The sequence below is a fragment of the Chryseobacterium cupriresistens genome, assembly GCF_046614675.1.
Taxonomy (GTDB): Bacteria; Bacteroidota; Bacteroidia; order Flavobacteriales; family Weeksellaceae; genus Chryseobacterium; species Chryseobacterium cupriresistens.
The window spans coordinates 230687-288357 of record NZ_JBKKJT010000005.1; the positions used below are offsets into that span (position 1 = coordinate 230687).

Below are 57671 nucleotides of genomic sequence, written 5' to 3' on the forward strand. Positions count from 1 at the left end.
GTCCCAATATTCCGGAAAAACAGGCTCTGAATTATCCAAAATTTATAAAGAATTCGGAACTGATTTTGAAAAGCAGGTGAAGAATAAGGATTTTATTTTTAAATCTGAATTTGAAACCAGCATACAGTCTATGATTCAACGTCTTAAAAAGAATAATCCTACAATTCCTCACGATCTGAAAATTCTGATTGCCAAAGACAACACTCCCAATGCCTATTGCCTTGCTGACGGAACTTTTGTCATCAATATGGGGCTTTACAGCTGGCTGAATAATGAGGAACAAATTGCTGCAGTGATTTCCCATGAGCTTGGACATAAAATAGAGGAGCACTCCCTGAAGACTTTTTTGAAAATTATAGAACAGGATAAACAGGATAAACTGGTAGTTGAGAATATCAAATCCACTACGACAAGCAGAAGCCAGAGCCAGAACCAGAAGGCTTTCGATATTTTTAAAAACAGAGTCTACAAGAAAAGCGTGGAAAGAAGACAAAATGAAATACAGGCAGATTCTTTAGGGTATGTTATTTTTAAAAACAGTGATTTCAGGAAAACAGAATTCGTCAATGCTCTTCAGAGGTTACAGGATTTTGATACGATCTCTCCACGGGAATTAAAGGTGGAAACCTATAAAAAACTGTTTAATCTTCCCAGGCAGGCATTCAATGAGAAATGGATGAAAAAGGAAGATTTTTCCCTGTACAATTATAACTTTTATAAAGAAAAGCTGAACAAAGATTCTCTGGCATCGCATCCTGAAGTTTCCAGAAGAATAGAAGCGCTTAAAAAGACTTTTACAGAGCTTGGTACTCCTGTGAGTCCGGAAAAACCTTCAGATCTTTTTTTAACATTAAGAAAAACTGCAAGGATGGAGATTTTACCCAATTATTTCCATTCGGAAGATTACGGACTGGGAATCTATGCTGCCATGCAGTTTCTGCAGGATGAAGAGGAAGAAAAATATTATAAAAGCTGGCTGGGAAGATGTTTCTCCAAAATATATGAGGCGAGAAAAAATTATAATCTCAACCGGTATCTGGATAGAATAGAACCTAAAAATCAAAGTGAAAGCTACCAGCAGTTTCTGAACTTTATGTGGAACTTAAGCCTTGATGAAATAAAGAATATAGCAGACTTTTATCAGACGAATGAGACGCTGGCAAAAGTAAACTGATTTTAATTATAAATGATTGAAATCTCAAAATAGGAACGGGCTATTATCCTGAGCTTAGTCGAAGGAGCCTGTTTTTGAAATAATAAAAATTCCGCTGGCTTTAGCCTAAACACAAAAGAAAGAACCCTGATGTTTTGTCAGGGTTCTTATTATTTTAATAATTTAATTTCTCCAGACGGATTTTATTGAATTTCTCTTTCTCGTTATACTCACGAAGCAGGATATAACCTTCTTTTCCTACATATGGCGTTACTGCATAATTATCTTTTTCAGAGATCGGAATAATCTCCTGTTTGAATTTTCCATCAATAATGGTATTGATAAACAGATTCCATCTTTTTTGTTTGGTGACTTCATCTTTTTGATAGTCACGATAGAAAAACACCACATCTTTTCCTCCGTTAAGGTACTGTGAAAACAGATAATCGCTGTTCACCCATTTTGATTTTTCCTTTTCAAAAACCTGAACATTTTTCACTTTAAAATCCTTATCCGTGTAGATGTACACAAGATCAGTCGTCTTTGGTGCGTTATACTGACCGGCCGGCTTATACTTTTCTGATAAAATACCCACACTTCCATCATTCATAAAGTACATGTCTTTAGTCTGAAGCATGTATCCGCTTTCTACCATACCATTTTTATTGAGCTTCGGGAGAAAAGCAGAGATGTTGGGCTCATAATTAATTGTTTTCGTATCTACAGAGAAATCGGATTTGTTGAGGAGCATTCTCGCAAACCCTACTGATTCTGAGTTATCATAGTTTCTTCCCAGCAAAACTACTTTATCATCAAAGGTTTTATCATTATCAAGCTTTCTGTAATTGGAGTAGAAAGATTCAATATTGTCTATGGTATCATCAGATAATCCGGTAATGGGTTTGCTGGATTTCTCTTTTCCGGTTTTCATATCAAGAACCATGAGGCTGAATGTTTTCTGCTTGTCATTCACTTTTTTCATAATGCAGTACATATTGTTCTCATCCCTTTCCAGAACAGAAAGGGTAGTGTACAGTTTTTTGCTGCCGTCTGTGTTGTATTGATACCTCCAGATTTCCTTTTTGTTTTCATCAAACCTCATGAGGCTGTTGCTGTTTTCATACTTGCCGTAATCTTTGTATTCAACAGCAAAATAACCGCCTTCTTTCAGTTCTCCTACCGCAGAAACGTAGTTATAGCCTTTCTCTTTTTTCTCATCACGGTTTTCCTTACGTTGTTCTTTCCAGCTCTTCGGTTCGTTGATCTCTTTGAAAGTGCCGTTTTCCAGATAATCATAATATATTTTTCGGGTAATAGAGTTGGTTTTCGGATCGATTACCATAGAAACCGGAGTAAAGACTTCTTTGCTCTTCACAAGAGAATAATCCATCATGGAAGGCTTTAAAATAATCTGACCTTTAAAATCAACATATCCCAGATAAGAAGCAGCCGTGATATCTCCCTCAAACTCTTTATTGGCAACAGGGTTGAGGTTTTTATCAAGAATTACATACTCAAATTTCTTGGTCTTGTCACCGGATTTACCATAAGAATAGAGAGAAACGTAACCGTACAGATTGTCTTTATCATCGAATAGAGCATTCATCCCCACATGGTCGCCGGCAGCGAGAGTTGTCAGGTCCTGAGTTTGGGAAAAAGCAAATGTCTGGATCAGACCAAACATCATCAGCGTTATTTTTTTCATGGTTAAAATTTGAGGGATAAAAATAATAAATTAACCCATATGTTGCGAAAAATAAAAAAGCCCTGAAACCAGGGCTTTGTAACTATAATTGAGAAAGTAAATTTCTGAAGTTCGTTTTTTCATCAATGATTCTTCTCAGCTCTGAAACAGGAACTCTTTCCTGCTGCATCGTATCTCTGTCTCTGATGGTTACCGTGTGATCTGTAAGAGAATCGTGATCCACAGTGATACAGTATGGAGTACCAATGGCATCCTGTCTTCTGTAACGTTTTCCGATGGCATCTTTCTCTTCATAGAACAGGTTGAAATCATATTTCAGATCATTGAAGATCTTTTCAGCATATTCTGCTAAACCATCTCTCTTCATCAATGGAAGAATAGCTGCTTTAATGGGTGCCAATGCCGGAGGTAAAGATAAAACCGTTCTTTCTGAACCGTCTTCCAACACTTCGTCTCTTAAACAATGAGAGAATATGGAAAGGAATAATCTGTCTAAACCTACTGAAGTTTCCACTACATAAGGAACATAATTTTCGTTTCTTTCAGGATCGAAGAACTGTAGCTTTCTGCCGGAATGTTTCTCATGAGCTTTTAAGTCGAAATCTGTTCTTGAGTGAATACCTTCCAGTTCTTTAAATCCGAATGGGAAGTTAAACTCAATATCAGCCGCAGCATTAGCATAGTGAGCAAGCTTTTCGTGATCGTGGAATCTGTAGTTCTCATCTCCCAAACCTAAAGCTCTGTGCCAGTTCAGACGTTTCTGCTTCCACTGTTCGTAGAATTCAAGTTCTGTTCCCGGAGCTACGAAAAACTGCATTTCCATTTGTTCGAACTCACGCATTCTGAAAATGAACTGTCTCGCAACAATCTCATTTCTGAATGCTTTACCGATCTGCGCAATACCGAAAGGAAGCTTGTGACGTGAAGTTTTCTGTACGTTTAAGAAGTTAACGAAAATACCCTGAGCCGTTTCAGGTCTCAGATAAAGATCCATAGCACTGTCAGCAGAAGCTCCCAGCTTTGTCCCGAACATCAGGTTGAACTGTCTTACTTCAGTCCAGTTTTTAGAACCTGTATCAGGATCTGCAATTTCAAGCTCCTCAATCAAAGCTTTTACATCAGCAAGGTCTTCATTTTCCAGAGATTTTGCCAGTCTTGAAAGAATAGCCTCTCTTTTTGCTCTGTATTCAATAATTTTTGGATTGGTAGCTACAAACTGATCCTTATCGAAAGCATCCCCGAATCTTTTCGCTGCTTTTTCGATTTCTTTATTCTCTTTATCTTCAATTTTAGCACAATAATCTTCCACCAAAACGTCTGCTCTGAAACGTTTCTTAGAATCTTTATTATCAATCAATGGATCGTTGAAAGCGTCTACGTGGCCCGATGCCTTCCAGGTTGTTGGGTGCATAAGGATCGCCGAATCAATGCCGACAATATTTTCGTTAAGCTGTACCATAGCTTTCCACCAATATTGTTTGATATTATTTTTTAGTTCGGCACCGTTCTGTCCATAATCATAAACAGCGGATAAACCATCATAGATCTCACTCGATGGGAAAATAAAACCATATTCTTTAGCGTGAGAAATCACTTTCTTGAAAACATCTTCTTGCTTTGCCATAATTTTTTTACGTCTGAAATGCAAAAATAGCAATTTGGATCCAAAATCATGAGATTCAATAAAAAAAGCAGTTAATAAACAGACAAATATTGACAATTTAATTTTTCAGGAGCCGGGAACCCGCTCTCCGTTGCAATTCCTCGCTCGGCGGCTCTGCTTCGCGCCGCCGTCTCGCTGCGGGATTTTCTCTCAGATCGGGGCTATGATAAAGGAATGTCTAAACCTGTTAGGTTTACAAAGATGGCAGCATATAATATCAATCCAAAAATCTTTACTTTTGCCGGATGTTAGAAATTCTTTATCGTGACGAGCATCTTATTGCCATCAACAAACCCAGCGGGTTACTGGTTCATAAATCTTTTTATGCCGGAGAAGCTGATACCTATGCTATTCAGGAATTGAAGAAACAGATCGGGCAAAAAGTGTATCCCGTACACCGGTTGGACCGGAAAACTTCGGGGGTTCTGCTGTTTACTCTGGATAAAGATACTCTTAGAATCATGAGCGAGCAGTTTGCATCACGCGATGTGGAGAAGAAATATCTGGCCATTCTTCGTGGCTGGACAAAAGAAGAAGAAACCATTGATTATGATTTAGTTAATGAAAATGAAGTCACACAAAATGCTGTTACGTACTATCGTCGGTTGCAGACTTCAGAAATAGATTTACCTTTTTTAAAACATCAGACTTCGAGATATTCTTTGGTAGAAGCCATTCCTGAAACGGGAAGATTTCATCAGCTGAGAAAACATTTTAAACATATTTTGCATCCGATCCTGGGCTGTCGCAAACATGGCTGCAACAAACAAAATAAGTTGTGGCTTCAGACATTTGACATCAACAAAATGACGCTTCATGCCCATCAGTTGATTTTTAACCATCCTGTTTCTAAAGAAAGAATTACAATAAATGCCGCTATAGATGAGGAATTCAAAAGAGTAGGAGATATCCTGAATTTTGATCTGAGTGTGTACTCTTCATGAAAACTTTAAGATTTTAAATATCCTTGTCAAGGTTTTAAACCTTGACAAGGATGGGATTTCTAAGTATCCCATTCCATTTAACAGATAACATAGATTTCTCTGTACATATTGTTTTAACGCAATGCTCGCAAAGTTATTGATAAATAGCTTTTATTTCCGATCGCGAAGGCACTTCGTTCAGCAAAGGCTGATAGTGTGAACTTCGCTTAATGAAACGCCCTTGCGAACCAAATGTTTTCATGATTGTCCTATTTCTTTGCGGTCGTAGCGTTTAGAAAATTATCTCACCAATATGTATATCTTATAGATGCTGTATATGAGATATTTCGATAAAATATCCTACATCAATCTAGCATTAATTTTAAAATGAGTAATTTTGTAAAACTTTTTTTCAATGTACAAATCGCTCATTCGTCCGATCCTTTTCAAATTTGATCCTGAAGAAGTTCATCATTTTACATTTTCAATGCTTAAAAATTTTGGATTTCTTACCAAACTGCTTTTACCAAAACCTATTGAAGACAAACGTCTGGAAAGAGAAGTCTTTGGATTGAAATTTAAAAATCCTGTAGGAATGGCTGCCGGTTTCGATAAAAATGCAGTGTTATTTAACGAATTGGGAGATCTTGGTTTCGGATTTGTAGAAATAGGAACCGTTACCCCGAGAGCGCAAGCCGGAAATCCTAAGAAAAGATTGTTCCGTTTGATTGAAGATGGTGGGATCATCAACAGAATGGGATTCAATAATGATGGTTTTGAAGCAGCTATTGAAAAACTGAAATCCAATAAAGGAAAAATAATCATCGGTGGAAACATCGGGAAAAATACAGATACAAGTCCGGAAAATTATACGCAGGATTACTTAGACTGTTTTGAAGGTCTTCATCCTCATGTAGATTACTTTGTATTGAATGTGAGCTGCCCGAACGTAGGAAGCCACGCGAAACTGGAAGATGTAGACTATCTGAGAGAACTGATTACGGAAGTGAAAAAAATAAACCAGTCAAAATCTGTACAGAAACCTATATTACTGAAAATTGCACCGGATTTGAATAACAATCAGTTAGACGAAATCATTGATCTGATCGCTGAAACAAAAATAGATGGTATTGTAGTTTCCAATACATCCGTGAACAGAGAAGGCCTGAAAACCTCTCCGGAAGTTTTAGCACAGATAGGAAATGGTGGATTAAGCGGAAAGCCCATCCGTGAGAGAAGTACAAAAATGATCAAATACCTTTCCGATAAAAGCAACAGGGCATTTCCAATCATTGGAGTAGGAGGAATTCACTCTGCTAAGGATGCGATGGAGAAGCTGGATGCAGGGGCTACACTGGTTCAGTTATATACAGGATTTATTTATGAAGGCCCGCAACTGATCAACGACATCAATCAGGAATTGCTAAAAAGAGCCAGCAGGTTGCCGAGATAAAATAAAAGAGAGTTGATATGACTCTCTTTTTTATTTTGACTTTACAACAGATGCGTTTTTAATATTTACTGTAAGCGTATGGGGCGGAGTGCTTTCGGTTTTCCCTATTTTATAGATAATCGTTTGTTTGTCTTTGGATTTCGTTTTGGTAACGTCATATATATTTTCGCGGCAGCTCTCAGTCAGGAATTCTTCATAGTTTTTATAATTCCAGTCTTTTGTAAAGTAAAGAACACGGTAGCCTTTCTCTCCATTGCTTGCCCCGCATTGCCCGCAGGCATTAAAATTTGATATTTCCTCAAAATACAGTAAAATCCTGTTCCCATTTTCTCCTGAGGAATAGGAAATTAGCTCGTTTCCGCCTGCTTTATTGATGAAATCATAGGTATTGATTTTCTTATTATTGGGTAAATACAGATAATTGTTGAGACGGTAGATCATCATATTGCCTGTAAACAATTTTGCAGGCTGAGCTTTTCCATCCAGATAAAAATGTCCTGGAACAGGGTTGGTATTCAGGCTGCTATTTTCAAATACAATAGATTCCTTTGGGGCTAATTTCTGGGCTATTTCATCCGTCTTTTCCACTTTCTGAAGAGAAGTGATCTGCTCTTTCAAAAGCTTCGAATTCTGTTTTTGTTTCGTCCCAAAATTATACAGCGACAAATTTCCATAATAGTCATATATTCCGGTAAGCGGGATTTTCTTTTTGTATTTGTCATAATAATACCATCCATCCACATAATGCTGGTATTGATCACAATCGACAATGCCAGTGTAGCTAAGTTCAACAGTAATTGGTATTCCTCCGATTTCTCCTGTAAAAGTCTGGGAAGAATCTGTTACTTTCTTTAATTCAACTTTTTGACCGATAAAAAAAGTGAGGAAAAAGAAAAAGAAGACACTGAAAATTTTTTTCATGGTTGAGTTGTCGTGGATTTTAGTTTTTTTTAAATGAAGAAGTGTGCGATGGTATAGATAATCAGTCCTACCAAACCTCCTACCAGCGTTCCGTTGACCCGGATAAACTGTAGGTCTTTCCCTACTTCCAGTTCCAGTTTTTCACTGAGCTCTTTTCCTTGCCAGTTCCCAACGGTAGTACTGATGAGGTTTCCGAATTGATGAGTGTTTTTCAGAATGTATTTATAAGCTGTCACCCGAACCCAATGGTCAATTTTATTCTGAAGGTTTTCATCTGTTTTTAAATTCCGGGCAAACTCATTCAAATTTTTAGTAAGATAGTTTTTCAAAGCCGAGTTTTCCTCCTCCTGAAGTTCTTTCATCAACGTTTTTTTAATGGAAACCCAGATATCATTGGAATATTCATCCAGTTTATCATTTTTGAGAAGACCGTTTTTAATCGTTTTAAATTCTTCATCCCATTTCGGATCTTCTTTCAGATCAACGGAAAATTCATGAATCTTCTGAGTGATCAATGCTCTTACTTCATGCTGAGGATCTTCTTCTATTTCTTTGAAAAAATCAGAAAGTCCGTCGGCAATTTTATCAGCAATTTTGTTATCTACAAAAGATGGAATGAACGAATAACTGCCTTTTTTTACTCTCTCCTGGATCATTTCATCGTTTTCAATGATGTATTCTTTGATCTGTTTTGAAAGATTGGTGATGATTCTCTGGTGATCATTTTTTTCCAGTATATAACCGATTCCGTTTCCTACTACTTTATTAAGCTTGACATCATCTGTCATTTCAGAAACCTTTTTGCTGATAAACTGGCTTACCGTAGAATCATCCAGTTTATTGAGAATATCAAGAACAATATCCGAAAGGTTTTTAATCAAAATGTCCTGGCTTTTTTCCTTGGCCAGCCATTCTCCCACAAAATTGGATACTTTAAGCTTTTGGATGTAAGGGCGGATATTCTGAGGTGAAAGGAAGTTTCCCACCACGAAATTTCCAAGGTTGTCTCCCAGTCTCTGCTTACTGTTTTCAATCAGGTTGGTATGGGGAATAGGAAGCCCGAGAGGATGCCGGAATAAGGCCGTTACCGCAAACCAGTCCGCAAGCGCACCCACCATAGCGGCTTCAGCAAAGGCCCGGACATAGCCAATCCAGTGAGAGTTATCAGACTTCTGTAAAATAGTGGTAACAATGAAAATAACAGCCATCAGGATAAATAATCCGGTGGCAAATGCTTTATATTTTCTAAGTTGTTTTCTTTTTGCTTCGTCATTCATATTCTCAAATTTACTAAATTTGGTTATGAAACCATTCGTGGTTAAAGAATTAAAATTTACTATGAAATTTTTAATTTCAATAACCCTATTAATTATTCTGCAGGCATGTACGCAGAAATATGAACCTATTAAAAAAACTCCTATGGAAAATACACAAGCAAAAAGCAATCCATACTACTCCAGAACAGATACTTCAAAACTCAATGTTTCCAATGAAGAATGGAAAAAAATCCTTGCTCCGGATCTATACGCAATAGCCAGAGAAGCGGCAACAGAAAGAGCTTTTACAGGAAAATATAACGAATTTGATGAGGTAGGAGAATATTATTGTGCGGTATGTGGAAATCATCTGTTCCGTTCGACATCAAAATTTTCCAGCAGCTGCGGCTGGCCGAGTTTCTTTGAAGCTGATAAAGAAGGAGTCTATTATGTAAGAGATCAGTCGTACGGTATGGATAGAGTAGAGGTACTTTGTAAAAGATGTGATTCCCATCTGGGACATGTTTTTGATGACGGTCCGAAGCCTACAGGATTAAGATATTGTATGAATTCTATAAGTCTGGAATTTGTTCCGGATTCTCAAAAATAACCACTTTAATTCACAAAATCAGGACGTTAAAGTTTCTTAAATAGCGTTAAACTTTGTAGAGTTATAACCCCTTGGTAATTATGTTTTTATAATTTTGCCCCACTAATTTGGATTTATATAGTATTGAATGAAAGGATTTTATAGCGTATTAGGCCTTGTTTACATGGTGACGACTTCATTCTACATTTCCCCAAAAGTGGTGGCGAAAAGTGAGAATGTGAAAACAACGAAAACTGAAAAAGTAGCTGAAACGAAATCTGAGAAGAACACTGCAGCAGTGTCTTCATCAGAAGCACTGTACCAATCTATTGCATTTGAGCCGGGGCATGAACTGAATTATGATGTGTTCTCAAAAGCATTGACTGGCTATGAAAATTTAAAAAAAGCAGGATTGCTTACCCAGGACTCGCATTTATTAACTATCTGCGATTTTTCTATGTCTTCTAACACAAAAAGACTTTGGATCATTGACCTTGAAGACAAAAAAGTTCTGTTCAACTCTCTAGTAGCACACGGAAAAAATACCGGTGAAGAATTTGCGACGAATTTTTCTAACAGGGAAAGTTCGCTGCAGAGCAGCCTGGGATTTTATATCACGGATGCAACCTATCAGGGTGATAACGGATACTCTCTGAAATTATTGGGAATGGATAAGGGCTTTAATGATGCTGCATACAGAAGAGCAATTGTAATGCATGGTGCGGATTATGTAAGTGATGCATTTGCTGCGATGCACAAAAGAATCGGAAGAAGCTGGGGATGCCCTGCCGTCCCAAGAGAACTGACACAATCTATAATCAATACGATTAAAGGCAAAAACTGTCTGTTCATCTATTATCCTGATCAGAATTATCTTTCTTCCTCAGAATGGTTGAAAGCATAAATTAAAAAGCAGTCATTTTTGACTGCTTTTTAATTTTTGGAGGGAAATTCTACAGTAAATACACTTCCTTTGGATACTTCAGAATTGATAGTCAATTTTCCTTCATGTATTTCTACAATTCTTTTTACAATGGAAAGACCGATTCCGTTTCCTTTTTCGAAGCTCTTATTGGAACCGCGGTAAAAAAGATCAAAAATTTTTGAAAGATCCTTTTCTGAAATACCGATCCCATGATCAATAAAATGAATTTTGATATGTTCCTGTTGGGTTTCTATCTCGATATGACAGCTTTTGTCTGCCGAATATTTACAGGCATTCTCTATTAAGTTGGAAAAAGCAACCTGCAGCAGGTAAGGGTTGCCATAAAAATCATAATTGTTTTCATCATCATCTGAGGCATTGCTCATATAATTGATCCCGATTTTGTAACTGGCATTTTTCTGCAGCAATGCAAGCTTGGCTTCTGCCAAAATCTCATCCAGACGTAGATTGGTAAAACTTATTTGTGATACATCATAGCTGGCTCTGGCAAAATCCAAAAGAGCAGAAGATAGTTCCGAAGCATCATTCGCATCCTGCAGAGCATTATCAATAGAAAGCTTATAGTCATCCAAGGTAACGTTAAGTTCCTTGGCAAGCTCAAGTTCTGCAATTAAGGTAGAAAGAGGTGTCCGGAACTCATGGGAAATAGTGGTGACGAATTGCTTATGATTGTTGAAGGATTTTTCAAGTCTGTTGAAGGTAGAATTAAAAGTTTCCGTTAGTTCATAAATCTCATCTTTTGCTTTGGGAATATCCAGCCGTTTATTAAGGTTGTGCTCTGAAATATCACGGATCTGGAGAATGATATCCTTTAAAGGCTTAAGCGTATAATAGGAAAAAAGAAATCCTATAATAAAAATGATAACAATGGAGCTGATGTAGATGATGATAATATCTTTTTTAAACTCAGAAATATGGGCTTTTCCCGTAACATCTACTGCACTTCCAATGATATAATATTTTTCTCCGTTGGATGGAAACTGCATGGCAATATACTGACGGTCACCCTGCTGCCAGAATATTCTGTTTTTATGGGACCGGCTAATTTTGTCCAGATATTTTTCATTGCTTTTGAGAGGAGGAATATCTGTGAAGGTAAGCTCTTTTTTGCTGTTATAGACACTGATGTCTGCTTCATTCAGAAGTTTTTGGTTACGCCGGTGAAGTTCACGGATTTTTTCATCACTGATTCTGGCATCAAATATAAATTCTGAACGCCAGATCACTTTGTATCCCAGCCGGTCATTGAATTCATCTTCTCTGTTTTTTTCAGAAACAAAATAAAGAACGTAGGCAAACAAAAATAGGATGCCTGCCGTAAGGATGGAATAAATGAGTGCTGTTCGGGTTGCTATTTTCATAATTGTGAAGCAAAAATAAATCCTACTCCGGGTTTGGTATGAATCAGTTTATGATCAAAATTTTTATCAATCTTTTTCCGTAAATATGCAATATAGACATCAATATAATTGGTCCCTGTGTCGAAATGATTCCCCCATACATTTTCTGCAATTTCTTCACGGGTAAGAATTCTTTCGGCATTGCTTACCAGAAATACCAGGAGTTTAAATTCTTTGGGAGTAAGTTCTATTTCCGCTCCATTTCTGAAAACCCTGTTAAATTTCTTATCAATTTTCAGGTCATAATATTCCAGATCGTTCAGATAGGCTTCTTTATTTTTAATTGATCTTCTCTGCAGAATGGCTTTGATTCTCACATAGAGCTCCCTAATCTCAAAAGGTTTCACCATATAGTCATCTGCCCCGGCGTCAAATCCTTCAATTTTTTCATCAATCGTTCCAAGAGCGGTAAGCATGATGATGGGGAGGTCAGGATATTGCTGTTTGATCAGTTTGCACAGATCAATACCACTCATTTTCGGGAGCATAATATCCGTAATGGCCAGATCAAATGTTATTTTATTCAGCAGGACAATTGCATCTTCTGCATCTTCCGAAATATAAACCTGATATTGCTGGCTTTCCAGCCCTCTTTTCAAAAGGCTTGAAACGCGTGAATTATCTTCTACAATTAAAATTTTCATAAAGAAATACGATGAATAAGGGTGTTGGTTTTCAAACGTTTTTTTGATTTTAAAAGCCGGACTTTCATTTATTCCCAAAGCACTGTACAAAGGTATTTTATATTTTTCTTTTATCAGAAAACATTCCCCCTTTTAATAGTTTTCTATAAGGTTTCTAATAGATTTCTAATACCTGTCGGCCTTTTAGCAATCTAATTTTGTCCCGTTGAAATCAACAAAAGATAAGAATAGAAAAATATGAAGACTACCTCTTTCAAAACAGCAATTGCGTTGTTTTCCTTATTAGGACTTATGGGGAAATTAGAAGCCCAGAAAAAAAATGATTTTAATAATCCCGGATTGACTCATTATTTCAATGAAGATCACTCAAGATATATTTCCTTTAGCGGATATGCAGAATTGTGGGCCAGATATACCCAGCTTAACCCTGGAAGCCTTGTCAATAACGAAGCAAAATCAGACCTGTCTGACCTTTCGCTTAGAAGGGTTCGTGTAAAAATGACTTATAAGCCAACAGAAAAGCTGATGTTTGTATTGCAGGGTGGAACTACCAACGTGAATGTCAATGCAAAAGGAAGTAACTATTTTGACCTTTTGGATGCTTATGCTGAATACGCTTTTAATGATAAAATTGCTTTTGGGGCAGGACGTTCTACATGGCGCGGCCTTTCAAGATTTACTACAGGACCTTTGAATACGCTGTTATACGACCTGCCAGCTTATGCAACCTCCAATGCGGGAGCAACAGATTATACCGTAAGGGAATTGAGTGCCTATATTAAAGGACAGCTCGGAAGATTTGATTATCGTCTGGTACTGGCTGATCCTTATACCATGGCAACTTCTGATCCGAAACTGAATGTAGCTTCCTTTAGTAAAAACTCCCCAGGAAAAGACTTCTCAGGATATTTCAGATATGCTTTTTTGGACAAGGAAAATATTTCCACTCCCTTTAATGCAGGAACTTATGTAGGGAAGAAGAATGTACTGAGTCTGGGAGCCGGGTTTGATTATATTCACAATGCATTATGGCATCTGGATTCCGGTAAAAATACAGTGAATGATGATATGAAAAGCTTTGCAGTAGATTTATTTTATGATGCACCACTGAATAAAGAAAAAGGAACGTCAATAAGCGCTTATGGGATGGCGATGCATAACGACTACGGACCCAATTATATCCGGTATGTAGGTACCAATAATCCTGCGACTTCTGTAGATGTTACACAAGCGAGTCTGAATGGAGCAGGAAATGCAATGCCTGTTATCGGAACCGGAAATACATATTATGTACAACTTGGAGGAACCCTGCCTTATCTGGACAAAGAAAAGAAAAGTCTTCAGCTTCAGCCTGCCGTAGGAATGCAGCTGTCAGATCTGAAAGGACTTCATGATAATGCTGTGATCTATGATGCAGGAATATCTCTGCTGATGAACGGAATGTCTTCCCGTTTAACCTTTGACGCTCAGAACAGACCTGTTTACACCAATGACCCTTCAAACAATGCCGTAGTTTCTGATCGGAAATGGCAGTTTGTCCTTAAATACAGAATAGATTTTAATTAAAATAAATGACAATGGAAAGAAGAAAATTTTTATTTCGCTCAGTCCAGGCTTCTGCTTTGCTGCTGATCTCAGGAAATATGTTTGCCTCTGCTTTACCCATGTTTAATCCTAAAAAAAAGAAAAAAGTGTACTTCCATTATTTGTTGTTCTGGCTTAGAAAAGACCTTTCCGGGCCTGAAGTAAAAGAGTTTGAAAATTTTTTTGAAGGCCTTAAAAAGCTTCCTTATCAGAAGAATCTCCGTTACGGAAAGCCGGCAGCTTCCAGCCCGAGAAGCGTTTTAGACAGCACATTTACTTATAATGCTTCTATGGAATTCGATAGTCTGGAAGAGCTTGAAGCGTATGGGAAACTTCCTGAACATCTTGCTTTGGTTCAGAAATATAAACCATTCTTTGACAGAATGCTGGTTTACGATACTGTTTATAATTAAAAATAAAAATTTAAATTTATAATGAAAAACATCATTAAGGGCTTAAGCCTTGTTTTAGTAGTAAGTACTGTAGGATTTATGAATGCACAACATAAAAAACACAACCATGTGAGCGTTACTGCGGAGAGCTCCACTGAGTTTATTCCTGCCATAAGATTAATTAATAATCCTGACGGCTCATGCTCTTTTGAGAAAGGGAAAATACCTACTCTTAAACATATGAATACCACAACATTCTGGATGAGCAATAAAACGGAGGAGTGGGAAAAAAATGCACATCCGGCTCCCAGAAGACAATATGTGATTACCATCAAGGGCAATATACGATTTAAAGTAACAGATGGTTCTACTTTTATGATTAAACCGGGAGTAGTTCTTCTTGCAGAAGACCTTAAAGGAACCGGCCACAGCTGGGATATGGTGAAAAGCAAAGAATGGGAGAGACTCTATATTCCGATTGCTGAAAATGCCGATGATTTTTTTATCCCGGATGCTCAATAGTTACAAGTCAATCTCTTTATAAGGGGTATATAATTCGTTATGTTTGAAGCAGTCAGTTTTGGCTGCTTTTTAAATTTTAAAATAAATAAAAAATCCCTGCATGGTTCTCATACAGGGATTTTCAATTATTTAATCTGATTAGCTGAATTTCTTAAATACTACAGTGGCATTATGTCCTCCGAATCCAAAGGCATTACTCAACGCAAAATTGATGTTCTTTTCTTTCGCTTCTCCGAAAACGATATTGATATCCTTAGGAATACTTTCATCAATATTGTGAAGATTAATCGTTGGAGGAATAATTCCATTCTGAATCGCTTTGATTGAAAGAATGGCTTCCACCGCTCCTGCAGCACCCAATAAGTGGCCGGTCATGGATTTTGTGGCACTGATATCAAGGTTTTTACTTCCCTTAAATGCTTTATTGATGGCTGTTAATTCAACCATATCTCCTAATGGAGTGGAAGTAGCATGAGGGTTAATATAATCAATATCTTCCATATTGGCTCCTGCTTCTTTCACTGCCAGCTGCATTGCTTTTATAGCTCCAACGCCATCAGGATGAGGTGCTGTCATGTGGTAAGCGTCTGCAGTCATGGCGGCTCCTGCTAATTCTGCATAAATTTTTGCTCCTCTGGCAACAGCATGTTCATATTCTTCAAGCACCAGGGCTCCTGCACCTTCACCCATTACAAATCCGTCTCTGTCTGCATCGTAAGGTCGGCTGGCCGTTGTAAAATCATCATTTCTTGTCGACATGGCCTTCATAATAGAGAACCCTCCGATAGAAGCCGGAGTGATAGCTGCTTCAGAACCACCGCTGATGATTACTTTGGCTTTTCCCAAACGGATATAATTGAAGGCATCCATCAATGCCGTATTTCCTGTAGCACAGGCAGAAACTGTTGTATAATTGATTCCCTGAAGACCATATTTCATAGAAATCATTCCCGAAGCCATATTGGCGATAAACTTCGGTACAAAGAAAGGATTGAAACGTGGCGTTCCATCTCCAGCAGCGAAATCCATTACTTCTTTTTCAAAAGTCCACATTCCGCCCTGTCCTGTTCCCCAGATGACTCCTGTGTCGAAGGGATCCATTTTTTCAAGCTCCAGACCTGAATCCTGAATCGCTTCCGCAGAAGCATACATGGCATATTGTGTAAACAGGTCACTTCTCTTGATTTCGTTATGATTCAGATATACTTTTGGATCAAAGCCTTTTACCTCACAGGCAAAATGTACTTTAAATTTTTCCGTATCGAAATGGGTAATGAGTCCTGCTCCGCTGACTCCTTTAATACTGTTTTGCCAAAAATCTTCAACATTATTTCCCAAAGGTGTCACAGCACCTAATCCTGTAATGACAACTCTCTTCATATGTAGTTACTATTTTTTAATAGATTAGACTTTCATAAGATAAACCCTGTTTATCCCATGTTTTATTTTAATTACTTCTTTTATCAGCTAATTTTTGCACTGCAATATTATCAATTTTCTTTCTCTGCAGACGAATAATCAATCATATTATTTACTGCATAATAAAAGAATCTGCTCTTTTGAATATAGGATGAGGCTTTTATTACTTTTCCAAAATCATCGTTACTCCCTGTCCACGGGCTGCACAAATGGATATAAACCCTTTCCCACTGCCTTTTTCATGAAGTAATTTTGCCAGTGTTGCGATAATTCTTCCTCCGGTTGCAGCAAAAGGATGGGCGGCTGCAAGGCTTCCTCCTTTTACATTCAGTTTATTTCTGTCTATTGTTCCCAGCGCTTTTTCCAATCCGAACTTTTTGGCCAGCTCATCATTTTCCCAGATTTTTATGGTAGCCAGGACCTGTGCTGCAAATGCTTCATGAATTTCGTAGTAATCAAAGTCTGACAAATTCATACCTGCTTTTTTAAGCATTCTCTCTGCTGCAAAAACAGGAGCTAGAAGTAAATCCTGTTTATTTTCAACATATTCTATTCCTGCCAGCTCTGAAAAAGTGATATAAGCTAAGACGGGAAGATTATTGGCTATCGCCCATTCTTCGCTGGCCAGCAAAACTGCAGAAGCACCATCTGTAAAAGGAGTTGAATTTCCTGCCGTTAAGGTTCCGTTTTGCTTGTCAAAAGCAGGTTTCAGCTGCGATAATTTTTCAATACTGCTGTCACGTCTCAGATTATTATCTTTATCCAGCCCAAAAGCTGGAGTGATCATATCATCAAAAAATCCCTCATCATAAGCTTTTGCCATGTTCTGATGGCTTTTTAATGCCAGTTGATCTTGTTCTTCTCTTGGTATATTGTAATATTGGGCAGTAATTTCTGTATGTTCACCCATCACAAGACCTGTTTTGGGTTCCTGCCCTTTATAAGGAATGGGCATCCAGTCTTTCAGCTTCGGGCTTAGCAGTTGTTTTATTTTTCCAAACGCTGATTTCTCTTTATTGGCTTTGAGCATGGCTTTTCTTAACCTTGGTGAAGACTCAAATGGAATATTGCTCATGGCTTCCACACCGCATGCAATACCACAGTCTATCTGACCCAGGGCAATTTTATTCCCAATATAAACAGCTGCTTCAATTCCTGTATCACATGCCTGCTGAAGATCACAGGCAGGAGTAGCGGGATCCAGCGTTGTATTCATCACCGTTTCCCTGATGAGGTTGCTTTCGGAAATATGTTTAATGACTGCGCCGCCGGCAACCTCTCCGAGTCGTTTTCCTTTTAAGTGATAACGGTCTATTAATCCGTTCAGAGAAGCAAGCAGAAGATCCTGATTTCCCTGCTCTGAATAAGCGGTATTCATTCTGGCAAAAGGAATTCTGTTGTATCCTACAATAGCCACTTTTTTTGTTTCCATATGGTGTAATTTATGATGGAAGAATATTGAGTTCATGATCAATCATTTGGGCAACCTTATCCAAGGCATGGTTGAGATAACTTTGATCTCCCATTGTTTTTGAAAGCAGAATTCCACCTTCAATAAGCATGATGAACAGGGAAGCATATTGCTCAGCATTGATTTTTTGATCAATTTCACCTTTATTTTGGCCCTCAGCGATAGTAGTTGATATTTTGGTCATCCATTGTGTAAAAGACCTTTTCACCTGAGTTTTTAAAGCAGGAAATGAATCATCAGCTTCCGTAGCAGCATTCATCAGCGGACATCCGCCGTTGGCAAAGACAAACGTCCAGTTTTTTCGGTAAAAATCTATAAATGCATGGAGCTTATCCAATGACGTAGGGAATTCATTGCCAAAGGAGCGGCTGAGGGTTTTACTCAACACGGCGGCATTGTATTTATAAACCTCAATGGCTACTTCATCCTTGTTTTCAAAATTTCCATAAATGCTGCCTTTCGTCAATCCGGTTGCTTGGGTAATGTCTGACAGCGATGTGGAAATATAACCCTTGGTATTAAAAAGAGTTGCTGTTTTCTCAATGATATGCTGTTTTGTTTTTTCTGCCTTTGACATTATAAATGTTTAAATATGATGCAAATATACAAAAATATACCACTCGGTATATTTTATTGAGGACGAATAATTAATTTGAATGTTTTGGATTTAAGTTTTGGCTGAAGCCAATGGATTTTTTTTAAATTAAAAAAACGGACTTTTAGCCCGTTTCTATTGATATTGAATGAATACTTAAATTAGTTTTCCAAAGTAGCATTCAAAGTAATTTCAAAGTTGAATGCGGCGCTTACAGGGCATCCTTCTTCTGCAATTTTCGCAAATTTCTGGAATTCCTCTTCTGAGATTCCCGGCACTTTAGCGGTTAATGTCAATTCAGATTTTGTAATCTTACCAATATTGGGATCGAGGGTAATGACAGAAGTCGTCTTTAATTCTTCAGGATTATAACCTGCCTGAGATAATTCTGCATCCAGTTTCATCGTGAAGCATCCTGCATGGGCTGCTGCCAGTAATTCTTCGGGGTTGGTACCTACACCATCCGCAAAACGGCTGTTGAAAGAATATTGAGTCTGGTTTAAAGTTGTACTCTGAGTCGTTAAATGTCCTTTTCCTTCTTTAATAGTACCGTTCCAAACGGCTGTTGCGTTACGTCTCATAATGTTTGTTTTTTTGTATTTAGTATTGTTTGATTTTGATGTTACAAAGGTATGTCTGCGATAAGGATCTTTCAATAGATAAAATGACTTAAATATTGTACTTTTTTCCCGTAGAGTAATTTTTTTTAAAATTTGCGGGAGTGCTTCCTGTTTTATTGGTGAAAAGACGGTTGAAATAAGCCGGATCTTCATATCCGAGATCATAGGCAATTTCTTTTACAGGTTTATCCGTATAGAATAGTAATCTTTTTGCTTCTAATAAAATTCTGTTAATGATAAACTGGTTGGGAGACTCCAGCTTTAAGTTTTTAAATTTATGAGTTAAAGTTTTTGGAGCAATGTGAAGAAGTTCTGCATAATCTGCGACATTATGTTTTTCTCTGAAATGAATTTCCAGGTGTCTGCTGAAATCCCGGAAAATATCAAGTTCGCTGCCAGGAATTCTGATGGTATCATTGTCTAAGTTTTGTTTCTTCCATTTGCGGGTAGCCCGTATGATGATCTGTTTTACATACGTTCTGATCATTTCCTCTGCAGAAGAATCTCTCCATTCAAGTTCATCCTGGATATTCTGGAACAAACTTTTTATAAGAATGGCTTCTGAGTTGTCAAGTTCCACAAAAGGAATTTCAAATACATTATGAAAAAGAAGCCCGTCACACGCCACTTCCTTATCATGGATCTGGATACAGTAGAAATCTCTGTTATAAAAAAGAAGGATTGATTCGTCCTGTCCTTTTTGTATGCTTAGATGCTGGTTGGTCAGAAAAAACAGAGAGGGTTTCTTTGTTCTATAATGATTAAAGTCTACCGTAAGCTCATATCCGGGAGGAATAAAAAACACCTTGATATCAGTTTTGAAATGATTTCCGTTGAAGTTTTCCAGATTTTCTTCTGAAAATACTTCCAGTCCGAGTCTTTTATAGTGGTCTTCAAAAATAAGCTGTTGCGGCATCCTTTAACTTTAGTTTAAAGATACAAAAAAGCATGATTTGATCCGTATTAAATTATCCAACCTATGATTTCTTATGTTTGATATATAAAATTGAAATAAAAATAAATTGGAAATATGTTTTTACATTGATATTATTTTATCATTTTTACAAAGATTTGTATTGTAACCTAAAAGTATTAACTTTTTTTCATAACTGCCTGTATGAGCGAATTAGAAAATATTCTGAGAGAAATAACTCCACTATCTCCTGAGGATAGTTTTCTCGTGTTTGACAGGATTAAGGCCTCATTTGACTTTCCATATCATTACCACCCGGAAATAGAAATCAATTTTGTTTATAAGGGGAAGGGCTACAAAAGAATGGTGGGAGATCATACCGGAGAGATCGGAAATATAGAATTGGTGTTGGTAGGTCCAAATTTACCGCATTGCTGGGCTAATTACAGATGTAAGAACAGAAAGACCCACGAAATTACCATACAATTCAATCAGGATTTCTTTAATCAGTCACTGATGGAGAAAAATATCCTGAAACCTATCAATAATCTTATGAAAGATTCCATCCGGGGAATTCTTTTTTCTACAGAAACTGCCGAGAAACTAAAAGATTCGTTTCTCAATCTTTCAAAGATGAACAGCTTTGAATCTTTCATAGAAATTATGAAGATTCTGAATGAACTGGCTGTGGCAGAGGATAAAACACTTTTATCTTCGTATAGTATTGAACTTGAAACTTTCGCAGATAATGATAAAATGAAAGTGGTTCATGATTTTGTCCATAAAAATTTTGAAAACAAAATTACACTGGATAATGCAGCATCATTGGTGAATATGAGCAATGTGACGTTCAATAGGTTTATTAAAAAAAGAACAGGAAAAACCTTTATCAATTATCTTAACGAGATAAGAATCAGCTATGCTGCACGCTGGTTGATGGAAAAGAATCTGACTGTTTTTGAAATTGCTTTTGAGGCTGGCTTTAATAATATCGCCAACTTTAATAAAGTATTTAAGTCGATCAAAAAGACAACTCCAACCGAATTTAGAGAACAGTTCAAAGGAGTTAAAAAGATTGAATAATACGTTTTAAAAATTTATTTTTTCTTTTTAACATACTATTTTTTGCACTAAAATTCTGTGCAAAAATCTTCTTTTATTTTGTCAGAATATCAGAATAAATCCTCTTTTTTTTAATGTTTGGAGAGTGTTGTATTATGTTGATATATAGGGTTTTAATGTCTTTTAAAATTAATTGCTGAAAAAATAATATCGTTTTATGATAAAATAGTATTATATCAGACTGGTTACAAAATTTAGATTTGTGAATGTGAATTAAATCTTAACAAAACTTTAAATAATTTAATACATAAACGGCAAAATTTTGCTGAAAGAACAATAATTTTTTTTGTATTAAAAAATAAAGTAATGTCATTGATTCTCAATTAAATCTAACGAATCTATACCTTATGAGAAAAGCAGTTATACCCGTTCTGTTTGTTTTTTCACTCACTGCGAATGCACAGGAGAAAAAAACAGCCGATACTACGAAGACAACCAGTATTGAGGAGGTCGTGGTCACCTCTTTGGGGATAAAAAGGCAGGCCCGCTCTTTGACGTATTCCAGTCAGCAGATTGGCGGGGATGAGCTTACAGAAGTGAAAACTCCCAATCTATTAAATTCGATCAACGGAAAAGTTTCCAATGTGCAGATCAACAGAACCAATGGTGTAGGTAGCTCCGTAAGGGTGGTCATGAGAGGAGATAAGTCTGTCAACAGTGCACAGCCACTGTATGTGATTGATGGTATTCCCATTATCAACGGAACAGGAAAATCAGCAGATATCGGACAGTATTCCAATATGCCGGATCCGGGGGATGTATTGAGCTCCATCAATCCTGATGATATTGAAAGCATCAACTTCCTGAAAGGAGCTTCTGCTTCTGCATTGTACGGTTCTGCCGGAGGTAATGGGGCTATCCTGATTACAACTAAAAAAGGACGTGCAGGGAAAAGTTCAATTACTTACAGCTCCAGCCTTACAGTGGACAGGGCTTATAGTCTTCCAAAACTACAGCACAGTTATCTATCTTATGACCCTTCTGTATCGGGATCACAGCCGGGACAGTCAGTAGAAAGCTGGGGCGCAAAAGGATCTTCTAAAGATTATCTTAAAGACTTCCTTCAGACAGGAACAACTTGGGTAAATAGCCTTTCTTTCCAGTCAGGAAATGAGAGATCAACAAGTTATTTCTCAATCGGAAATACCACCAACAAAGGAGTGGTTCCCATGTCTTATTTTGATCAGTATAACGTTTCTTTCAGAAATTCAAGTAAGTTTCTGGATGATAAGTTAACATTAGATGCCAACTTCATCGGTTCATTACAGGAAAGTAAGAACAGACAGACTCCCGGAGCATCTTTTTCTCCCTTGACGAGTTTGTACTGGTTGCCAAGAGGAGTAGATTTTGATCAGTATGGTCCAGATAATTACACTTATTTAAATAAAGAAAGATTTTTACCTGCTCAAAACTGGTGGGAGGTTAATCCGGATGGAAGTTTTAAAGGAAACCCACCAACACAGAACCCTTATTGGATTTTAAACCGTAATCCGGTTACTGTAAGCAATAAAAATACCTATGGAGCGCTTTCATTATCTTACCAGATCAATCCTTGGTTAACGGCAAGAGTGAGAGGAAATTATAGCTGGAATATTTCAGACAGTCAGCGTGATATTGCTGCTTTTTCAGCACCTACTTTACTGGCTGTTAAGGAAGGAATTAATGGAAGAATTCTTAAGAATACCTATGAAAACTCTTCAACATATGGGGACGTGTTGCTTATCGGTAGTCCTAAAATTAGTGAGTCTTTCTCTTTAGATTTTACGTTAGGAGGAAGTATCAATACAACAAGAAATAAAATAGGACAAATTGATAACGCATATCTGACAAACCCTAACCTTTTCACTGTGAGTAATCTTGAATGGGGTAAAAAAAGATCCCCTGGTGATGGATATCATAATATCTATACCAATATGAAGAAGCAGGTACAATCTGTATTTGCAAGTGCTACAGTAGGGTATAAAAATATGTTTTATGTGGACATGACTTTTAGAAATGACTGGGATTCCAGTCTGGCCTTAACAGGGAGAACGGGATTTGACTATGAATCTGTAGGAGCTAATGCTGTGTTATCTTCTGTTTTCAAACTTCCGGAAGTCATTAGTTTCTGGAAAGTAAGAGGATCTTATGCAACGGTAGGATTAGGGTTGCCTACCAATATTTCCAATGCTATGATTGAATATAATAAAGGATATACTGTTGGTGTAGATGCGGGAACACTTGTGTTTCCAAAGAGTTCATTCATTACTGATCCTAAGTATAAAGACCTGTTTCCGAAACCTGAATTTAATAAAACTTTTGAAGTTGGAACAGAGCTAAGGATGTTTAGTAATAAATTAAGTTTTGATATTACTTACTACAACTCCAATACGAGTAATCAATTGTTAGAGACAAAAATCGATTCTTATTTCGGAGGAATAGCTCCTGGATCATATTATATCAATGCAGGAAAAATCCGAAATACAGGTTTTGAATCTTCATTGTCATATAAGGTCTTCAGTTCAGAAAAATTTGGATGGACAACTACATTAAATGCTTCTGCCAATAAAAACAAAATTGTTGAATTGTTTCCACCAAGCTTACCTATATCAGAAAACCAACTTTTCTCATTAACAGGTGGAGGGGAATACACCAAACTGAAATTAGGAGGATCTTTTGGTGATCTTTATGGAATCAAGTTCAAAAGAGATGATCAGGGACGTATTTTAGTAAATGAGAAAGGGATCCCTTTAGCAGAAGGTACTCCTTCTTATCTGGGTAATCCGAACCCTAAGTTTATTATGGGATTCAATAACTCCTTTAACATTGGTAAGCTGGGAATCTCTTTCCTTATTGATGGTAAATTTGGAGGGAAGGTACTTTCCCTTACAGAAAAAGCAAACGATATCTACGGAGTGAGTCAGTCTACAGCTGATGCAAGAGATGCAGGCGGAGTATCTATTCCAAATGCTGTATATGCACCCGGAACTCCAAATGCAGGTCAGGCTTACACAGGTTTAACCAATGCAAAAGATTATTATAAAGCAGTAGGAACAACAGAAGGGTTTGGAAAAGGTATTGATGAAGCCTATCTGTACAGTGCTACAACAATACGTTTACGCCAGGCTTCCATTTCATATACTTTCGATATTCAATCTAAATATATGAGAAACGCAACCGTAAGCTTAGTAGGAACCAACTTATTTTTCTTCTACAAGAAAGCACCGTTTGATCCTGAGCAAGTATCAGGGAATACACCTGGTGGAGTTGGGGTAGATTCATTCGGATTACCGGTTACCCGATCTATTGGATTATCATTAAAAGCTAACTTCTAACTTTTACAATTAAAGAAATGAAAATCAATCATATAAAAATATTGGCATTCGGAGCTGTACTATTGTTTTCTGCTTCAGGATGTACTAATGACTTTGAACAGTATAATCAGGAAAAGGCGGGAGGTCCTGAAAATTTTTACGCCGATTTTATCGCTGTTGTTGATCCGATGAAATCCATGCAAAGAGGATTACAGTCAGATTATCAGCTTTATCCTAACCTGAGTGCAGATATGTACAGTGGAATGTTCAGTACCGCAACACCATTTAATGGCGGGGTAAATAATCTTACTTATTCGATGATGGACGGATGGAATAACAGAATCATTGCCAGACAACAGGATATTTTCAATTACTCCCTTATCATCGATAATACGGCTAAGGAAATCTATAAAGGTGTAGATTTTACAGGAACATTTGCTGTTAAAAAAATTCTGAAAGTTATTACGGCAGCAAGAGTTTCAGACAGTCACGGCCCGGTAGTCTACAGCAAATATGAAAAGCCCAATCCGAATGGAGTTACAGATTTTGATTCTCAACAGGAAGCTTACAATTATTTTATTGCTGATCTTAGCGCAGCTATTAACGATTTGCAGAAAGTAATTGCCATGCCAGCGACACAGAACGTAGAAGATAAATCGGCATTGAAAAAAGCAGATTTAGTATACGGCGGAAATATGGCGCAATGGGCAAAATTTGCCAATTCATTAAAGCTGAGGTTAGCCATGAGAATGAGCTATGCTGATCCTGCGAAATCTAAACAATATGCAGAAGAAGCATTGGCTTCACCTGCAGGATTGATTACGGATAATGCGGACAATGCGTTGATCAGTGTAGGACAGTCAGAATTGAGTTTTATCATCTATTCATGGGGAGATTGTTTAATTGGTGCGCCATTGATGGCTTATATGAACGGATATAATGACCCAAGACTTCCTGCCTATGCTATTCCTGCATCTGATCCAAGCTTACAGGGAAAATATATAGGAATCCGCCAGGGAATAGATTTATTAAATGGTAAATCAACGTACGGAGGGTTCTCACAGCCACAGGCAAAATCTGCCAGCGGAGATTATTTTTCCGGTACCGATGGTAAAATGAAATTATTCACCGCTGCAGAAACATGGTTCCTTAGAGCTGAAGCTGCTTTGAGAGGATATGCAGGAGCAGGAGATATTCAAACCAACTATACAACCGGAGTTCAGCAGTCTTTCGGAGAATGGGGGAAAAGTGCTAGTGTTGCTGCTTATCTTGCCGATAATACTTCTACTGAAGCACCTTATATTGATCCGAAAAATGCAGACAATAACGTACTTGTTGGAAACCCTCAGTTAAGTACCATTACGATTGCATGGAATAACGGTGATACCAACGAAAGAAAATTAGAAAGAATTATTACCCAAAAATGGCTATCCCTTTATCCAAACGGACCGGAAGCATGGGCTGAGCAGAGAAGAACAGGTTATCCGGTTCTTTTCAAGGTAAGAAAGAATGACAGCGGCGGAGCCATCAGTACAGAAGCAATGATAAGGAGAATTCCTTTTACTATTGATACCAAAACATCATTATATAATTACCAGCAAGCTGCTCAAATGCTGAACGGTCCTGATACCGGAGGAACAAAGCTTTGGTGGGATAAGAAATAAAAAATATTCAGAATCACTCATCAGTAAAGAGACATCTCAAGATCAGATTTATTTGATACATTCATTGAGGCGGGAGAATAGAGTAGAATCTCCAAAAAATTTATAGTTTCGTTTTTTTAGCCTGAATGTATTTTTGAGATGTTCTCTTTTATTTAGAATCTTATTTTAAATATGGGAAAAAACAACTCCGGAACCCGTCGGATTCAGCCGATTCTTTGGATTTCAACATTATATTTTGCAATGGGAGTGCCCTTTGTAACCATTAATGCGGTTTCAGGAATCATGTATAAAGATATGGGGGTTTCGGACTCGCAGATTACTTTCTGGACTGCCCTTATCATGTTCTCCTGGACATTAAAACCTCTTTGGAGCCCGTTTCTGGAGATCTATAAAACCAAAAAATTCTTCGTTGTTTTTACTCAGTTTGCGATAGGAATTTTGTTTGCATTAGTGGCCTTAAGCCTGCCAATGCATGATTTTTTCAAATACAGTATTGCCCTTTTTGCGATAGTTGCATTTTGCGGAGCTACCCATGATGTGGTAGCAGACGGAACGTATATTGGGTTTTTGACCAATAAAGAGCAGGCAAAGTATATTGGATGGCAAGGTGCTTTTTACAACCTGGCGAAGATTATCAGCAGTGGAGCACTCGTTTATTTTGCCGGGGTTTTAGAAAAGACAAAAGGCGTAACCCATGCCTGGATGATCATTATGGTGATCTATGCATTGTTGTTTTTTGTATTGGGAGTTTATCACTATTTCATTCTGCCGAAAGAAAACAAGGAAGAAAATAAAGAAGAGAAAACGGCTGGAAACGTTCGTCAGGAACTATTGGAAGTGATTACTTCTTTCTTCACCAAAAAGAAAATTCTGTGGTGTATCCTCTTCATTATACTATATCGTTTTGCAGAAGGATTTGCCATCAAAATTGCGCCTTTATTTTTTAAAGCTCCAAGAACGTCGGGAGGATTAGGGTTATCTACTTCAGATATCGGACTTATTTACGGAACATACGGTTCGGCAGCATTTATCTTAGGATCCGTACTGGCAGGATATTTTATCTCAGTCCGCGGATTGAAAAGATCTCTGATATGGCTATGCTGTGCATTCAATATTCCATTTGTGGTCTATGCATTACTGGCTTATTATCAGCCGGCAGATCTTTTACCGGTAGGAATTGCGGTGGTAGTGGAATATTTCGGTTACGGATTTGGTTTTGTGGGGCTTATGCTCTACATGATGCAGCAGATTGCACCCGGAAAACACAAAACGGCACATTACGCATTTGCAACAGGGATTATGAATCTTGGCGTAATGATTCCCGGAATGTTCAGTGGAATGATCAGTGACTGGATCGGATACAAAATGTTCTTTATCTGGGTACTGATTGCTACCATTCCTGCATTTTTGGCCACTGTATTCGTTCCTTTCCCTTACCCTGAAAATCAGAAAGAACAACAAATCAATTCATAATAATAAAAAAATAAAAAGTAAAAAATACTTTATGACAGCTCAATCAGTAATGATCCCCTGGCAGGATCGCCCGGAAGGTTGTAATGATATCATGTGGAGGTTTTCCGAAAACCCGATCATTAACAGATACGCGATACCAACATCCAACAGTATATTCAATAGTGCCGTAATTCCCTTTGAGGACGGATTTGCCGGAGTGTTCCGTTGCGACAACAAGGCAGTACAGATGAATATTTTTGCCGGTTTCAGTAAAGACGGAATCAATTGGGATATCAATCATGACCCTATTGAAATGCAGGCAGGAAATACGGATATGATTGAATCCGATTACAAATACGATCCACGTGTAACTTTTATTGAAGACCGCTACTGGATCACCTGGTGCAACGGATACAATGGTCCTACCATCGGAATTGGGTATACTTTTGATTTTAAAGAATTTTTTCAGTGTGAAAATGCCTTTCTTCCATTCAACAGAAATGGTGTTTTGTTTCCTGAGAAAATCAATGGTAAATATGCCATGCTGAGCCGTCCGAGTGATAACGGACATACGCCTTTCGGAGATATTTATATCAGCTATAGCCCTGATATGAAATACTGGGGTGAACACCGTTGCGTGATGAAAGTAACGCCTTTCGAAGACAGTGCATGGCAGTGTACCAAAATCGGAGGAGGGCCGGTTCCTATCAAAACAGAAGAAGGATGGCTGCTTTTCTATCATGGTGTGATCAATACCTGCAGAGGATTCAGATATTCAATGGGAGCGGCTTTGCTTGATCTTGAAGATCCTACAAAAGTGTTGTACAGAACGAAGCCTTATTTATTGGCTCCGGCTGAATTGTATGAACTGACAGGAGATGTACCCAATGTGGTTTTCCCTTGTGCAGCATTGACTGAAGGAGACAAAGTAACAGTATATTACGGTGCTGCTGATACCGTAGTTGCGATTGCCTTTGGATATATCTCAGAAATCATTGATTTTATGAAAAAGAATTCAATTTAATACAGTAATATAAAGTTTAGGAAAATAGGTTAATCATCTTAATTTTTCCGTTTGCTGGGAATTTTATAATGGTTTTCCTATTTTTAAACCAACTTTTAAATAAAAAAATCTCCGATACCTCTCTTATCATGAAAAAAGAACTGTTAATCTGCTTTTTTACCACCCTGATTTCTGTAGCCAGTGCCCAGCAAAATAAAAACGATGTTTTATCCTGGGTAGATCCTTTCATAGGCACAGGAGGACATGGGCATACTTTTCCTGGAGCAACCACGCCATTCGGGATGATACAGCTGAGTCCGGATCAGAATACGAAAAGCGGCGACTGGGATTGGTGTTCCGGATACCATTACAGCAGCAAAACGATCATGGGATTCAGTCATAACCATTTGAGCGGAACGGGATGGGCAGACCTTGGAGATATTCTGGTAATGCCTACAGTAGGACAGGTTAAAATGGTTCCAGGATCTGAAGACAAGCCGGAAACGGGTTACCGTTCAAAATTTACCCATGATAAAGAAATTGCATCTCCGGGATATTACTCTGTAATGCTGGACAGCTATGGAATTAAAGCAGAGCTTACTGCTTCTCCAAGAGTAGGATTTCATAAATATACTTTTCCGAAGAGTAGTGAAGCTAATATCATTATTGATCCTACCAACAAAATCTTCGGAAATATCTACCATACTTTGGTGAGTGTGGAAGGTAATAATAAAATCAAAGGATACTGTTACAGCAACGGCTGGGGAGGTAAACGGTTTGCTTACTTCGTGATGGAGTTTTCCAAACCGTTTAAGTCTTACGGTGTTTATGCTGACGGAAAAATCAAAAATGATGAAAAAATTGCCCTTGCCAAAGATGCTAAAGCTTTTGTGAGATTTTCCACAGAAGACCAGGAAAGCATTGAAGTAAAAGTATCTTTATCTCCGGTGAGTACAGAAAATGCACAGGAAAATTTTGATACAGAAGCAATAAATGTTGACTTTGCCAAAGCAAAAGAAACCGCTCAAAAGACCTGGAGAGATCTGATCGGAAGATTCCAGGTGACAGGAGGTACAGAGAGCCAGAGAAAAATTTTCTACACGGGAGTTTACCATACCTTCATTGCACCAAATTTATACATGGACGTGAATGGAGATTATGTGGCCGCTCAGGAAAACATGAATACCAAATGGTTCACCAACTACAGTACGTATTCTTACTGGGACGGATTCAGAGCAACGCACCCGCTATTGACCATTATGGATCAGAAGCATACAAAAGAATTTGCCAATTCCCTGATCAGCAGATATACAGATCGTAAAGATCATATGCCGATCTGGGAGCTTTGTGGATATGATAACTTCTGTATGCTGGGCTATCACAGTGCTTCGGTAATCTGGGATGCCATTTCAAAAGGAGTTCCGGGTATTGATGCAGAAAAAGCATTTGCCGCGATGAAAGATGCTTCTTTAACAGATAAAATGAGCAGCAGCGATGGTGGTGGCGGTCTTAATGATTATATCAAATTAGGCTATACTCCATCAGAAAACGGAGCTTCAGTTTCTGCAACATTAGAATATTCATATGACGACTGGTGTATTCAGCAGCTTGCAGAAAAATTAGGTAAAAAAGAAGAATCGGAAGTATATAAAAAACGTTCTATGAACTTCCTGAATACCTTTAATAAAGAAAATAATCACTTCTGGCCAAGACAAAAAGACGGCAAATTCTTAGCAGATTTTACCCTTAACGATTGGAAAAAACTTCAGCCACACTGGGTTTCCGGAAATATCTGGGCCTATGACTTCTTTGTTCCACACCAGATTGATGAAATGATGAATCTGTATGGCGGGAAAAAAGGATTTGAAGAAAAACTGGATAAAACCTTTACAGAAGCACTTCATATGGAAGGTGAACAGCACGTAGATATTTCAGGATTCATCGGATCTTTAGGATTTGGGGATGAGCCAGGTCATCATGTTCCATACCTGTACAACTATGCAGGAAGTCCTTATAAGACTCAGAAAATGGTAAAATATATCCGTGACAATATGTACGCAGCAAAACCTGATGGAATCGTTAACAATGAAGACTGTGGTCAAATGTCAGCATGGTATATTTTCTCATCATTAGGATTCTATCCTGTAACACCTGGGAAACCTGTTTATGCCATCGGAGCACCACAATTCCCGAAAGCTTCTTTAAAACTGGAGAATGGAAAAACGTTCACCGTAATTGCAGACAAAATATCCGACAAGAATATCTATGTACAGAAAATGTTCCTGAACGGAAAAGAATATAAAAGCTGGGAACTGAATCACAGCGATATTATGAACGGTGGCGAATTGAGATTCGTAATGGGAAGCAAACCAGTAAAATAAGACTCATAAAAATAAACGAAACAAAGTATCAATGGAAAGGAGAAATTTTATTAAAACAAGTGCACTGGCAGGAGCCGGATTGCTGTTTACTCAAAATGTTTTTGCTAAAAATTTAGTGCTGGACGATTTTCCTGTTGTCCGTGTTCCTAAAGATAAAAGACATTTTACCAGCGAATCCGTAGAAAGTGCTATTGCCGCGTTTAAAAAGAAAGTGAAAAACAAAGAGCTGAGCTGGCTTTTTGAAAACTGCTTCCCGAATACATTGGATACTACTGTTTACTATACGGAAACCGGAGGAACACCGGATACCTACGTGATCACCGGGGATATTGATGCCATGTGGCTTCGTGACAGTTCCGCACAGGTTTTCCCTTATCTGCAGTTTTCGAAAAAAGACGAAAAACTGCATAAGCTGATCTCAGGAGTAATCCATAAACAGACTACTTTCATCCTGAAAGATCCTTATGCGAATGCTTTCTATAACGATGATCAGAAGATCAGTAAATGGAAAGAGTATGACCACACCGATATGAAGCCGGGCACCCATGAAAGAAAATGGGAAATCGACTCGCTTTGCTATCCTATCCGTCTGGCCTACCATTTCTGGAAAACTACAGGAGATACAAAACCTTTTGATGCGAACTGGCTGAAAGGAATCAAACTTACCCTGCAGACTTTCACAGAACAGCAGAGAAAAAATGATCTGGGTCCTTACAAATTCGAGCGTACAACGGCTTGGGCAACAGACGGAGTTCCTATGGGGGGATATGGTTATCCAACGAAACCTGTAGGATTGATCAGCTCTATGTTCCGTCCAAGTGATGATGCTACCATCTACGGATTCCTGATCCCTTCCAACTTATTTGCGGTGGTAAGCTTACGCCAGGCTGCGGAAATGGTTACTCAGATTAAAAATGAAAAAACGTTGGCTCAACAATTGAACAGCCTTGCTGATGAGGTAGAAGCAGCCATCAAAAAATACGGAATTTACAATCATCCTGAATTTGGAAAAATATATGCTTTTGAAGTAAATGGCTTTGGAAGCTACAACCTGATGGATGATGCGAACTGTCCAAGCTTGCTGGGACTGCCTTATCTGGATGCGGTGAAAGCTGATGACCCTGTGTATTTGAATACAAGAAAATTTGTGTGGTCAGAAAACAACCCGTTCTTCTTCAAAGGTAAGCTGGCAGAAGGAATAGGAGGTCCGCATATCGGATTGGATATGATCTGGCCAATGAGTATCATAATGAAGGCACTCACTACCAAAGACAAAAGTGAGATCAGATGGTGCATAGATACCTTACAGAAAACGCATGGAGGAACAGGCTTTATGCATGAATCCTTCCATAAAGACGACTCCAAAAAGTTCACCAGAGAATGGTTTGCATGGGCCAATACCTTATTTGGAGAATTGTTATGGAAAACCTTTAACGAAAACCCAGAGCTACTGACATAGCACACCCTTTTATATGGTTTTTTCATCTGAGATTCCTTCCCGAAAAAGAAGGAATAAGGGGATTGCTATATAAAATTCAGACACCAAAACACCTTAAAAAAATTATACAATGAAAAAAAAATCCATCTTTACCGCACTGATTGCCATGATGCTTCAGTCTGGTTCTCTGATCAACGCACAGCAGCTTAGCCCTAAAGGGATATGCTATGTGGAAGTGAATAACAACAACCTCCTGAATGCAGGAGCGTACAAACTGCAGACATCGAACAGTTACCTGTTTAATGTGGTGAATATCTTTGCGGCCAATATTAATTATGATACCAGCCGTGGAAGAGCCTATCTGTATTCGAATAATAACGTAACCAAGGTTCTTACCAATGCAGATACCTACATAAAGCCTCTTCAGCAGAAAGGAATGAAAGTCGTACTCACTATTTTAGGAAACCATCAGGGAGCGGGAATCTGTAATTTTCCTACCCGTGAAGCAGCAAAAGACTTTGCTCTGCAGCTTGCCAATACAGTGAATACCTACGGTCTTGATGGAATTGATTTTGATGATGAATATTCTGAATACGGAAATAACGGAACAGGGCAGCCTAATGACAGCTCTTTTGTAATGCTGGTTCAGGAACTCAGAGCTTTATTACCCAATAAGATTATTTCATTCTATTATTATGGTCCTGCCGCTTCAAGACTTTCCTGGAACGGAGCCAGAGTAGGAGATAATGTCAATTACAGCTGGAACGCGATGTACGGAACATTCTCTGCTCCGAATGTACCACCTCTTACCAAAGCACAAATCTCTCCTGCTGCCGTATGGATGGGAAATACTTCCAATTCTACCACCACCAGCCTGGCTACCCAAACTAAAAATGGAGGTTACGGCGTATTCATGTGGTATGATTTACATGGAACGAATGAAACGACACAGCTTTCAGCAGGAACTCAAACCTTATACGGAGAACCTACTGTTTTAAGCGGTACTTTACAATCCTGGACACAGGGAACCAATTGTGACGCCCCTATCGGATTATACACAAGCAACCTTACAGGCACAAGCGCAAAACTAAACTGGTCAGCCGTAGGAAGCAATACCTATGATGTTGATTATAAACCAGCTTCTTCAACAACATGGACAAATGCAGTTTCAGCGACAAGCTCCACTTCTGTAACCATTTCCGGATTAACAGCCAACACCGAATATGACTGGAGAATCAGAACCAACTGCAGCGTGAAAAGTGCCTATATGTTTGCGCCAAGATTTACAAGTACTTCAGGAACAACGCCTACAGGTTCTTATGCTCTGTCTTTGGATGGAAGTACTGAATCAGGAGCGGCCGGAAGTATGAATCTAAGCGGCTCAGCATTGTCTTTTGAAGGGTGGATCAAACCGTCATCGTTCAAATCTGCGTCGCCATATATTTCTTCTATCATGGGAACAGAAGTAAGCGACGGCAATTCTGCATTCTTACGATTAGGAGATGCCAGTCTGGCGAATAATAAACTTCAGTTTGTGGTAAGTATTAATAATGTACAGCAAAAACTGGCTTCTGCAACAGCTTTGAATGCCAATACCTGGTATCATGTGGCAGCTACTTATGACGGTGCCAATATGAAAATTTACATCAACGGTGTTCTGGATGCCACTAAAGCACAAACAGGAAGTGTGAATTCAACTGGTGCATTCAACGTAGGATATTTATATAATACTTCCAGAAATTTCAATGGTAAAATAGATGAAGTAAGAGTTTGGAAGCGCGCATTAAGCCAGACAGAAATCAGTCAGAATATGTGTAATGTGTCCGTTCCGGCAACTTCACTGGCTGCGTATTGGAAGTTTAACGAAGGAAGTGGTTCTACAGTTCAGGATACTTCCGGAAATGGAGTGACTCTAACCTTGACAGGTGTTGATGCTTCCAATTGGGGAACAGATCTGCCATGTACAACAGGAAGCTCAGCATTAGCAAGAACTGCGGGGCAAAAGGCGATCAATACGGGAGAGACTAACATTAAAAATCAAATCAAATTATATCCTAATCCGGCAAGCAAATCTTCATCACTTACAGTTTCTGTTCCGGATGAATACAGCAAAGGGAAATTGACGGTTTATGATTTTAACGGAAGAATTGTAGATACTAAATCACTGAACTCAGGAGATAATCAATATGAATTGAGCAGAATTCCGGCAGGAAACTACATTGTTCAGTTTGAATCTCATGATGGAAGCCTGAAACAATCCGAAAAACTAATTGTAAAATAATAACCCCCGTCATTGGGCTTCGGCCCAATGATTTTTTCTACTACAAAATTGATATACTATGAGAAAAAAATCCTTTTTTATTCCCTTAATGGCCCTGATGCTTCAGTCAGCTCCGGCACTCAAAGCACAGCAGCTTGATCCTTTGGGAGTCTGCTATGTAGAAGTGAACAACAATAATATGCTGAATGCAGGTTCCTATACTTTACAGAATACCAACAGACAGCTTTTTGATGTAGCCATTATTTTTGCAGCCAATATCAACTATGATGTTTCTAAAAACCGTGCTTATATCTCAAACAATAACAACGTTACCAAAGTTCTGAATGATGTCAATACCTATGTAAAACCTTTACAGCAAAAAGGAATAAAAGTATTACTGGATCTTTTAGGAAACCACCAGGGAGCTGGAATTTCCAATTTCCCTAACCGTGAAGCGGCTAAAGATTTTGCCTTACAGGTGGCTCACACTGTTTACACCTACGGACTGGATGGAGTAGACCTTGATGATGAATACGCAGGATACGGAAATAACGGCACAGGACAGCCTAATAACAGCTCTTTTGTTATGTTATTACAGGAATTGAAAGCCGCAATGCCCGATAAACTGATTACATTCTATTACTACGGTCCGGCTACAACCAGACAAACGTATAATGGAGATTTAGCAGGAAATTATATCAATTACACCTGGAATGCCATGTACAGTACGTACAATGCTCCGGTTGTTCCGCCTCTTGATAAATCCAAAATTTCTGCAGCTGCAACGTGGATACAAAACTCGAATCCAAGTTCAACTTCTGCCACTACATTGGCAAGCTTAGCGACCAGTACAAAGAATGATCAATACGGCGTGTTTATGTGGTACGATCTGCCGGGAACCAATGTAGCCAGTTACCTGAGTACAGGATCCAATATTCTTTATAATGAAAATACACTTTTAAGCGGTCAATTATATTCATGGTCACAGGGACAGGCTTGTGATCCTCCATTGGGGCTTGATGTCTCCAACGTGACAGGAACTTCAGCTCAACTGAACTGGACTTCCAATGCATCTCAGTCTTACAATATTGATTACAAACCTGCCAATTCAACAGTATGGACGAATGTAGCCAGCAATTATTCTGGAAATAATATTGTCATCAGCAACCTTACCCTGAATACCAATTACGATTGGAGAATCCAGTCTAACTGCTCAACGACATTAACAAGTACTTATATTTTTGCACCAAGGTTTAACTCCGGAAGTGGCTGCACTACGCCATCAGGATTGACTTCCGGAAGTTTCCTTGGTAATACTACCCAACTGTCATGGGATGCAGGCAACGCCACTTCATATACACTGCAATATAAAACGACTTCAGCAACAACCTGGTCTGAAATTCCAAATATTACCACCAATTCTTACTCATTACAAAACCTGACACCTAACACAAGTTATGTATGGAAAGTACAGGCTTCATGTGCCGGAGGAACTACAAGTACTTATTCAGGAGAAGGATCATTCAACAGTGGTTTCGCTCCGGTTACAAGTCCGGGTGCAAGATCTCTTGCTTTCAACGGAAGCACGCATTATCTTAACGCAGGACAATTTAACCTGAGTGGAAACGCGGTGACCTTTGAAGGTTGGGTAAAAGTAAACTCATTTAAATCTGCTTTCCCTTACATCTCATCGGTAATGGGCGTTGAAGTAGGAGATAATAACTCGGCGATGCTTCGTTTCGGAGACGGAAACCTTGCGAATAATAAGCTGCAGTTTATATTAAGTTTTGGTTCGTCACAGGTGAAATTGAATACGAATACTTCATTCAACACCAATACATGGTATCATATAGCAGCTACTTATGATGGAACAGCCATGAAAATTTATGTCAATGGTAATCTTGATGCTACTTTTGCAGTAACGGGTAACTTTACGGCAAACGGAATTCTTTATCTGGGAAGAAACTATGACAATTCCCGTACACTCAATGGCTTTCTTGATGAATTCAGAGTTTGGAAAAAGGCATTAACACCACAGGAAATTTTAAGTAACAGCTGTAATGTTCTTGCCAATTCTACAGGTCTTGAAGCGAACTGGAAAATGGATGAAGGAAGTGGAATGGGAGCTTTGGATGCTACGGCCAACACTCATTTTGCAACCCTGATCAATATGACAGATGCCAACTGGAGAACAGATGTTGCCTGTGCTTCTAATCTTGCAGTGAAAGATGTTGAATCTGTGAAAGACAACAGCGCAGTCTATCCGAACCCTGTGAAACGAGGAAATGATCTTCACTTTGCTATCAGTGACAACTCTGCAAGTGAAGTGGCATTGTATGATGCTTCAGGAAAATTGATCAAAAAACAGAATATTAATCAAAATAATAATGCAGTCAATACGCAGGATTTAATCAGTGGTACTTATATTTACAAGATTACATCTGCGAACAGTAAAGTAATATCAACCGGTAAAATTATTGTGAAGTAAAATTCAGATAATGAAATAGTTATCGGAACTAATAAAATAGCGTCTGAAATACAAAGCAGACAGACAGAAGTGTACTTCTGTTTGTCTGTTTTTTCAGTCACAGGAAGGACCTTGAATTTAAAATAAAAAATAATGCAGAATATAGTAGGAATTGATATCGGAGGGTCGCACATTACGCTGGCTCAGGTAGATCCGGAAAAACGTGAAATCATTTCATCCACCTATGTAAGAGAACATGTAGATGCTTTCGAAAACAGAGAAGTTATTTTCAAAGCTTGGATTTCAGCCATTAATAAGGTGGCTCATGATCTGGTAAAAGAAGATCTTTTAATCGGTATCGCAATGCCGGGACCTTTCGATTATGAAAATGGAATATCTCTTATGCGGCAGGGAAAATTTATTGATATCTATCAGGTCAATATTAAAGAAGAACTGGCAAAAAGGCTGGCCATTTCTCAGAAGCAGATTCATTTTGTAAATGATGCGGCTGCGTTTATGGAAGGAGAAGTATTCGGAGGATGTGCCCAAGGTTTCAACAGTGCTTTTGGAGTGACTCTTGGAACAGGATTGGGAACTACTTTCTTCAATGGAAAATTTGCTGCCGATGAAGATTTATGGGATTCTCCCTTCAGAGATTCCATCAGTGAAGACTATCTGGCGACACGCTGGTTTGTGAATCATTATAAAGAACTGACCGGAGAAGAAATCTCAGGAACGAAAGATCTTCTGGATAAACCTACAGAGATACAGACTCAAATGTTTAACGATTATGCAGACTCCTTTTCTGAGTTTATTGTCAGATATGTAGATCATTACAAACCGGAAGTTTTAGTTATAGGAGGAAATATTGCCAAGGCTTATCCTCATTTTGAGCAAAGATTTATTCAGAACTTAACCAAGAATAATATTAACTTGCAGGTTAAAATTTCTGCTATATTTGAAGATGCGGCCATTCTTGGAGCTGCCAGCTATACATTAAAAAAGCGTATATAAATTAACAAACGAAAAGATACAATGAAGTTTATATTTTCTACTTGCTTACTGTTATTACAGGCCTGGGCTTTAGGTCAGAATGTATCTCCCGTAGACTATGTGAATCCTTTGATGGGAACCCAATCCAAACCTTCATTATCCAATGGAAATACCTATCCGGCAGTCGGACTTCCCTGGGGAATGAATATCTGGACACCACAGACCGGTAAAATGGGCGACGGATGGGCCTATACCTACGATGCAGATAAAATAAAAGGATTTAAACAGACTCACCAACCCTCTCCATGGATGAACGATTATGGCGCATTTGCCATCATGCCGGGAGTTGGAAAAGTGAAGTTTAAAGAAGACGAAAGAGCAAGCTGGTTCAGCCATAAAGCTGAGGTTACCACACCTTATTTCTATAGCGTTTATCTTGCTGACATCAATGTCACAACAGAATTTACGCCTACAGAACGAGCTTCTTATTTTAAATTTGATTTTCCAAAGACAGACAGTGCTTACGTAGTGGTTGATGCTCTGAACAAAGGTTCTTATATCAAAATTTTACCGAAAGAAAGAAAAATCCTGGGATATACCACGAGATATTCTACCGGGAAGTATGATAATTTTAAAAACTACTTTGTCATTCAGTTTGATAAAGATTTTGAACTCACAAAAACCTGGAAAGACAATAAACTGGTGAATGATCAGTTAGAAATTACCAGTGATCATACAGGTGCTGTAGTAGGGTTTAAGCTTAAAAATAAAGAAACGGTGTATGCAAAAGTAGCCTCTTCATTCATCAGCTTTGAACAGGCAGAACTGAATCTTAAAAGAGAAATCGGAAACAGAAACTTTGAACAGGTAAAAACTGATGCTAAAAATATCTGGAACAAGACATTAGGAAAAATAGATGTAAAAGGGGGAACCGATCAGCAGATGAGAACCTTTTATTCCTCTTTATACAGAACTTTATTCTTCCCGCAGAAACTATATGAAGTGGACGCTCAGAATAAAATAAAACACTGGAGCCCTTACAACGGGAAAATTGTTGACGGAAGAATGTTTGCAGGAACCGGTTTCTGGGATACTTTCCGTGCTTTGTACCCTTTCCTGAATCTTGTTTATCCAAGCATCAATGTAGAAATGCAGGAAGGACTGGCCAATGCTTACAAAGAAGGAGGTTTCTTACCGGAGTGGAGCAGTCCCGGATATTCTGATATTATGATTGGAAACAATTCCGCATCCGTAGTAGCAGATGCTTACATCAAAGGACTTCGCGGATATGACACAGAAGCGCTGTGGCAGGCTGTAAAACACGGAGCAAACAATGAAGGTCCTATAGAAGCTGTGGGCCGCGCGGGAGTAAAGTACTATAATGAATTGGGCTATGTTCCTTACGATGTAAAGATCAATGAAAATGCAGCAAGAACATTAGAATACGCTTATGATGATTTTTCAATCTATCAGTTAGGAAAAGCATTAGGAAGACCTGCTTCAGAAATTGATATTTATAAGAAAAGAGCTTATAATTACAAAAATGTATTTGATAAGGAAACAGGTTTAATGCGTGGTAAAAATAAAGATGGTAACTTCCAGAAACCTTTCAATCCTTTCAAATGGGGAGATGCTTTTACGGAAGGAAACAGCTGGCATTATACATGGTCGGTTTTCCAGGACATTGATGGTTTGGCAGAACTGATGGGTGGGAAAAAGAAATTTGAAGCCAAATTAGATGAAGTATTTTCATTGCCTCCGGTTTTTGATGACAGTTATTATGGAGGCGTGATCCACGAGATCAGAGAAATGCAGATCATGAATATGGGTCAGTATGCCCACGGAAATCAGCCTATTCAGCACATGATTTATCTGTACAACTATGCAGGTGCACCTTACAAAACTCAATATTGGGCGAGACAGGTGATGAATAAATTGTATCATGCCACTCCGGACGGATATTGCGGTGATGAAGATAACGGACAAACGTCTGCATGGTATATTTTCTCAGCCCTTGGATTTTATCCGGTAACACCGGCGACAGATCAATACGTATTGGGAGCGCCATTATTTAAAGAAGCTACCATCCATTTGGAGAATGGTAAGAAAATTGAAATAAAGGCTCCGGAAAACAACGCAGAAAATCTATATGTAAAATCACTGAATGTAAACCAACAGCCTTATTCCAAAAACTGGCTGAGCCACAAGGAATTGATGAAAGGTGCTGTGTTAGACTTTAAAATGGATAGCAAACCTAATAAAGAAAGAGGTACACAGGAAAAAGATTTCCCATATTCAATGTCAAAAGAAGAATCAAATAAATAATTTTTAAATTAAAAATATAGCTGCATGAGTACAGAAAAAAAAGAAATATTCGAGAGAGTAGAGAATATGCTGCAGACACAAGGTTTTACTATTGCTGCAAAAGATGATACAAGACCATGGGGAGGATTTTTTGTGATTGATGAAACACAGGCACAGGATTTTGCCAACCAGTATTTTGACGGGATTGATGTAGACAGCCTGAGAATAGGAGGGAAGCTAAGCCCTAAAATTCTTATCGTGGCTCCGGAAGCAAGATTAAGCTGGCAGTATCACCACAGAAGAGCCGAAATCTGGCAGGTAGTAGAAGGAACTGTAGGCATCAAAAGAAGCAATACCGATGAAGAGGGAGAATTGAAAGAATATGGTCCGAAAGATCAGGTGAAACTTCAGCAGGGGGAAAGACACAGATTAATTGGTCTTGCAGGCTGGGGAATCGTTGCCGAAATCTGGCAGCATACCGATGCTTCCAATCCTTCAGATGAAGATGATATCGTAAGAGTACAGGATGACTTTGGAAGATAAATAAAAAGAATCCGCTTCATTGAAGCGGATTTTTTATTGATAAGGAAGCCTGAGGCTGTAAGAGGGGAGTTACTGGAGGTTTTTAAAGCTGTTGGATTTACTTCGTTATTACCGGTGAATTTTACTAGCAGTACTCCAGCTTCATTCCTCCAACTTCCTGCTTTTAAAACGTCACATCCAGTCCCAAATAGAAGTTGGCCTTCATAATTGGTGCATATACCATTCCTCCGTCAAAATAGCTTCCGAAAGGATTTTTAAAATCTACAATCGCATTTTTCTGATAATAAGAAGTCAGGTTTTCTCCTCCTACATAAGCTCTGATTTTTTTATTGAAATTTCTTGAGATCTGAGCATTAAGAACTGCATATGATTCCGAATAAGTTGGGAGCTGAAATTCTGCCGGATTCGTTGAAGTATCAGGGAGTCTTTGCTTTCCGACCCAGTTTAAAGTCGTATCAAAACTCCAGAATCCGCCATTATCATTTTTATTGGTTGAATAGGCCAGATTCACAAACCCTCTGTGCTTCGCCATAAAAGGAACTTCTCTTCTTCCACCGATATAATCAGCCTGCACGTCATAATATTTATAAGCCAATCTTACTTCAAGATTTTTGACAGGCATGAAATCCCATTGGGTCTGGAACGAATTCGCAAAAGACTTTCCATCCAGATTATAAAATGTCAGCTGTTGAGGAGATCTGTCCAGATCTACCAATACCTGATCCTGGAAATCTGTTCTGAAGAAGTCTGCAACAATGCTCGATTTTCTTCCGAATAACTTAAATTCCTGTTGTAAACTCGCTCCATAATTCCATGCGATTTCAGGTCTTAATCCATAAATATTTCCTCCGTTAGGCAGAATATTAATCGCTCTGTTCGATGCAAAATACTGCTGGCTTTCCGCAAAAACATTTGCAGTTCTGAATCCTCTTCCCGCAGAAAGTCTTAAAATAGTCTGAGGCGTGAAGTCATATTTAAAGTTCAATCTTGGCGTAAACTGTGTTCCTGCCAGGTTGTGGAAATCAACTCTTGAACCTGCTACTAAAGTATATTTTAAACCAGTTAAAGTATATTCAGCAAAAATGCCCGGCACAATTTCATTTCTTCTCATATCATCCAGCAAATACGTTTCTTTATAACCATCATATAAGAAACTTGCACCAGCCTTGTACTTGTGGTTGGTATTTCCGATGATGCTTTCAAAAATTAAATTGGAATAGTATGTATGCTGCTGTCCCGCATAATTTCTCAATCCAAAAAAGCTGTCCTGCTGATGGTAAATATACTGGTTCATCCATCCGATACTCTGGTAAGGTTTTCCTTTAAAAACATACCCAGTTTTATTCCAGACCTGGAATCTTGAAATATCGATTCCAACCCCATAAAAAGGCTGTTTGTCCTGACCCAGTTTTTTATCAAAACCAATTTGTCCTGCCGTTCTTTCATCTCTGATAAAATTAATTCCAAAATGAGACCCGAATCCTGACTTTTCAAGATCATTATAATTAAGCAAATAAGCTGCATTGATCTGTGTTCCTTTCGGTCTGTCCAGAAAACCATCATCATTCATATCCGTATTTCCAAATGTTCCGTTGCCGTGAAGAAGAAAGGTTTGCGACCATTTATCGTTGATAGGAGAAACATTGGTGATATTGATTTCCGCTCTTCCATTGAAGTCAGAAAAAAGGTTCAGTGATGTTTCAGGCGTCTTGGCATTTTTTAAAAGCTCAGTATTGATTTGTCCTGTGATACTTTCATAACCGTTTGTTACGGTACTTCCTCCTTTGGTAAGCTGAATACTTTCAATCCATCTTCCCGGGATAAAATTTAAGCCATAGGCAGAAGCCAGACCTCTGATCTCAGGTAGCTGTTCTTTTGTCAAACTCGTGTATTTCTGATCCAACCCAAGCATTTTCAACTGTTTTGTTCCCGTAACTGCATTGCTGAAAGAAACATCTACCGTTGCATTGGTTTCGAAGCTTTCAGACAGATTACAGCAAGCTGCCTTTAACAGCTCTTTTTTATCAATATTAAAAACAAGTCCGGCTTCTTTCTTACTTAAAGCTGTTGCTGCCTTAGAACCCGTTACCACAACACCATCAATACTTTTTTCGTGCTGGGAATGATCTTCTTTATCAGATGAAGTCTCATTGTCTTTACGATCTTCATGTTTTGTTTCTTCTTCGTAATGCATTTTTGGATTGGGTTCACCAAAAGTAAAATTCCTGTCATATAGGCAGCATCCCGGAAGACTATTGTAAACAGCATCTGAAGCCTTATATTTTTCATTATCATGTCCTGCATCAGCAGTAGCCTTTAAAATCTTATCTGATGAAGTTTTTGAAGGATCAAAATGTAAAGTAACCGTTTGCTTTTCAGCATTCCATTCTGCAGTATCGGCACCGGCATCTTTGGATGCTTTTTCAATTCTGGCTTTACATGAAGCACAGTTTCCTCTTACGTAGAATTCATTTTCTTTTTTAGGGGAAATAGTAGCATCTGCATGGTGCTTATGATGGGTTTCTGTCTGGGAAGGCTGCAGATCTCTGTCGTAATGACAGCATCCCGGAAGTCCTTCATAGGTTGTATCAGAAGCTTTGAATTTCTCATTGTCATGTCCTACTTCTGCTACCTTTTTCAGAATATCATCAGAAGATACCTTATCTGTTTCTAGGGTTAGTGTTTGAAAATCAACAGAGTAAACGGCTGTTTTGGCACCCGCTTTTTTTGCTGCACTTTCAATTCTTGTTTTGCACATTTCACAGTTCCCTTTTACCTTGAACTGATTTTTTGAAAGTGTCTGAGCAGATATATATTGTGTAAATAGGAATAATGCACCAAGTATGAACCTGGAAATATATAATTTCATTTTGTTTAAAGTTTTAATTAATTAAAAAAACAGTTCATTATAAGGCATAATGAACCCATGCTATTTAATTAACCTATCTTGGGTGGTTGCCAGATTTCCTTCAAACGGTCTGAAAGATAAGGATCTGCATATTGAAACTGAGGATTCTTATTCGCTTTGTAATAAGACAGTTCCAGACGTAGATTTTTTGAAAAAGGGGTTTCAATAAAAGTATAGCAGGCAATGCATGATGAGCAGCAGTCGTCATTACATGATTTTGTGTTATCATGTTTGCTGTCTTTTTTTGAAGAATGATTTTTACAGCAGTCCATTTTCTTGGAAGATTCTGCTTTACAGCATGTTTCCTGCATTTCCTGCGCATAGAAATAGTCCTTGGGAATCAGAAAAACTCCCAGACAAAAAACTATGGCAAGTATGTGAAACAGCTTCATCTGTGCAAAAATACAAAATTTATGGTAAAGGATCACCAACTTTTAGAGAACAGCTGTGCCATGGCTCACCATGAGCGGGATTCAGTTTCGGTTTTTCTCCCATTGCGAGATTCTGTGCTGCAGGTGCAGGAGCCGGACTTGGAGCTGCTTGAACTGCATTTTGCACTGCCTGTGGCGCAGGAGCTGGCTTACTGTTTAAGGGCTGTCCTACAGGAATATCGCATCGGTGTCCAGGCTGTCCATGTGGAGGATTCATTCCTGGTGCGGTTTTTATCTGTTTCCCGTTATTATCAAGGGTGATTTTTCCCGGTGATATAGCATTTGGATCAATCTGGATGGTATTGCCCCCGCTCACATTTACATTTTGTGTTGCAGGAGCAGCTGCGGAAGGTTGCCCATTCAAAGGTTGTCCTACCGGAATATCGCATCGGTGCCCCGGTTGCCCGTGTGGAGGATTCATTCCCGGAGCTGTAGCCATAGGAGCAGGAGCAGCGTTGGACTGGATGCCTGCCTGTTCCATCAGAGCGGTTTTTGAGGTGGTATTTAGAGCTACGTTGGGCTGACCAGCGTTGGCTTCTTCTTTTAAGTAAGTAGCTCTTTCATCCTTTTTACAGGATGCGGCTAAGAGTGATACGGCAATCAAACCTATAAATGTATTCTTCATATCCATGGGTATGAAACAAAATTAGCAAAACATTTTCAATTGTTTTGCTAATTTTATACTTATAATTTGATTTTTGGATTAATTTTTTACCAAAAGTCTAAATCCTTCTCCGTGAACGTTGATGATTTCCAATCCTTCGTCGTCTTTTAACAACTTACGAAGCTTGGCAATATAAACGTCCATACTTCTTGCTGTAAAATAATTTTCTTTTTTCCAGATCTTTCTTAAAGCAAGGTCTCTCGGCATGAAATCATTTCTGTGGATGCAAAGAAGTTTTAATAATTCATTTTCTTTAGGAGAAAGTTTATATTCTTTATCACCTACTTTCAGCTGTCTCAGCATAGAATCAAAGAAAATATTGCTGATCTTGAACTGCTCCTGTTCTTCATTTTCCAAGGTAGAACTTCTCTGAAGAATTGCTTTTATTTTGTATAAAAGAAGCTCAGTATCAAAAGGTTTTGTAATATAATCATCAGCACCTAACTGATATCCCTTCAGGATATCTTCTCTCATGTTTCTTGCAGTAAGGAAAATGATAGGTGTATTTTTATCAATCTTTTTTACGTCTTCCGCTAATGAAAATCCGTCTTTTTTAGGCATCATTACGTCAAATATGCAGATATCGAATTCATTTTCTGTAAATTCTTTAAGTCCCTGCTCCCCGTCAGTGGCAAGAGTCACTTCAAAATTATTGATGGTCAAATAATCTTTAAGCACCGCCCCGAAACTCTGATCGTCCTCTACTAATAATATTCTGTTGCTCATAATTTTAATAATTAAAAATTAACAATTAAGAATGAACTTCCTCACTCTATCTTCTATATTTTGATATTTGGTTTAACTTTATAATTGATGAATGATCATTGATAACTGATGTGAAAGAGATCGGTATCATTTATCGCTTATCATCTATCATTTATTTTTCTAGCTCATCGGCAGTTTTATCGTAAACGTACTTCCTTTTCCTTTATGAGAGTCTACAATAATCTGTCCCTTGTGCAGTTCTACAATTTTCTTCACGTAAGAAAGACCTAATCCCTGGCCTTTTACGTTGTGAATATTTCCGGTTTCTTCCCTGAAGAATTTTTCGAAAATTTTGGTTTTATTCTGTGTATCCATTCCCATTCCTTTATCGGAAATTTCAATCACATACCAGTGTCCTTCATTTCTTGTTTCCACATGTATTTCCGGTGCTTCAGGAGAATATTTATTGGCATTATCCAGTAAGTTGACCAGCATATTGGAGATGTGGAATTCATCTATTTTAAAATTATACTGAGTGGCCGTGAACTTCTGCGTAAGGGTTCCGTTTCTTTGCTGTACAATCAGATTGAAAGATTCTGTTGTTTTTTTGATCAGCTCTCTTACGTTGGTCTCTTTTAAAAATAATTCCACTTCATTTCGCTCAAGCTTGGACATGTTAAGTACATTTTCCACCTGTTTTTTCATCCTTAAATTCTCCTGCTTGATCAGTTCGGAATAGTATTTTACTTTATCCGGATTGGTGGCAATTTTGTCATTAGCCAATGAATCCGTTGCAACAGAAATAGTTGCCAATGGCGTCTTAAACTCGTGGGACATGTTGTTGATGAAGTCTGTTTTTACTTCAGCAAGTTTTTTCTGCCTCATCATATAATTGATGGAAATAATATAAATCCCAAGAATGGTAAGGAGAGAAAGGAATGTTCCCAAAAGCATCGGCCAGTTATTCATCGCCAGGGAATATTCTTTTTTAGGAAATACCAGGGCAAGGCTGTATAAAGTATTTTTCTTATCGGCAAAAAGAGGAAAGCTGTAGGTATTACTGTCTTTCTTTTCTTTATAAGCCTTATTCGCAATGCTTGTAAGCTTATTATTACGATCCAGAACTCCATATCCGAACTTGGCAGTGATACCTCTTATTTTCAGTTCTTTGGCAATAACGGAGTCAAGAGTTTTCGGATCTACTCTTTTAGTAATAGGAAGGTTGTTTCCATATACTTTCACAAACTCTTTCATGGAATAATCTCCCGTCTCAATCTCCTGATTGATATCTTGCGTTAAAAGTTCGCGATTGGTGGTATCTCTTTTTATTTTATAAGCAGCTTCGTCTGTATACAATGTAGTCAGCTTGATAGAATCTCCTTTTTGAGAAATAGGCAGCTGCGTTTTTTCAATAATATTTTTGGAATAAATAATCTGTCTTTGAGTCCCGGAGTCTTCTACTTGCTGAATGGTAGTTAAAGATGGCTGTTTGCTGTTCGCAAGAATATTTTTTCTGAAATCTTTATAATCCTGATTCAGGTATTTGTCAGCTTCAATCTCTTCAATACTTTTTGAAGTACTTTCCAAAACCGCATACACTTTATTTGAAAAATCCTGTTCCAGTACGCCGTAATAGCCTTTCAACCAATAAAATTGGAGCGTTACAAAGACAATCAGTGAGATCGTCATAAACACTGAAATTATTGGGATGAATTTGTTATTCATTATTTAAAATATATATGTTTTGGAAAAATGAATGTTAAAATTAATTTTTTTAAGAGTACATAAACAAAAAACGAGCCAAAAAATTGTTTTTTTTTTCTTAAAAGAGTGTTTTTTAACAATTATTTATGAATTATCTTTTACTTGTCATATGAAAAGTCCTTTCAATAAATAAAATGCTAACTTTAATAAAAATAAATATATATGGAATCTACGATCATTTTCAACAAAGATTTTGATGCATCAAGTACTTATGTTATGAAGATTTTTAAGGCTGATGTTTCAACCGTATGGAACTATTTTACACAAGCAAGATTATTGGATCAATGGTGGGGACCTAAACCGTGGAAATGTGAAACGGTAAGTCAGGATTTCAAGGAAGGAGGTATCTGGATGTACACAATGGTAGGTCCGAACGGTGAAAAAGGACCTATGTATGCTCAAACTCAATATGGAGAAATTACAGAACACAGAAGTCTTGACTGGATGAGTGCTTTCTGTGATGAAAAAGGGAATATCAATGAAGACTTCCCAAGGTCAAAATGGCTGATTGGCTTTACCGGAGTGGAGGAAGGAACTAAAGTAACCATCAATATCCATTACCATTCTCCTGAAGTGATGAAAAAGCTTATGGATATGGGATTTGAAGAAGGCTTTAAAATGGGACTGAATCAATTGGAAGAATTAATAGGTTAATGTAAAACAGTTTCCATCTGAAGATTTTGAAATGTAAAAGTAATGATAACAAAGATTTTTATACTATATAAAGCTATATGAAGAGGATGTTACAATGAACATCCTCTTTATTATTCTGTTATTGAATTACAGTTTTTCTATACTGATAAAAGTTCCGTCTGTAGGAACAATTTTATAGACATCAGCCACAGTCAGAATAGAAACTCCTCCTGAAACCTGAACTTTCAACTGATCTCCTTTGTCAAACATAGACAGAAACTCCATGGTTCCCACCCTGTTTGCTCCTGCAGTAATTAATATGGCTTCATTTAAAGCAATATCATTTCTCGCAAGCACATTTCCGTTCTTCAAAGCTCTGAAAGAAATGGTTGGCGGGCTGACATGTATCCCTGAAGTTTTTACTTTTAAACTAATCAGCACCCTGTAGAGCCCTGATTCTTTAAAAGTAAAGTTGTTGAAATTGCTATTTACGATCCCCTGCGGATTAATGATCCCAAGTTTATCCATATCCTGTGTATTGTCATAAAATCCGAACGGGACATCTTTTTCTCCACATCCGATAAGCACACAGGTTACAGAAGGGAAGTCGCTTTCTGCCATTGCAGGATTCATACTGGCGCGGGTTGTTCTTCCTCCGCTTTCATAAAAAGTGGGTTTCCACTTCTCACCATCATAGACAACCACTCTTTTGATGTCCTTTCTGTATAAGATCATTCCCTGCATGCCTGGGTCATCATTGAAGTGATCTGGCTGAATGGCATTGTAAAGAGGTAGTTCAGTTTCATAATTTACTGTCGGGATCATCATCCCTTTAGATTTTGCTGCATTATCTTCCTTATTGACTACACTGAACATTGCATTGGCACTTGAGCTTGCATTACTGCCTACTGTGACTTGAGAAAAGGATATTGATGCTATCAGTAAAAGTGTGAATATATATGTTTTCTTTATCATATTAGTTCAGTTTTTCGATATAGATATAAGTGTCTTTATCATTCATTTTAAAATTTACTCCGGTTCCGAGGTTCAAACCCGTGTCAGCCTGAATTCCGCCTCTTAGGCGGATCTGGTCACCTGCATGAAGATATTTGGTGGTAGAAAAGCTGTTCACAGAATTGGAGCTGCCTGCTGTAACCACCAATCCATAAAGTAAGAAACTGTTTTCATGAATTTTTTGCCAGCCATCTGCTAATGCATTTACATAGAGCGCCTGCAGGGATACAATTGTAGCTGCATTTCCTACAGAGAGACCGCCTGCACTGCTTGTTTTTACGGAAGGATTAATTCTGTAAAAACCATCAGAAGGAATGGTAATCTCGCCATTGCTATTTACAGTAAGCCCAAGGTTATTGATGTTATTTCTGTCAGCATCATTTAAAATGTTGAACTGTAGAGTGGGGCGTCCGGTAATTCCCAGTACATTGGCAACAGTCAGATCAGCTGCATTTGATCCCAGGATACTTAGATTTTTATAATTTTTAATACTCCTTTCGGTAACTGCCAGCCATCGGTAGCCGTCATATTTTACAACGTCTTTTATTTCTTTGTTATAAAATACCAGTCCATTATCACTAGGGTTGTTCTCATATAAATCCGGATGAGAGGCATTATAATTAGGCAATTCGATATGATTTTCGACAACAGGAAGTATGATTCCCTTTGTCTTACTTTCTACCTGTAACTGGGCTCTTGTATGAATTTTTTCCGGGTTGTCACCCATTTTTACCTGAGCATATCCCAGGCTTCCCAGGGCTGTTAAAGTTAATATGTTGAGTGCAATTGCTTTCTTTGTCATCTTAATCACTTACTTTGGTAAATATTATTTCTCTTGGATAGAATGAGGCGATATTAGTATTTGTAGCAGCAGTTAAGGTAACAACTACAGATACTGTGGCAAGAGGAGATTGAATTCTGGAAACAATATAATCACCGGGATTCAATCGGATTCGGGTTGTTGTAAATGCCGCCGTGTTGGTATCTCCGCCAATTCCCAGGATTCCGTAATAATCAGGCGAAAAGGTGGTTAGTTTGACTTCATTAAAACTGTTGTCAGGCTGCTTAAGATAAGCTCTTAACTGATACTGCGGACCGCTGGTCAAAGAAACGGCACCTCCTGTTTTGGAGGGTACATTTAAGTAAATGTCATAAACACCTGCCTGATTAATAACGAATTTTGCATTGTCAAAACTCTGGTCTGTATAGAGTCCTCCTCCCGGAACAACCGCAGTTTCTCTTATTATACCGAGATTGTTGTAAGATTTCTGCCCGTCAACAGGCGCACTGAACCCAAGCCCCACATGTCTTCCACATCCGAGAAGAACACAAACGACACTGATTTCTTCATCAGCATTAGACAAAAACCTGGACTGCTTTATCTTGAAATCTGCAGCAGTAGGTTCATTGTTCCATTTTGCTCCGTCATAAGAGTAAAAAGTGGCATGTGTTTTTTCAAACATCATCATCCCTGTCATTTCTGGATCAGAGGCAGCTGGTGCATAGAGAGGAAGATTGTCTGGAGAAGATACTTCAGGAAGCATCATACCAAAATTTTTACCCCCATATTTCCCGTCTATCTGTAAAATAGCCTTGTTGTGAATTTCAACAGTGGGGTTTTTGGAAACCCCTACTTGTGAAAAGGCTAAATTAACAATGATCAACATCAAAGAGGTGTTAATTTTTTTCATGGTTTGATTTCTATTTAAATTTTAATCTGTTTTTTTTCAGAAGAATTTTTTCGAAATACATCGTTTTTCAATTGTTTGGTTTGTGTAGTTTTTATTCAAATTTTATCCTCCCCGACTCATTATGTGAACCGGAGTTATCATTTGCTTTGTTGTTTTTTCAGACTTATACATCTTGAAGAAATGACCATAATATCTGAGGGAAATTGGCCGCAGAAAAGGGCCAAAAGAATGTGGTCTTAGTGTGACTAAAATACAACTCTCATGTGGTACCATCCAATCAAAATGAGAAATATTATGTGAGAAACGTTCTATTTGTAAGAAAGGATTCTGATAATGACCTGGAAATGAATTGGTTTAAAATTTAAATAAGTGTTTAAATTTTTACTTAGAATTTAAATAGCCATATTGATTTTGTTTAAAAAAATAGAGGCAAGTTTTTGGCTTGTCTCTATTTCGTTAATAAAGTAATGTTATTTGGATAGGTTTTGATAATTATTACATGGAATTTTTATCAAAACTCTAAATTGATGCATTTACGGCTTAGATCAGTTCTTCTTCCTGAAAATACTGGATAATCGCCTTTTTCATAAGCAAAGTCTGCTCATTAGGTTTGAGTTCCGGAAGTTCTTCCACAGTTTCAAAGTGGGGCCATCCGTCTTCATAGTGGGTAAATTTATAATATCCAAAAGGCTCAAGCAATCTGCAGACTGCAATATGAATCAGGTTTACTTTGTCTTCTTTTGTATATTTTTGCTGGCCGCTTCCCAGCTCCTGCAACCCTATCAGAAATAAGAGGGTTTCAATGGGCGGATTCTTCTCAGTCTGAAAATTATCTTCGAAGAACTGTTCTATTTTTTTCCAATATTCGGATTCGTTCATAATATATTTAAATGATAAATGATAGTTGATCAATGATAAAGTTAGTTCTTTAGCATTTTTCTATAGGAAGAAGTTACTTTCAGTATTTCTTCAGTTTTTGTTTTTATATCTGCTATAATTTCTTTTTGAACATATTCCAGTTCCTCTAACATTTCAAGCCAAAACAAAGTTTCATCAGTTTCTTCAATCACGATAGATATTTTAGAAAACCGCTCAGCTTTTGATCTTGCTCTGCACATAGCTCTATAATTAGCAGCCATAGAAGTAGAAGACCGGAATATTTGTTTTCTGATCACAGAAAAGGCTTCATTAGGTGGAAGTTTAGAAAATTCTTTAATGATCATGATGGCTAGCTGCTTTGTTTTAAGAGCAAAAATTGTATTATAATCCGGGCTATCCATCATTTATCATTTATGAATTATTATTTATCTTTAACAGAAACGCATACTCCAGTGCATCTTCTTTCAGAGATTCAAATCTTCCGCTTGCCCCTCCGTGTCCGGAGCTCATGTCGGTTTTGAAGACTAAAATATTATTATCTGTTTTTAATTCTCTCAGTTTTGCCGTCCATTTTGCAGGTTCCCAATACTGTACCTGAGAATCATGGAATCCTGTCGTGATCAGCATATGCGGATAATCTTTCGCTTCTACATTATCATAAGGAGAGTAGTCTTTCATATAATGATAGTATTCCTTATCATTAGGATTTCCCCACTCATCATATTCTCCGGTTGTCAACGGAATCGTATCATCCAACATTGTTGTAACAACATCTACAAAAGGTACCTGTGCCACAATTCCGTTGAATAACTGAGGTTCATAATTTACCACAGCGCCTACCAGCAATCCGCCGGCACTTCCTCCCATGGCATACATATGTTTGGATGAAGTATAATTTTCTCTGATCAGGTATTTTCCGGCATCAATAAAATCAAAAAATGTATTTTTCTTAAACAGCATCTTCCCGTCTTCATACCATTCTCTTCCCAGATATTCTCCACCACGGATGTGAGCAATAGCATAAATAAATCCTCTATCCAGCAAAGACAATCTTACATTGGAAAAGCTGGCATCAACAGTATGTCCGTAGCTTCCATATCCATATAAAAGAAGGGGAGTGTCAGGTGATTTCTTAGTGTCTTTATGATATACCAGTGAAATAGGAACTTTTGTCTTTCCATCTCTTGAATCTGCCCAGATTCTCTCCGAAATATAATTTTCAGGAGCAAACTTTCCACCCAAAACTTCCTGTTGTTTCAGAAGTTTTGTCGTCTTTTCCTTCATGTTGTACTCATATGTGGAACTAGGCTGTGTAAGAGAAGTATATCCATAGCGTAAAATTTCCGTATCAAATTCCAGATTGATCCCGATATAAGCCGTATAAGTAGGATCGGAGAAAGGTAAGTAGTAAGATTCCTGTGTTTTCTCATCAATGATTTTGATCTGAAGCAATCCTCTTTCTCTTTCCTCAAGAACCAGATAATCTTTAAAAATTTCAAAACCTTCCAGTAAAACTTCTGCACGGTGCGGAATCACGTCAACCCAGTTTTCCATACCGCAGTTATCAATCTTTGTCTTTACAATCTTGAAATTGATCGCATCATCCGCATTGGTAATGATATAAAATTCGTCTTTATAATGCTCTACTGAATATTCAAGATCATCTATTCTTGGCTGGATCACCGTCCATTCTGCAAATACATTGTCAGAAGGGATAAAACGGTGTTCATCCGAAATAGTGCTTGAGCTTGCAATGAAAATATACTCTAATGATTTTGTCTTAAATACATTGACATCAAAAGTCTCATCTTCTTCATGGAAAATCAGAACATCTTCCACTGAATCTGTTCCCAGCTGATGTCTGTATACCTGAAATGCCCGAAGACTTTTGTCTTTTCTGATGTAAAAAATATGCTGGTTATCATTCGCCCAAACAGCTTTCCCTGTGGTATTAGGGATCGTATCCGGCAAAATTTCTCCTGTCTTTAAATTTTTAAAATTAAGTGTATAAATTCTTCTTCCTACATCATCTGAAGAAAAAGAGGCCAGTTCGTTACTGGGGCTTACTGCTACACTTCCTACTTCAAAAAACTCTTTGCCGTCTGCCAGAATATTAACGTCGAGTACAATTTCCTCATCATTCTCAAGGCTTTTATACTTTCTGCAGAAGATAGGATATTCTTTGCCTTCTTCATAACGCACAATATACCAGTACTCATTAAAGAAATAAGGCAGAGACTCATCATCCTTTTTATAGCGGGCCTTCATCTCTTCGAAAAGCTCTTCCTGAAGAGCTTCCGTATCTTTCATGATGAATTCTTCGTAGGCATTTTCTTCCTCAATGTATCGGATAACTTCAGGGTTTTCCCTTTCATTCAGCCAAAAGTAATTATCAGTTCTTCTATCGCCGTGTTTTTCTAGTATTTTTTCAATTTTTTTTGCCTGTGGAGCTTTCATCCGGGGTATTTTTATTTTTTTATTGAATAGAATGTTCTTATACTTTTTTCTTCTGAAAGTAAGTAATTTAAGCAGAAATCCTTTCAATATTAATTTTTGTTCAAATTTAGGTAAAAAAAAACCATCTTTCCTTTATTGAAAAGATGGTTCATTGTATTTTTATAATTAAAGACTATTTGTGAAGTGCTTTAATATACTTTTCAAGGGCCATTGTCATAGAAGGAGTTTCCTTCGTAGGTGCCATTAAATCTACTTTTAATCCTGCTTCTTCTGCAGCTGCCAAAGTCGTGTTTCCAAAAACTCCGATCTTTGTTTCATCCTGCTTGAAGTCAGGGAAATTTTGTTGTAGCGATTTTATTCCCTGCGGACTGAAGAAAATCAGCATGTCATAATCTTTGACATTGATATCTGTAAGGTCGCTGCATACGGTACGGTACATAATTGCTCTTGTCCAGTCTACATTAGATGCATCCATGGTTTTTACAATATCCGGACTCAAAACATCTGAAGATGGCAGCAGATATTTTTCAGTCGGGAATTTTTTGAAAAGAGGAAGCAGGTCTGAGAAGTTCTTCTCCCCAAAGCTGATTTTTCTTTTTCTGTACACGATATGCTTTTGAAGATAGTTGGCAATTGCTTCCGACTGGCAGATGTATCTCATCGTATCCGGAACGGCAAAACGCAATTCCTCTGCTAGCCTGAAGTAATGGTCAATCGCATTTTTACTGGTAAAAATAATACCGGTATACTGCGTCAGATCTATTTTCTGTGTTCTGAGCTCTTTATTGTCAACCCCTTCGACGTGGATAAATGGACGGAAATCAATCTTTATTTTTTCCTTCTTCGCTATATCCAGATATGGAGAAGACTCACTAGGCGCTGGTTGAGAAACCAATATAGACTTTATTCTCATCATTGACTTTTATTAAAAAAATAACAACTTCCAAAGCAATAATAATGGTGCGATTTGGAGGGTGCAAATATACAAAAATTTATAATACCATTTTTCAGGAAGAATCTTGTTCTTGTGAAATAAATAGAAAAAAACTTTGAAAATGAATACAAAAGCGAAGAAGCAGAAATAATATAAAAACATTTTATTTCTGTCTATCGGGAAGTAATAATGGGCTACACAAAGAATTATTAGCAAAAATGAAAGAATGAAATAAAACTTTGTGGAGGTAAAATAAAAAATAGTCCATTTTTTTCCATCCCCTATACTTTGGTAAAATAAAAAGCCTAATGTTGATTTTATTACATAAAAAAGCAGCACTGCCAGCAAAGTATAACCCAATTTATTAAGCTGATATCCCAAAAGCTGAAGATCTGCAATATATTTCGGTACTACAGGTACATACTGTGAAATTAATACAGACAGAGTAAGTGTGGTCACACAGGAGGTGATGATCCAGCTGGGAAGATTATTGCTGGCATCAAAATATTTCTGAATCAGAAAATCTCTGAGGCTGGCATCTCTTTCTATGACGTTCATCATAAAAACGTATAAAAAAATACAACCCACAAGGATAAAGATTACCCAATCATTATTTTCAGGTATTCTTACGTGATTGATGAAGTGTTGTGATGATGGCAAAATTTAATTTTTTTATTTATTATTTAACTTCAGATAACACAGCCGGCACAGATTCTCCTGTCACCAGATCCATGAATTTGCAGTTAAAATATTTGCTCTCATCGATTTTACGTATTGTTCAGATCTGTTGAATAAAAGGATCTGTTTCATCCGCTTAATCCCCGAGAAATATTTTTGCAAAATTATAGATTATTTTGTATAAAATAAAAAGGTTAAATAAACTATCTTTGCAAACTGAAATGAAAAAACTCGTCATCATCCCGACCTATAACGAAAAGGAAAATATTGAAAATATTATTTCCGCAGTTTTTGCATTGGAGGACGACTTTCATATCTTAGTAGTAGATGATTCTTCTCCCGACGGAACAGCAGAAGTTGTGAAAGAATTGCAGAAGAAATATCCACATTATCTCCACTTGTCGGTAAGACATGTAAAAGATGGACTGGGAAAAGCTTATATTCATGGATTTAAATGGGCCATCGAAAATAAATATGATTATATTTTTGAGATGGATGCCGATTTTTCACACAATCCTAACGATCTGCCGAAACTTTTTGAAGCCTGCAGAAATGCAGATATGGCCATTGGCTCCCGTTATTCAAAAGGAGTAAATGTAGTGAACTGGCCTATGGGAAGAGTATTGCTTTCTTACTTTGCCTCAAAATATGTAAGGTTTGTACTAGGCCTTCCAATTCATGATACTACAGCAGGATTTGTCTGCTTTTCAAGAAAAGTACTGGAAGAAATAGGATTGGATAACGTAAAACTGAAAGGATACGGATTCCAGATTGAAATGAAATTCAGAGCTTTTAAAAAAGGTTTCAGAATTGTAGAAGTTCCTATTATATTTACCAACAGGATTTTAGGAGAAAGTAAAATGAACGGCGGAATTATCCATGAAGCAGTTTTTGGAGTATTGAACTTAAAATGGAAATCACTCATCAACAGATTATGAAACTGATGAAAAAGTTAATCTTTATTTTCGTTTTGCTGAGCCTGTTTTCGTGTGGCGATTATATTGATAAGCCCAAAAATCTGGTCGATAAAGGTTTGATGGCTGAAATCATTGCCGATCTTGCCATCAACGATCAGGCTATCTTTATCTATCCTGACAAAAATATGGAAGCAGGGACAAGGGCTGTTTTGAAATCATATAAGGTAAAACCGGATGATTTTGTAGACAGTTTCAAATACTATGTAATTAAAGAAGAAATGGACGGGATCGCTAATGATGCACAGGAAATATTGCTGAAAAAAGATCCCAAAGCAGATAAATATGTGAAGGATAAGCTGAAACAGAATGGTGCTGTAATGCCTGTAGTAAGGTAAAATGGACACAGAAGTTTCTGCGATACAAAAAATCACTGGTAAAACAGTGTCTAAACAAGTATAGAGATGAAATTTTTTAATATAGAAAAGACCTCTGAAGGAAAAGCAAGAGCAGGGGAAATTACCACAGATCACGGGAAGATTCAAACTCCTATTTTTATGCCTGTGGGAACTGTAGCAAGTGTGAAAACAGTTCATCAGAGAGAATTAAAAGAAGACATTAAAGCTCAGATTATTCTGGGAAATACTTATCACCTTTACCTTCGTCCGGGCATGGAAACGATGCAGGATGCAGGTGGTTTGCACAAATTCATGAACTGGGATCTTCCTATCCTTACTGATTCTGGAGGTTTTCAGGTATTTTCATTGGCAAGCAACAGAAAGATGACAGAAGAAGGTGCGAGATTCAAATCTCACATCGACGGAAGTTACCACATGTTCTCTCCGGAAAGATCAATGGAAATTCAAAGACAGATCGGAGCCGATATTTTCATGGCTTTTGATGAATGTAC

The 57671-nt window shown here is 37.8% G+C and carries 48 protein-coding genes (2 of these 48 running past the window's edge); 24 read left to right on the forward strand and 24 right to left on the reverse strand.

The window, feature by feature from the left end:
• Nucleotides 1-1174, forward strand: partial view of a M48 family metalloprotease gene (locus tag ACLI50_RS15530; protein WP_411414175.1) — the 3' portion only. It extends 155 nt beyond the left edge of the window; 1174 of the gene's 1329 nt are visible here — the last part of the coding sequence; its start codon lies beyond the left edge, outside the window; it ends in the stop codon at nucleotides 1172-1174.
• Nucleotides 1175-1328: 154 nt separating this feature from the next.
• On the opposite strand, the gene ACLI50_RS15535 is transcribed toward ACLI50_RS15530, so the two are convergent.
• Both ACLI50_RS15535 and ACLI50_RS15540 read right to left on the reverse strand, forming a co-directional pair.
• Nucleotides 1329-2858: a hypothetical protein gene (locus tag ACLI50_RS15535; protein ID WP_202841819.1), complete on the reverse strand. Its 1530-nt coding sequence runs from the start codon at nucleotides 2856-2858 to the stop codon at nucleotides 1329-1331.
• Nucleotides 2859-2940: 82 nt separating this feature from the next.
• A complete protein-coding gene (locus ACLI50_RS15540; protein ID WP_411414176.1) occupies nucleotides 2941-4482 on the reverse strand; it encodes a glycine--tRNA ligase in 1542 nt (513 codons plus the stop codon).
• A gap of 284 nt (nucleotides 4483-4766) precedes the next feature.
• Between ACLI50_RS15540 and ACLI50_RS15545 the strand changes: the two genes are divergently transcribed.
• Both ACLI50_RS15545 and ACLI50_RS15550 read left to right on the forward strand, forming a co-directional pair.
• Nucleotides 4767-5465 (forward strand): pseudouridine synthase, encoded by a 699-nt coding sequence (locus tag ACLI50_RS15545; RefSeq protein WP_202841817.1) that lies wholly within the window; start codon nucleotides 4767-4769, stop codon nucleotides 5463-5465.
• A gap of 394 nt (nucleotides 5466-5859) precedes the next feature.
• A complete protein-coding gene (locus ACLI50_RS15550) occupies nucleotides 5860-6897 on the forward strand; it encodes a quinone-dependent dihydroorotate dehydrogenase (RefSeq protein WP_411414177.1) in 1038 nt (345 codons plus the stop codon).
• 30 nt (nucleotides 6898-6927) lie between these two features.
• Here ACLI50_RS15550 and ACLI50_RS15555 read toward each other — a convergent pair whose 3' ends face one another.
• Together ACLI50_RS15555 and ACLI50_RS15560 are read right to left on the reverse strand one after the other, a co-directional pair.
• Nucleotides 6928-7818: a hypothetical protein gene (locus ACLI50_RS15555; RefSeq protein ID WP_395972217.1), complete on the reverse strand. Its 891-nt coding sequence runs from the start codon at nucleotides 7816-7818 to the stop codon at nucleotides 6928-6930.
• A gap of 29 nt (nucleotides 7819-7847) precedes the next feature.
• Nucleotides 7848-9095 carry a DUF445 domain-containing protein gene (locus tag ACLI50_RS15560; RefSeq protein WP_411414178.1) on the reverse strand — a complete coding sequence of 416 codons (1248 nt, stop codon included), beginning with the start codon at nucleotides 9093-9095 and terminating at the stop codon, nucleotides 7848-7850.
• A gap of 142 nt (nucleotides 9096-9237) precedes the next feature.
• On the opposite strand from ACLI50_RS15560, the gene msrB reads away from it, so the two are divergent.
• Both msrB and ACLI50_RS15570 read left to right on the forward strand, forming a co-directional pair.
• Entirely contained in the window at nucleotides 9238-9684 is a 447-nt protein-coding gene (gene msrB, locus ACLI50_RS15565) for a peptide-methionine (R)-S-oxide reductase MsrB (protein ID WP_238349664.1), read from the forward strand.
• 127 nt (nucleotides 9685-9811) lie between these two features.
• Entirely contained in the window at nucleotides 9812-10567 is a 756-nt protein-coding gene (locus ACLI50_RS15570; protein ID WP_411414179.1) for a murein L,D-transpeptidase catalytic domain family protein, read from the forward strand.
• 29 nt (nucleotides 10568-10596) lie between these two features.
• Here the strand turns inward: ACLI50_RS15570 and ACLI50_RS15575 are convergent, their stop codons facing one another.
• Entirely contained in the window at nucleotides 10597-11970 is a 1374-nt protein-coding gene (locus ACLI50_RS15575; protein WP_202841809.1) for a HAMP domain-containing sensor histidine kinase, read from the reverse strand.
• Nucleotides 11967-12653, reverse strand: coding sequence for a response regulator transcription factor (locus tag ACLI50_RS15580; protein ID WP_202841808.1), 687 nt, complete (start codon nucleotides 12651-12653; stop codon nucleotides 11967-11969). The genes ACLI50_RS15575 and ACLI50_RS15580 overlap by 4 nt, the downstream gene beginning before the upstream one ends.
• 237 nt (nucleotides 12654-12890) lie before the next feature.
• Between ACLI50_RS15580 and ACLI50_RS15585 the strand changes: the two genes are divergently transcribed.
• The 3 genes from ACLI50_RS15585 to ACLI50_RS15595 are packed head-to-tail and all read left to right on the forward strand — an operon-like array spanning nucleotide 12891 to nucleotide 15151.
• Complete coding sequence (locus ACLI50_RS15585) at nucleotides 12891-14219, forward strand: porin (protein ID WP_202841807.1); 1329 nt, start codon at nucleotides 12891-12893, stop codon at nucleotides 14217-14219.
• 11 nt (nucleotides 14220-14230) lie between these two features.
• Nucleotides 14231-14650: a Dabb family protein gene (locus ACLI50_RS15590; RefSeq protein WP_181397926.1), complete on the forward strand. Its 420-nt coding sequence runs from the start codon at nucleotides 14231-14233 to the stop codon at nucleotides 14648-14650.
• Nucleotides 14651-14671: 21 nt separating this feature from the next.
• Nucleotides 14672-15151 carry a cupin domain-containing protein gene (locus tag ACLI50_RS15595; protein ID WP_227941155.1) on the forward strand — a complete coding sequence of 160 codons (480 nt, stop codon included), beginning with the start codon at nucleotides 14672-14674 and terminating at the stop codon, nucleotides 15149-15151.
• A 138-nt stretch (nucleotides 15152-15289) separates the two neighbouring features.
• Here ACLI50_RS15595 and fabF read toward each other — a convergent pair whose 3' ends face one another.
• The 5 genes from fabF to ACLI50_RS15620 form a co-directional block, all read right to left on the reverse strand.
• Entirely contained in the window at nucleotides 15290-16531 is a 1242-nt protein-coding gene (fabF, locus tag ACLI50_RS15600) for a beta-ketoacyl-ACP synthase II (RefSeq protein WP_110008354.1), read from the reverse strand.
• A 202-nt stretch (nucleotides 16532-16733) separates the two neighbouring features.
• Nucleotides 16734-18002 (reverse strand): acetyl-CoA C-acetyltransferase, encoded by a 1269-nt coding sequence (locus ACLI50_RS15605; protein WP_110008355.1) that lies wholly within the window; start codon nucleotides 18000-18002, stop codon nucleotides 16734-16736.
• 10 nt (nucleotides 18003-18012) lie between these two features.
• Nucleotides 18013-18618 carry a TetR/AcrR family transcriptional regulator gene (locus tag ACLI50_RS15610; RefSeq protein ID WP_110008356.1) on the reverse strand — a complete coding sequence of 202 codons (606 nt, stop codon included), beginning with the start codon at nucleotides 18616-18618 and terminating at the stop codon, nucleotides 18013-18015.
• A 179-nt stretch (nucleotides 18619-18797) separates the two neighbouring features.
• The gene (locus ACLI50_RS15615) at nucleotides 18798-19217 is read right to left on the reverse strand and encodes an OsmC family protein (protein WP_002982623.1); all 420 of its coding nucleotides are present in this window, start codon (nucleotides 19215-19217) and stop codon (nucleotides 18798-18800) included.
• A gap of 88 nt (nucleotides 19218-19305) precedes the next feature.
• Complete coding sequence (locus ACLI50_RS15620) at nucleotides 19306-20172, reverse strand: helix-turn-helix domain-containing protein (protein WP_411414180.1); 867 nt, start codon at nucleotides 20170-20172, stop codon at nucleotides 19306-19308.
• A 201-nt stretch (nucleotides 20173-20373) separates the two neighbouring features.
• On the opposite strand from ACLI50_RS15620, the gene ACLI50_RS15625 reads away from it, so the two are divergent.
• From ACLI50_RS15625 to ACLI50_RS15680, 12 genes are all read left to right on the forward strand, one after another.
• Entirely contained in the window at nucleotides 20374-21252 is an 879-nt protein-coding gene (locus tag ACLI50_RS15625; RefSeq protein WP_202841803.1) for an AraC family transcriptional regulator, read from the forward strand.
• 386 nt (nucleotides 21253-21638) lie between these two features.
• Entirely contained in the window at nucleotides 21639-24605 is a 2967-nt protein-coding gene (locus ACLI50_RS15630; protein WP_411414181.1) for a SusC/RagA family TonB-linked outer membrane protein, read from the forward strand.
• A 17-nt stretch (nucleotides 24606-24622) separates the two neighbouring features.
• A complete protein-coding gene (locus ACLI50_RS15635; protein WP_202841800.1) occupies nucleotides 24623-26248 on the forward strand; it encodes a SusD/RagB family nutrient-binding outer membrane lipoprotein in 1626 nt (541 codons plus the stop codon).
• A gap of 171 nt (nucleotides 26249-26419) precedes the next feature.
• Nucleotides 26420-27721: an MFS transporter gene (locus ACLI50_RS15640; RefSeq protein WP_411414182.1), complete on the forward strand. Its 1302-nt coding sequence runs from the start codon at nucleotides 26420-26422 to the stop codon at nucleotides 27719-27721.
• Nucleotides 27722-27752: 31 nt separating this feature from the next.
• The gene (locus tag ACLI50_RS15645) at nucleotides 27753-28724 is read left to right on the forward strand and encodes a glycoside hydrolase family 130 protein (RefSeq protein ID WP_047376309.1); all 972 of its coding nucleotides are present in this window, start codon (nucleotides 27753-27755) and stop codon (nucleotides 28722-28724) included.
• 128 nt (nucleotides 28725-28852) lie between these two features.
• Entirely contained in the window at nucleotides 28853-31084 is a 2232-nt protein-coding gene (locus tag ACLI50_RS15650) for a GH92 family glycosyl hydrolase (protein WP_411414183.1), read from the forward strand.
• 31 nt (nucleotides 31085-31115) lie between these two features.
• A complete protein-coding gene (locus tag ACLI50_RS15655; RefSeq protein ID WP_411414184.1) occupies nucleotides 31116-32543 on the forward strand; it encodes a glycoside hydrolase family 125 protein in 1428 nt (475 codons plus the stop codon).
• A 109-nt stretch (nucleotides 32544-32652) separates the two neighbouring features.
• Entirely contained in the window at nucleotides 32653-34803 is a 2151-nt protein-coding gene (locus tag ACLI50_RS15660; protein WP_411414185.1) for an endo-beta-N-acetylglucosaminidase H, read from the forward strand.
• A 58-nt stretch (nucleotides 34804-34861) separates the two neighbouring features.
• Nucleotides 34862-37270: an endo-beta-N-acetylglucosaminidase H gene (locus ACLI50_RS15665; RefSeq protein ID WP_411414186.1), complete on the forward strand. Its 2409-nt coding sequence runs from the start codon at nucleotides 34862-34864 to the stop codon at nucleotides 37268-37270.
• A gap of 132 nt (nucleotides 37271-37402) precedes the next feature.
• Nucleotides 37403-38263: an ROK family protein gene (locus tag ACLI50_RS15670; protein WP_411414187.1), complete on the forward strand. Its 861-nt coding sequence runs from the start codon at nucleotides 37403-37405 to the stop codon at nucleotides 38261-38263.
• A gap of 21 nt (nucleotides 38264-38284) precedes the next feature.
• Nucleotides 38285-40567, forward strand: a complete 2283-nt coding sequence (locus ACLI50_RS15675) for a GH92 family glycosyl hydrolase (RefSeq protein WP_411414188.1) — start codon at nucleotides 38285-38287, stop codon at nucleotides 40565-40567.
• A 24-nt stretch (nucleotides 40568-40591) separates the two neighbouring features.
• Complete coding sequence (locus tag ACLI50_RS15680) at nucleotides 40592-41089, forward strand: cupin domain-containing protein (RefSeq protein ID WP_062673259.1); 498 nt, start codon at nucleotides 40592-40594, stop codon at nucleotides 41087-41089.
• A gap of 163 nt (nucleotides 41090-41252) precedes the next feature.
• Here the strand turns inward: ACLI50_RS15680 and ACLI50_RS15685 are convergent, their stop codons facing one another.
• The 5 genes from ACLI50_RS15685 to ACLI50_RS15705 all read right to left on the reverse strand — a co-directional run bounded on the left by ACLI50_RS15685 (nucleotide 41253) and on the right by ACLI50_RS15705 (nucleotide 47522).
• Entirely contained in the window at nucleotides 41253-43958 is a 2706-nt protein-coding gene (locus tag ACLI50_RS15685) for a TonB-dependent receptor domain-containing protein (RefSeq protein WP_411414189.1), read from the reverse strand.
• A gap of 68 nt (nucleotides 43959-44026) precedes the next feature.
• Nucleotides 44027-44389 carry a hypothetical protein gene (locus ACLI50_RS15690; RefSeq protein ID WP_411414190.1) on the reverse strand — a complete coding sequence of 121 codons (363 nt, stop codon included), beginning with the start codon at nucleotides 44387-44389 and terminating at the stop codon, nucleotides 44027-44029.
• Between the two features lie 19 nt (nucleotides 44390-44408).
• A complete protein-coding gene (locus tag ACLI50_RS15695; protein ID WP_238349663.1) occupies nucleotides 44409-45053 on the reverse strand; it encodes a hypothetical protein in 645 nt (214 codons plus the stop codon).
• A 78-nt stretch (nucleotides 45054-45131) separates the two neighbouring features.
• Nucleotides 45132-45818, reverse strand: a complete 687-nt coding sequence (locus ACLI50_RS15700; protein WP_002982671.1) for a response regulator transcription factor — start codon at nucleotides 45816-45818, stop codon at nucleotides 45132-45134.
• 159 nt (nucleotides 45819-45977) lie between these two features.
• Nucleotides 45978-47522 carry a sensor histidine kinase gene (locus tag ACLI50_RS15705; protein ID WP_062673264.1) on the reverse strand — a complete coding sequence of 515 codons (1545 nt, stop codon included), beginning with the start codon at nucleotides 47520-47522 and terminating at the stop codon, nucleotides 45978-45980.
• A gap of 201 nt (nucleotides 47523-47723) precedes the next feature.
• Here ACLI50_RS15705 and ACLI50_RS15710 point away from each other — a divergent pair, with 201 nt between their 5' ends.
• Nucleotides 47724-48215: an SRPBCC family protein gene (locus tag ACLI50_RS15710; protein WP_202841785.1), complete on the forward strand. Its 492-nt coding sequence runs from the start codon at nucleotides 47724-47726 to the stop codon at nucleotides 48213-48215.
• 126 nt (nucleotides 48216-48341) lie between these two features.
• Here ACLI50_RS15710 and ACLI50_RS15715 read toward each other — a convergent pair whose 3' ends face one another.
• The 8 genes from ACLI50_RS15715 to ACLI50_RS15750 all read right to left on the reverse strand — a co-directional run bounded on the left by ACLI50_RS15715 (nucleotide 48342) and on the right by ACLI50_RS15750 (nucleotide 55829).
• Nucleotides 48342-49169 carry a hypothetical protein gene (locus ACLI50_RS15715; protein ID WP_202841784.1) on the reverse strand — a complete coding sequence of 276 codons (828 nt, stop codon included), beginning with the start codon at nucleotides 49167-49169 and terminating at the stop codon, nucleotides 48342-48344.
• A gap of 1 nt (nucleotide 49170) precedes the next feature.
• Nucleotides 49171-50010 carry a hypothetical protein gene (locus ACLI50_RS15720; protein WP_411414191.1) on the reverse strand — a complete coding sequence of 280 codons (840 nt, stop codon included), beginning with the start codon at nucleotides 50008-50010 and terminating at the stop codon, nucleotides 49171-49173.
• Nucleotide 50011: 1 nt separating this feature from the next.
• Nucleotides 50012-50899 (reverse strand): hypothetical protein, encoded by an 888-nt coding sequence (locus tag ACLI50_RS15725; protein WP_343643897.1) that lies wholly within the window; start codon nucleotides 50897-50899, stop codon nucleotides 50012-50014.
• Nucleotides 50900-51439: 540 nt separating this feature from the next.
• Nucleotides 51440-51778, reverse strand: coding sequence for a hypothetical protein (locus ACLI50_RS15730; RefSeq protein ID WP_202841781.1), 339 nt, complete (start codon nucleotides 51776-51778; stop codon nucleotides 51440-51442).
• Between the two features lie 41 nt (nucleotides 51779-51819).
• Nucleotides 51820-52182, reverse strand: a complete 363-nt coding sequence (locus ACLI50_RS15735; RefSeq protein ID WP_238349662.1) for a four helix bundle protein — start codon at nucleotides 52180-52182, stop codon at nucleotides 51820-51822.
• A gap of 7 nt (nucleotides 52183-52189) precedes the next feature.
• Entirely contained in the window at nucleotides 52190-54235 is a 2046-nt protein-coding gene (locus tag ACLI50_RS15740) for a S9 family peptidase (RefSeq protein WP_411414192.1), read from the reverse strand.
• A 172-nt stretch (nucleotides 54236-54407) separates the two neighbouring features.
• Nucleotides 54408-55148 (reverse strand): uroporphyrinogen-III synthase, encoded by a 741-nt coding sequence (locus ACLI50_RS15745; protein ID WP_034691594.1) that lies wholly within the window; start codon nucleotides 55146-55148, stop codon nucleotides 54408-54410.
• Nucleotides 55149-55160: 12 nt separating this feature from the next.
• A complete protein-coding gene (locus ACLI50_RS15750; RefSeq protein ID WP_411414193.1) occupies nucleotides 55161-55829 on the reverse strand; it encodes a DUF4271 domain-containing protein in 669 nt (222 codons plus the stop codon).
• Nucleotides 55830-56068: 239 nt separating this feature from the next.
• Between ACLI50_RS15750 and ACLI50_RS15755 the strand changes: the two genes are divergently transcribed.
• The 3 genes from ACLI50_RS15755 to tgt form a co-directional block, all read left to right on the forward strand.
• The gene (locus ACLI50_RS15755) at nucleotides 56069-56785 is read left to right on the forward strand and encodes a polyprenol monophosphomannose synthase (protein WP_343643901.1); all 717 of its coding nucleotides are present in this window, start codon (nucleotides 56069-56071) and stop codon (nucleotides 56783-56785) included.
• 5 nt (nucleotides 56786-56790) lie between these two features.
• Nucleotides 56791-57159, forward strand: coding sequence for a DUF4296 domain-containing protein (locus ACLI50_RS15760; RefSeq protein WP_238349660.1), 369 nt, complete (start codon nucleotides 56791-56793; stop codon nucleotides 57157-57159).
• A gap of 66 nt (nucleotides 57160-57225) precedes the next feature.
• Nucleotides 57226-57671, forward strand: the 5' portion of a protein-coding gene (gene tgt / locus ACLI50_RS15765) for a tRNA guanosine(34) transglycosylase Tgt (protein ID WP_202841775.1). Its footprint extends 685 nt past the window's final position; 446 of the gene's 1131 nt are visible here — the first part of the coding sequence; its start codon is at nucleotides 57226-57228; the stop codon falls past the right edge of the window.

Coding starts and splice junctions, on each gene's coding strand:
- ACLI50_RS15535 (WP_202841819.1), bottom strand. CDS start 2,858: ATGAAAAAAATAACGCTGATGATGTTTGGTCTGATCCAGACATTTGCT.
- ACLI50_RS15540 (WP_411414176.1), bottom strand. CDS start 4,482: ATGGCAAAGCAAGAAGATGTTTTCAAGAAAGTGATTTCTCACGCTAAA.
- ACLI50_RS15545 (WP_202841817.1), top strand. CDS start 4,767: ATGTTAGAAATTCTTTATCGTGACGAGCATCTTATTGCCATCAACAAA.
- ACLI50_RS15550 (WP_411414177.1), top strand. CDS start 5,860: ATGTACAAATCGCTCATTCGTCCGATCCTTTTCAAATTTGATCCTGAA.
- ACLI50_RS15555 (WP_395972217.1), bottom strand. CDS start 7,818: ATGAAAAAAATTTTCAGTGTCTTCTTTTTCTTTTTCCTCACTTTTTTT.
- ACLI50_RS15560 (WP_411414178.1), bottom strand. CDS start 9,095: ATGAATGACGAAGCAAAAAGAAAACAACTTAGAAAATATAAAGCATTT.
- msrB (WP_238349664.1), top strand. CDS start 9,238: ATGGAAAATACACAAGCAAAAAGCAATCCATACTACTCCAGAACAGAT.
- ACLI50_RS15570 (WP_411414179.1), top strand. CDS start 9,812: ATGAAAGGATTTTATAGCGTATTAGGCCTTGTTTACATGGTGACGACT.
- ACLI50_RS15575 (WP_202841809.1), bottom strand. CDS start 11,970: ATGAAAATAGCAACCCGAACAGCACTCATTTATTCCATCCTTACGGCA.
- ACLI50_RS15580 (WP_202841808.1), bottom strand. CDS start 12,653: ATGAAAATTTTAATTGTAGAAGATAATTCACGCGTTTCAAGCCTTTTG.
- ACLI50_RS15585 (WP_202841807.1), top strand. CDS start 12,891: ATGAAGACTACCTCTTTCAAAACAGCAATTGCGTTGTTTTCCTTATTA.
- ACLI50_RS15590 (WP_181397926.1), top strand. CDS start 14,231: ATGGAAAGAAGAAAATTTTTATTTCGCTCAGTCCAGGCTTCTGCTTTG.
- ACLI50_RS15595 (WP_227941155.1), top strand. CDS start 14,672: ATGAAAAACATCATTAAGGGCTTAAGCCTTGTTTTAGTAGTAAGTACT.
- fabF (WP_110008354.1), bottom strand. CDS start 16,531: ATGAAGAGAGTTGTCATTACAGGATTAGGTGCTGTGACACCTTTGGGA.
- ACLI50_RS15605 (WP_110008355.1), bottom strand. CDS start 18,002: ATGGAAACAAAAAAAGTGGCTATTGTAGGATACAACAGAATTCCTTTT.
- ACLI50_RS15610 (WP_110008356.1), bottom strand. CDS start 18,618: ATGTCAAAGGCAGAAAAAACAAAACAGCATATCATTGAGAAAACAGCA.
- ACLI50_RS15615 (WP_002982623.1), bottom strand. CDS start 19,217: ATGAGACGTAACGCAACAGCCGTTTGGAACGGTACTATTAAAGAAGGA.
- ACLI50_RS15620 (WP_411414180.1), bottom strand. CDS start 20,172: ATGCCGCAACAGCTTATTTTTGAAGACCACTATAAAAGACTCGGACTG.
- ACLI50_RS15625 (WP_202841803.1), top strand. CDS start 20,374: ATGAGCGAATTAGAAAATATTCTGAGAGAAATAACTCCACTATCTCCT.
- ACLI50_RS15630 (WP_411414181.1), top strand. CDS start 21,639: ATGAGAAAAGCAGTTATACCCGTTCTGTTTGTTTTTTCACTCACTGCG.
- ACLI50_RS15635 (WP_202841800.1), top strand. CDS start 24,623: ATGAAAATCAATCATATAAAAATATTGGCATTCGGAGCTGTACTATTG.
- ACLI50_RS15640 (WP_411414182.1), top strand. CDS start 26,420: ATGGGAAAAAACAACTCCGGAACCCGTCGGATTCAGCCGATTCTTTGG.
- ACLI50_RS15645 (WP_047376309.1), top strand. CDS start 27,753: ATGACAGCTCAATCAGTAATGATCCCCTGGCAGGATCGCCCGGAAGGT.
- ACLI50_RS15650 (WP_411414183.1), top strand. CDS start 28,853: ATGAAAAAAGAACTGTTAATCTGCTTTTTTACCACCCTGATTTCTGTA.
- ACLI50_RS15655 (WP_411414184.1), top strand. CDS start 31,116: ATGGAAAGGAGAAATTTTATTAAAACAAGTGCACTGGCAGGAGCCGGA.
- ACLI50_RS15660 (WP_411414185.1), top strand. CDS start 32,653: ATGAAAAAAAAATCCATCTTTACCGCACTGATTGCCATGATGCTTCAG.
- ACLI50_RS15665 (WP_411414186.1), top strand. CDS start 34,862: ATGAGAAAAAAATCCTTTTTTATTCCCTTAATGGCCCTGATGCTTCAG.
- ACLI50_RS15670 (WP_411414187.1), top strand. CDS start 37,403: ATGCAGAATATAGTAGGAATTGATATCGGAGGGTCGCACATTACGCTG.
- ACLI50_RS15675 (WP_411414188.1), top strand. CDS start 38,285: ATGAAGTTTATATTTTCTACTTGCTTACTGTTATTACAGGCCTGGGCT.
- ACLI50_RS15680 (WP_062673259.1), top strand. CDS start 40,592: ATGAGTACAGAAAAAAAAGAAATATTCGAGAGAGTAGAGAATATGCTG.
- ACLI50_RS15685 (WP_411414189.1), bottom strand. CDS start 43,958: ATGAAATTATATATTTCCAGGTTCATACTTGGTGCATTATTCCTATTT.
- ACLI50_RS15690 (WP_411414190.1), bottom strand. CDS start 44,389: ATGAAGCTGTTTCACATACTTGCCATAGTTTTTTGTCTGGGAGTTTTT.
- ACLI50_RS15695 (WP_238349663.1), bottom strand. CDS start 45,053: ATGAAGAATACATTTATAGGTTTGATTGCCGTATCACTCTTAGCCGCA.
- ACLI50_RS15700 (WP_002982671.1), bottom strand. CDS start 45,818: ATGAGCAACAGAATATTATTAGTAGAGGACGATCAGAGTTTCGGGGCG.
- ACLI50_RS15705 (WP_062673264.1), bottom strand. CDS start 47,522: ATGAATAACAAATTCATCCCAATAATTTCAGTGTTTATGACGATCTCA.
- ACLI50_RS15710 (WP_202841785.1), top strand. CDS start 47,724: ATGGAATCTACGATCATTTTCAACAAAGATTTTGATGCATCAAGTACT.
- ACLI50_RS15715 (WP_202841784.1), bottom strand. CDS start 49,169: ATGATAAAGAAAACATATATATTCACACTTTTACTGATAGCATCAATA.
- ACLI50_RS15720 (WP_411414191.1), bottom strand. CDS start 50,010: ATGACAAAGAAAGCAATTGCACTCAACATATTAACTTTAACAGCCCTG.
- ACLI50_RS15725 (WP_343643897.1), bottom strand. CDS start 50,899: ATGAAAAAAATTAACACCTCTTTGATGTTGATCATTGTTAATTTAGCC.
- ACLI50_RS15730 (WP_202841781.1), bottom strand. CDS start 51,778: ATGAACGAATCCGAATATTGGAAAAAAATAGAACAGTTCTTCGAAGAT.
- ACLI50_RS15735 (WP_238349662.1), bottom strand. CDS start 52,182: ATGATGGATAGCCCGGATTATAATACAATTTTTGCTCTTAAAACAAAG.
- ACLI50_RS15740 (WP_411414192.1), bottom strand. CDS start 54,235: ATGAAAGCTCCACAGGCAAAAAAAATTGAAAAAATACTAGAAAAACAC.
- ACLI50_RS15745 (WP_034691594.1), bottom strand. CDS start 55,148: ATGAGAATAAAGTCTATATTGGTTTCTCAACCAGCGCCTAGTGAGTCT.
- ACLI50_RS15755 (WP_343643901.1), top strand. CDS start 56,069: ATGAAAAAACTCGTCATCATCCCGACCTATAACGAAAAGGAAAATATT.
- ACLI50_RS15760 (WP_238349660.1), top strand. CDS start 56,791: ATGAAAAAGTTAATCTTTATTTTCGTTTTGCTGAGCCTGTTTTCGTGT.